The sequence below is a fragment of the Chryseobacterium sp. MHB01 genome (genome assembly GCF_034651565.1).
Classification (GTDB): Bacteria; Bacteroidota; Bacteroidia; order Flavobacteriales; family Weeksellaceae; genus Chryseobacterium; species Chryseobacterium nepalense.
On the sequence record NZ_JAYEDA010000011.1, the window covers coordinates 1 to 57,671 of the forward strand.

A 57,671-nucleotide genomic window follows, 5' to 3' on the forward strand; every position below is an offset into this window, starting at 1 on the left:
CCCCCCCTTTTTTTTTGTGGGGGCGCGCCCCCCCCCCCCCCCCCCCCCCCAGAAACCCAAAAAATGAGCTCAGACAAATGCTACAATCGGGGCTAATTAAAAAGAAATAGTTAAATTGGGAATCCAAAATAGAAATTTCAGATGAAATGTAAACTAAAATACGCTTTGCTACTCCCGGTTTTGTTTTTCATAAAAGCAAATGCCCAGGAAATTAAAGCAGAATTAAATAAAGAAATTAAAAGACAGGAAAAGATTTCCTACATTCTCGATTATCCTCAGAATGCAAAAGGAAATGTTCCGCTAATTGTATTTCTACATGGATCCGGTGAAAGAGGCAATGATCTGGAAAAAGTAAAAGCGCACAGTCCTTTCACCTACAAAAACCTGATCAAGGAACCTGTAGCCATCTTGGCTCCTCAATGTCCTGAAAATACATGGTGGGATACGGTTACTGTATACGCTCTGATCAAAGAAATTCAGGCAAAATATAATATCGATGCTTCCAGAATTTATCTTACGGGACTTTCTATGGGAGGTTGGGGAACCCTGAAATTGGCAATGGAACATCCCGAAATGTTTGCAGCAGTAGTTTCTGTTTGCGCGCCTACGGACAGAGTGATGTATGCCAACATTGATCAGTACAAAAATTTAAATATGAAAATATTCCATGGCGGAATGGACGATGTCGTATTACCGGAAAATGCATTTAATTTTTACCAAAAACTCCACCCGGTAAATCCGTCTGCAGAATTAACAATCTTCCCGAATGACAACCATAATTCATGGGATTCAACCTATTCAAATCCTAAATTGTATGAATGGATGCTGTCAAAAAGAAAAGAAAAATAATCTGGAAATATTTTAAGCAAATCTTTGCTGGGTTAAATGCCTTTGCAAACGAAAATATACAGGTCATTGTAAAGAAAAATTTTTGCGGGCTTCGCGTTTAAAATAAACGAAATAAAAAGAAACTATAATTAAAGAAGATAGATTTATGAAATCGAAGATTCACGAATTCCTTAAAATAATGAAGAAGTTATGAGTAAAAAGTTAATTGTAATCGCCATGTTGGCATTAGCTCCTGTATTTTCTGCACAGGAAATGGTATCTCAGCCTGTCCAGTCTTATCAGACGGCTCAGTATCAGGCTAAAAAGAAAGCTTTTGTAGATAATCTTTTGTCAAAAATGACTTTGGATGAAAAAATTGGACAGCTGAATTTGCCGAGTTCAGGTGATTTTACCACAGGTCTGGCAAAAAGTTCTGATATTGGTAAGAAAATCGAGCAGGGATTAGTTGGAGGACTATTCAATATAAAAGGAGCTGACAAAATCAAAGCGGTTCAGAAAGTAGCCGTTGAAAACAGCCGCCTCAAAATTCCATTGATCTTCGGAATGGATGTGATCCACGGATATGAAACCACTTTCCCGATTCCTTTAGGTCTTGCCTCTTCATGGGATATGAACCTCGTTCAGCAATCTGCAAGAGTGGCTGCCAAAGAAGCTTCATCAGACGGAATCAACTGGACATTTTCTCCAATGGTGGACATTTCCCGCGAACCAAGATGGGGAAGAGTATCCGAAGGTTCCGGTGAAGATCCGTACTTAGGAAGCGAGATTGCTAAAAATATGGTGTACGGATATCAGGGCAAAGATCTTTCTTCTGGAAATACTATTTTAGCATGTGTAAAGCATTTTGCATTATACGGTGCCGGAGAAGCGGGTAGAGATTACAATACGGTTGATATGAGTCACGTGAGAATGTTCAATGAATATTTCCCTCCTTATAAAGCAGCTGTAGACGCAGGAGTAGCTTCTGTAATGGCTTCATTTAATGAAGTGGATGGTGTTCCGGCTACCGGAAACAGATGGCTTCAGACCGAAGTATTGAGAAATCAGTGGAAATTCAAAGGGTTTGTAGTGACCGACTATACCGGGATCAACGAAATGGTGGATCACGGAATGGGAGATCTTCAGCAGGTTTCTGCACTGGCGCTGAAAGCGGGTGTGGATATGGATATGGTAGGCGAAGGATTTTTAACGACACTTAAAAAGTCCCTGTCTGAAGGAAAAGTTACCCAGTCAGAAATCGATATGGCAGCCAGAAGAGTTCTCGAAGCTAAATATGATCTTGGACTGTTCGATAATCCTTACAAACATGGAGATGCTAAATTAGCAGCTAAAGAAGTTTTCAGCCAGGAAAACAGGAATATTGCCAGAAATGCTGCTGCCCAGTCTATGGTTTTATTAAAAAATGAAAACCAGACGTTGCCTTTAAAAGCTACCGGAACAGTGGCGGTAATCGGACCACTGGTAAATAATGCCATCAATATGACCGGAACATGGAGTGTTGCGGCAAAGCATGACAAGTCGGTTAATCTGGTACAGGGACTTCAGGCGAATTACGGTAAAAATGTGAAATTCATTTCTGCAAAAGGAGCTAATATTGATGACAATGCAAAGCTGGAAGAAATCTATGCGGCTCACGGTAAGAAGACAGACAGAGACAATCGTTCGAAAGAAGCTTTATTGAAAGAGGCTGTTGAAGTAGCCAACAATGCAGATGTAATCGTTCTTGCTATCGGGGAATCTGCCGAAATGAGCGGGGAATCTTCTTCAAGAACGGAAATCACCATTCCGCAGTCTCAGGTAGATTTATTAAACGAATTGAAAAAAACAGGAAAGCCTATTGCAATGGTTCTTTTCACTGGCCGCCCGCTGGCTCTTACAAATGTTAAAGATGCTCCGGATGCTATTCTTAATGCATGGTTCCCGGGTTCTGAAGCAGGAAATGCCATTGCAGACGTTCTTTTCGGAAAAGTAAATCCTTCAGGAAAACTGCCGATGACCTTCCCGAGAAGCTTAGGACAGGTGCCTATTTATTATAATGCAAAAAATACGGGAAGACCGTTGGATCAGAAATTAGTTGACAAATGCGAATACCAAAGATTCCGTTCCAATTATATGGATGAGTGTAATACACCGCTATATCCTTTCGGATATGGGTTGAGCTATACAAAATTCAACTATTCTGATGTTACGGTTTCCAACGCCAATCCAAAAGGAAATCAAACCATTCAGGCCTCGGTAACAGTTACGAATTCCGGAAATTTTGATGGGGCAGAGGTTGTACAGCTTTACATCAGAGATATGGTAGGAAGTATTACAAGACCGGTAAAAGAATTGAAAGGATTCCAGAAAGTAATGCTTAAAAAAGGAGAATCTAAAAAGGTTACCTTTAACATCAGTCCGGAAAATCTGAAATTCTACAACGGAGACCTGAAATACGACTGGGAGCCGGGAGAATTTGATATCATGATCGGAACAAGTTCTGAAGATGTGAAACATTCAAAAATCAACTGGACAAAATAAACTTTAAGTCACTCAAATTGAGTGACTTTTTTGTATATTAGAGTAAGATTAAACCACCAGAAAACTTTAAAGTAAAACATATGAAAAAAACAATCTTATTCAGTTTGATGTTTCTTTTTTCCTTAATGCCGGCTCAAAAAAAGACTCCGGTTGTAGGAAATGACAGAGATGTTCACGGATGTATTGGCTCAGCAGGCTATACGTATTCCCAGATAAGAAATGAATGTGTACGCGTTTTTGAACAAAAAATCAAGCTCAAAGAAGTAGATTCCGATAAAGGTTACGCTTCAATGACTGCTGTTATTTTCAGCAAAAACATGAAAAAAGCAGAAATATTTATTCCGGACGGCGCCGCAAAAAGTATTATCCTTGAAAGACAAGGCAAAAGCAAAGTGTGGAAAAGCGGAAAGGCAATTAAAGATAGTTATGTATTAATTCCTTACAAGAAAAAAGGATATCAGATTAAGAAAAATGATGTAGTAATTTATCATTAATAAACACAAAGCCATTCTCAGGAGTGGCTTTTATTATTTAATTCTTATTCATTTGATATTTTGTAACATGATTCAGTCGCAAAAAACGATTTTCAACTCTCAAGGAAAAACCCTATTTTTGCATAGCTAAAAAGTAAAAGAAAGAATGAATTCCTACAAAAATCCATTGGAAGAACGCTATTCCAGCGAAGAAATGTTGTTTAACTTCTCTCACAACAATAAATTCCAGAACTGGAGAAAGCTTTGGATTGCCCTTGCTGAAATCGAAAAAGACCTTGGCCTTGAAATCACAGACGAGCAAATTGCTGAGTTGAAAGCCAATGCAGAAAATATCGATTACGAAAAAGCAGCTGAATATGAGAAAAAATTCCGTCATGATGTAATGGCTCACGTCCACGCTTATGGTGATGTGGCACCTTCAGCCAAAGGAATTATTCACTTGGGAGCAACTTCGGCGTTTGTAGGAGATAATACAGATTTAATTCAGATTCGTGACGGACTTTTAATTTTAAAGAAAAAGTTGGTTAACGTAATGAAGAATTTAGCAGATTTTGCTATTCAATATAAAGATTTACCGACTTTAGGATTTACCCATTTCCAGCCTGCTCAGCTTACTACTGTCGGAAAAAGAGCAACGCTTTGGCTGCAAAGTTTAGTGCTGGATATCGAAGAGCTTGATTTCTTCCTGGAAACATTACGATTCAGAGGAGTGAAAGGAACCACCGGAACGGCAGCAAGTTTCCTTGAGCTTTTTAATGGTGATTACTCTAAAGTTAAGCATTTAGACAAAGAATTGTCCAAAAGATTCGGTTTTGAAAAAGTTTTCGGAGTTTCCGGACAGACTTACGATAGAAAAATTGATGCTAAAGTAGTTGCTTTATTAGGAAATATTGCTCAATCTGCCCATAAATTCACCAACGATTTACGTTTGCTTCAGAACCTTAAAGAAATTGAAGAACCATTTGAGAAAAACCAGATCGGTTCGTCTGCAATGGCGTACAAACGTAATCCGATGAGAAGCGAAAGAATCGGAGCATTGGCAAAATATGTGATGTCTCTTACAACAAGTTCTGCAATGGTAGCTTCAACACAATGGTTTGAAAGAACACTGGATGATTCTGCTAACAAGAGATTAACGATTCCTCAGGCGTTCTTGGCAGTTGATGCAATTCTATTAATCTGGAATAATATCATGAACGGAATTGTAGTGTATCCGAACAGAATCAACAAACATATTATGGAAGAGCTTCCTTTTATGGCGACAGAATATATCATCATGGAAGAAGTGAAAGCTGGTGGCGACCGTCAGGAAATCCACGAAGTAATCAGGGTTCATTCTATGGAAGCTTCCAAGCAGGTGAAAGTGGAAGGAAAAGAAAACGATCTTATCGAAAGAATCCTGAATGACCATTCATTAAAACTGGATAAGTCGAAATTAAAAGAAGTGCTTGATCCGAAGAATTTCATCGGTTTTGCCCCCATCCAGACAGAGGAATTTATCAAAAACGAAGTACAGCCGATTATCGACCAGAATAAAGATCTGATCGGATTGGAGGCTGATCTTAAAGTATAATACAATATGCAGTCTTTTGGGCTGCATATTTTATTTTAATCACACCAAATAATCCATATGAAAAAAATACTTTTAGCCATTTTATTAATGCCTATACTTTCTTTTTCCCAGGATAAAGAAATTTTAAAGTATTTTAAATCAAAAGATTCTTTGGTTGGGGTGAAAAATCAGGATGGTAAAATTATTGTTCCGGCTCAGTTCAAAATTTTTTCTTATTTGAAAGACGGAGAATTGGTAAAAGGAGAAACCATTTATTTTGACGGACCAAAACGAGACGAGAAACAGGAAAAAAATGCATGGGGATATGTCTATGACAGAAAGGGGAATTTCCTTTATAGACCTTTCTTTTATGACAACGGAGCCGATTATTTCTCCGAAGGGGTAAGAAGGTTTGTTAAAAATGGAAAAGTGGGATTTGTAGACAGAAACGGAACGGTTATCATTAAGCCTGAACATGATTTTGTATCTTCGTTTAATTATGGATATGCTGCTTTTTGTGACGGCTGTGACTGGGAAAAAACTGAAGACGAGCACAAAGCAATCGTTGGAGGAACATGGGGTATGATGAATTTCAAAGGAGAAATTATAAAGCCTGTTTCAAAATCTGAAAATACGGTTGAAGTGGACGGAAAATATTATCCGAATCCATTCAGATACAATGAAAAAGAGAAGACTATTCTTCAGTTTTTCGAAAAGCAGAACAAAAAAATTTCAGAACTATATTATGTTAATCATTACACAGAATTATCTGAAAATGAAAAGAAATTATTCTTTGAGATCGTAGAAAGGCCAAAGGAAAATTTCCCGTTTTATCAGGTAAATACCTATGATTACAGAAAAGTAGAAACAGGATTGATGTATGATTTTAAATTTCTAATCTCAGAAAACGGCAAAACCATTTTTGCGTTGGATGATGATAATGAAAAGATTTCTTTTGAAAAATGGCTTGAAAATGAAAAGAAGGAAGCCGCGCAATTTCAGAAAGAACATCCGGATCATCCGAATAAATTAAGTAAATGAAAAATGTTGAAAATGTTTAATTCCGTAGGAATGAAATCTGTGTAGGAATTAAGATTTAAACGATATGAATTCCGTAGGAATGCTATTTTTGCAAAAATGATGAAAATAAAATATGCCAAATACCTATACCCAAATTTATATTCAGGTTGTTTTTGCTACAAAAGGAAGAAATATTAAAATTAAATCAGAAGTTAGAGCTGAAATTGAAAAATATATTTGTGGAATATTTAACAATAAGAAACAAAAAGTATTAGCGATTTATGCAAATCCTGATCATCTTCATGTTTTCTTTAGTTATAAAAATTTGCAAATAACAATTCCGGAATTAATTAAAACGGTTAAAATTGAGTCTACAAATTTTATTAATGAAAAGAAATTATGTTTTGGTAAATTTTCCTGGCAAGAAGGTTATGGCGCTTTTTCTTATGCAAAAAGTCAGAAAGATAAAGTTGTAAATTATGTATTAAACCAGGAAAAACATCATTCAAAAAAAACTTTCAAAGAAGAATATATTGAAATGTTGAATGTTTTTGAAATTGAATTTAAGAATGAATATTTGTTTGAATTCTATGATGAAGAAAAATAATTTTGTGATTGCAGAATTATTTTGAAACTTCCAATGAAATGAAAATAGCAGTCCTACGGACTGCAAATTTAATTTAAACAGGTTTTCTACACAGCTATGATTCCTACGGAATCACATTAGAAAATTATATCATTCCGTAGGAATGAAATCTGTGTAGGAATAAAATTAAATAATGCACGCATTCCGTAGGAATGCTATCTTTGTAAGATGAAAAGGCGGTGCAGCCACATAAAATTTGAAATAAAAAATAAATCTAATAAAATCTGACATCTAATGTCTCAAAACAAAAGAATTTTCGTAGAAAAAAGAGGAATTTTCGATGTGGAAAGTCCAAAAATTTTTGATGAAGTAAAAGCAGTAGTATCCGAAGTACAGCAAGTAAAAGTGTACAATGTGTACGATATCTTCGGACTGAATGACGGAGAATTTGAAAAAGTAGTCAACAGTACCTTCGTAGATCCCGTAACCGATATTCTGCACGAAGAAAATCCGGCAAAAGGAATTTATTTCGGAATGGAATTTTTACCTGGCCAGTATGATCAGCGCGCAGATTCTGCCCAACAGTGTATTGCGTTGCTCACTGAAAATGAAAAGTCTAAAGTAAGAAGTGGTAAATTAATAGAATTCGAAGGAATTTCAGAATCGGATTTGGTTAAAATAAAAGACCTTCTTATCAATAAGGTTGAATCACAGGAAAAAGATTTAACCATTTTAGGTATTCCTGCAGAAGAAACACCTTCAAAAGTAATCATCCACGAAAATTTTATCAATTTTGATGATGCGCAGTTAGAAATATTTTATAATTCTCACGGTTTTGCATTAGGCCTGGATGATTTGAAATTCATTCAGGAATATTTTAAATCAGAACAAAGAAACCCTACGGAAACTGAACTGAAAGTTTTAGATACCTACTGGAGCGACCATTGTCGTCACACAACTTTTGAAACACAGTTATCAGACATTGAGTTTGAAGGACAGTTTAAACATACATTGGAAAAAATTTTCAATGATTATATCGAAAAAAGAAAATTTCTCGGCCGTGAATTAAAACCTATTTCCTTAATGGATTTAGCAACCGTTTGCGCCCGATATTTCCATAAAACAGGTCAATTGGAGAACTTGGTAGTTTCCGATGAGATCAATGCCTGTACGATTCAAATCGAAGCGGAATACGATGGTAAAAAAGAACCGTGGTATTTATTATTCAAAAATGAAACACACAATCACCCAACAGAAATCGAACCTTTTGGTGGTGCTTCAACGTGTTTGGGAGGCGCTATCAGAGATCCTTTATCCGGACGTTCTTTTGTTTTCCAGGCGATGAGATTATCGGGTGCGGCAGATGTACTTGAGCCAGTGGATAAGACATTGCCGGGTAAATTACCTCAAAAAACAATCACAAAGCAGGCTGCAAACGGATATTCTTCTTACGGTAACCAGATTGGTCTTGCGACTACAATGGTTTCTGAAATTTATGATGAAGGCTATAAAGCGAAAAGAATGGAAGTTGGTTTTGTTGCCGGTGCGGTTCCTGTGGATTGGGTAAGACGTGAAAAACCTGAAGCTGGTGATTCTATCATCATTTTAGGTGGGGCAACAGGTCGTGACGGAGTAGGAGGAGCCAGCGGAAGTTCAAAGGAACAGGACGAAACGTCCATCCACACGATGAGTTCTGAAGTTCAGAAAGGAAATGCCGTTGAAGAACGTAAAATCCAGAGGTTATTCAGAAATCCCGAGGTAACGAAATTGATTAAAAAATCGAATGACTTCGGAGCCGGCGGTGTTTCCGTTGCAATCGGTGAAATCGCTGATTCTTTGGAAGTTAATTTGGATGTTTTACCTTTAAAATATGAAGGTTTGAATGGAACCGAACTTGCTATTTCCGAATCTCAGGAAAGAATGGCGGTTGTGGTTGAACCAAAAGATAAAGAAAAATTCATCAAGTTCTGTGAAGCTGAAAACATTGTGGCTGTTGAGGTTGCAAAAGTAACTGATTCCGGAAGAATGCAGATGTTCTGGAAAGGTGATAAAATTGTTGATCTTTCAAGAGCATTTCTTGATACCAACGGTTGTTCAAAAAGTCAGGAAGTTAAAATTACTCACCTTAATGAAGTAAAAGAAGAAAATCAGACATTCAATGAAGAGAATTTCTTAAAAATATTAAGCGATAAAAATGTTGCTTCTCAAAAAGGTTTGCTGGAAATGTTCGATTCTTCTATTGGTGCGACTACGGTTGCGATGCCTTTAGGTGGAAAATATCAGCAGACTCTGATGGAAGGAAGCGTTCAGACATTGCCAATTATCGGGGCAAAAGATATTGAAACGGTTTCTTTGGCAAGCTGGGGTTTTGATGCTGAAATTTCAAAACAGAATTCTTTGCTCGGAGCTTCTTATGCGGTAGTGGAAAGTGTTGCGAAAATCGTAGCCATGGGTGGTGACTATAAAAATATCAGATTAAGTTTCCAGGAGTATTTTGAAAAATTAGGTCAGAGCCCTGAAAAATGGGGCAAGCCGCTGGCTTCTTTATTGGGAGCTTATGATGCACAGATGAACCTCGGTTTGGCAGCCATCGGAGGGAAAGATTCAATGAGTGGAACGTATCAGGATCTGAATGTTCCGCCAACATTGATTTCTTTCGCGTGTGCCAACGGAGAAAAGAAGAATATCATCTCTCCTGAATTTAAAAACGCAGGAAATAAAATATACTTCTTCAATCATGTCGCTCAGGAAAACGGACTTCCGGATTATGATGCTTTAAAAGGTATTTATGAATTTATTTTCGAAAATATTAAAGCCGGAAAAATTATTTCTGTAAAAACAGTGAAAGAAGGCGGAGTTGCCGTTGCTTTAGCAAAAATGAGTTTCGGAAACAGGTTAGGTGCTGAAATTACAGTTGATGAAAACGTTTTATTAGCTAAAAATATCGGTAGCTTAATTATCGAATCTAAAGAAGAAGTAAGTTCTGTAAATCTTCAATTGATTGGTAAAGTTGTTTCAGACGAAGTTTTAACGATCAACAATCAGCCAACAACCATCAACAAATTATTAGCAGCTAATACCAATACATTTGAAAATCTTTTTCCAACGGTTGAAAAAGGAAAAATTACGGTTGAACTGGATGAAAAATTAAATTCAGTCAATCCAAGAAATATTATCATTAAAAAGCACGGAATCGCTCAGCCAAAAGTATTCGCGCCGGTTTTCCCGGGAACCAACTGTGAGTACGATACACTGAATGCTTTCGCTAAAGAAGGAGCAGCAATCAGCAGTTTACCTTTAATCAATATCAATCACCAGCTATTGGATGAAAGCATTGATGCCTGGGTTAAAGAAATCAAAACTTCTCAGATTTTAGCTTTCTCAGGAGGTTTCTCTGCAGGTGACGAGCCGGATGGTTCTGCAAAATTCATCGTGAATGTTTTGAAAAACGAGAAAATGAGAAACGCCGTTCATGAACTGTTAGACAGAGACGGAATGATTATCGGAATCTGTAACGGTTTCCAGGCGTTGGTGAAATCAGGATTACTGCCTTACGGAAGAATCAAAGATTTGGATGAAAATTCTCCAACGTTGGCTCACAATGCGATCAGAAGACATATTTCCCAGATGGTCAATGTAAAAGTTCTGAACGATGAATCGCCTTGGTTAAAGGGAATGAAAGGTCAGGTTTACACCATCCCGATTTCTCACGGTGAAGGTCGTTTTATGGCTTCGGAAGCTGAAATTCAGAAATTATATGAAAACGGACAGATTGCAACGCAGTATTTAGATTTAGAAGGAAATATCGCTCACGGAATGCCATTCAATCCAAATAATTCTTTGTTCGGAATTGAAGGAATAACAAGTCCCGACGGAAAAATCTTTGGTAGAATGGGACACCCGGAACGTTTTGCAGAAGGTTTGATGAAAAATATTCCGACCGCAAATTATCACAATATCTTTAAAAATGGAGTGGAATACTTTAAATAAGTTGCTGGCTTTTAGCAATTAGCTTTGGCTTTAAAATGTTAAAAATAAATGAATAATAATTCAAATAAACAAATGACTGTCATTAATGGCAGTCATTTTTCAAATCTGGAAGGTTTCTATGAAGAAATTTCCCGGCTTTTCTTAAAGGATGAAGAATGGAAAGTCGGTACACTGGATGGTTTCGATGATATTTTATACGGATTTAAAGGTGGAATTATCTGGAAAAATTCTCAAAAATCAAAAGAAAATTTAGGGTTAAATCTGACTAAGGAATTTTACGAAAATAAAATCAGACAAGGGAAGCCTTTTAATACCAAATTAATTCAGCAAAAGCTAAATGAACTGGTGGATGGAAACGGACAAACCTTATTTGAAATTTTAGTTGAAATTATTGGATCACATAAAAATATTACATTAGTTTTGGATTGATTATTTGATTAGAATAACGATTGGTATTAATAATGTTGTGCTGAGCCTGCCGAAGCATCTTAATAATCTTCAACTTTTTAATCAAAATCTTATTGGTTTAATTTAATTAAAAAAATCATCAATGCCTAATCTGTTTTCCTACGGAACACTGCAAAAAGAACAAGTCCAAATCGAAACTTTCGGAAGAATTTTACAAGGACAAAAAGACATTCTCAAAGGCTACAAGCTTAAAATGCTGGAAATTAAAGATCCTGAAGTCTTACGGAAAAGCAAGCAAAAATATCATCCGATTCTGGAATTTTCAGGAAATCCGGAAGATGAAGTGGAAGGGGTATTGTTTGAAGTTACAGACGAAGAAATTCTACAGGCCGATAAATATGAAGTGGATGATTATAAAAGGGTGGAAAGTGTTTTTGAATCAGGAAAGTCAGGCTTCATTTATATCGGAAAATAATCTTATGTAAGAATAATAATGAGCTAACTTCGAAGTATATCTGTTAAAAACAGTTTATTAAAACGAAGTTTAAATATATTTCCAGTAAATTAAAATTCCTGTAATGACTGATGCCACGGCCAGAAGAAGTACTGCTCCGGCAGAAATATCTTTTATAAAACCAATCCTCTTATCAAATTCAGGTTGAATTATGTCACAAATCCTTTCAATAGCCGTATTAAAGATTTCAGCAGCTAATACGGCAGAGGAAATAATGATAATCAAAACCGCATCAGTTGTAGTAAGTTTTAGGTAAAAAATCAAAAAAAGATTAATAAAAAATGCGGCGGTTTCTATCTGGAAATTCCTTTCACTTTTCACCATCATCAAAACTCCGCGGAAAGCATTGAAAAAACTGTTATGAAGAGGCGGTTTTCGCATAGTGAAAAGATATTTGCAAATATAATTATTTGCTTGAAGAAAATGCTTATCTTTAGTCATTATCAATTTGATACTGTTGATATCGGAAAAGAAACGGAAACAATCTGAATCTTTTGATGGTTGTTAATAACTCTCAGGATTATTCTTTTCCATCTGTTTTCTATTTATTATATTTGTAAAAATTTATTTTTGAATCTATGAAATTTATTATTTCAAGTGGTGAACTGCAGAAAGCTTTGCAAACTGTAAGTGGCGTAATATCAAGCTCTCAGTCGAGACCGATTTTAGAAAATTATCTTTTTGAATTAGACGGAACTCAGGTTACCATTACAGCATCTGATGGCGAGACGACTCTTGTTACTTCTCTGGAAGTAAAGTCCGATGATACCGGTAAATTTGCCGTTCCTGCAAAGATTTTTCAGGATTTTATCAAGACCTACGGAGAACAGCCATTAACGCTTGTTGTAAAAGATAATGCTGAAGGTACCGGAAGTCAGCTTGAGATTTTAGATGAAAAAGATAACTTTGCCGTAGCGTTGGATAATGCAGATGACTATCCGGAGCTTCCGGAATTTGATGCCGCACAAAGCGTTACCATGTCTGCAGGAGTTTTATCTGAAGCACTTACCAACACGCTTTTTGCAACCAGCAACGATTCTCTTCGTCCTGTGATGACGGGAGTTTTATTCCAGTTCGGGGAAAATGAAACCAATTTTGTTTCTACCGATTCCCACAGACTGGTTGTATATAAAAGAAATGACCTGATGAATGCCGAACCAATGGAATTCATCATGCCGAAAAAACCGCTGAACATTTTCAAAAATATTCTTGCAAGCTCAAATGACGATGTAACGATCGATTTCAATGAGAATATGGCAAGATTTACTTTCGGAAAACATACCTGGATCTGTAGATTGATCGATGGAAAATATCCGAACTATACCGCAGTAATTCCGAAAGAAAACCCTAATGTATTAACGATCAACAGAAATCTTCTTTTGGGAGCAATCAAAAGAGCTTCCATCATGTCGAACAAATCTACCAACCAGGTACGATTTAAATTATCCGCCAATATTCTTCATCTTCATGCGGAAGATACCGAGTATGCAAATAAAGCAGACATGCAGATCCCTTGCGATTATAACGGTGAAGATATCAATATCGGGTTCAGTTCTAAATTCTTAACGGAAATGCTTACCATTCTTGGATCAGACGATATCACCATGAAAATGTCCCAGCCTAACAGACCGGGAATCATCGAGCCTCTTGATGGTCTCGAAGAAAACGAAAGTATCTTAATGTTGTCAATGCCGGTAATCGGGTTGTAGTATTAATTTAAATAAAATATAAGAGGTTTTGATTTTTTCAAAGCCTCTTTTTTAGTGAATGAACAATCAATTTTTGCCATGAAAAACATTTTAACATTAATCCTTTTATTACAGTTTCTTATCTCGTTTTCGCAAAATATTAAAATTTACCATCAGAAAAAAGGAGACACCATCACTTATTACACAGATAATCAGGAGATCTATCCTGTATCATTTGTTTTTGTCCACCAGCCGGAAGTAGAAAATATGAAAAGTCCTGAACCTTTTAAAATGACTCAGGTTTTTCCTCCAAAATCAGTTAAAAATAAAGTGGCAAGTTTTATTATAATTGATGATTCCAAAAAATGGAGTATAAAAAAGATGCCCGGATACATGACGTATATTGGAGATGTAACCATTAAAAATTTTGATTCAGACTATCAGTATGATCTTCCTTTTAAGACTGGTAAATCTTTCACGGTTTTTCAGGGATATAACGGCTCATTTTCTCACCAGAATGAAAATTCTTTGGATTTTACCATGCCGGAGGGAACAGAAATTGTAGCAGCACGGGAAGGAATAGTAGTAGATTTGGTGAGCAATAATAATTTTTCCTGTCCTACGAAAAGCTGCGCAGATAAAGCCAATTATATAACGATTTTGCATCCGGACGGAACATTTGCCCAGTATTATCACTTAAAACAAAATGGAGTGAAAGTCAATATAGGAGACCAGGTAAAGAAGGGCAGCGTAATTGGTTTGAGCGGAAATACGGGATGGAGTAAAGGACCGCATTTACATTTTGTAACTTATCTTTCCAGCACTACCGCTGATAAGCTTATGAAAACCGTAAAAACTCTTTTTAAAACAGGTAATGGAACAAAGGCAGAATATCTTGCGGAAAAAAAGACCTATTCAAAAAACTACTGATAAACTTAGGTAATATTTCGCGGGCACATTAAAATTTGTATAGAAATTAAACCTTTAAAGTTTGTTATAAATTTCCCTGTTTCTCAAAAAAACACGACATTTGTAAACTTAAAATTCAACTCAATTTTTCAAATATATCAGATGAAACCGTAAGATTACATCTGGCTTAGAAAAAATAAAAATTATCAGATGAAAATATCGAATAACTGGCTTAAAGACTTTATCAAAACGGAATTGAAAACTGAAAGAATCGGTGAGTTCCTTACGGATATAGGTCTTGAAGTTGAAGGGATAGAAAAATTTGAAAGTATAAAAGGCAGCCTGGAAGGAATTGTTGTAGGTAAAGTATTAACCTGCGAAAAGCATCCGAATGCAGACAAGCTCAAAAAAACAACGGTAGACGTTGGAAACGGGAAAATATTAAATATTGTTTGCGGTGCTCCTAATGTAGAAGCCGGACAAACGGTTCCTGTAGCAGTAGTCGGAACAAAGATCTATGATAAATCCGGGAGCTTTTTTGAAATTAAAGAAGCCAAAATCAGGGGAGAAGTTTCCCAGGGAATGATCTGTGCGGAAGATGAACTGGGATTAAGTGATGACCACGGAGGAATTATGGTGCTTGATGAAGAAAAGTTTGAAGTAGGAAAAAAATTCGCTGACTATTTTGAAATTATAAATGACGAAGTTCTTGAAATCGGTTTGACGCCAAACAGAACCGATGCTATGTCTCATTATGGTGTGGCAAGGGACCTTCATGCTTATCTTTCTACAAACAAACAAAAATCCGATTTTGAGAAAGTTTCTTCTGTTGTGCTGAGCAATGAGGGAACCCACGATTTTAAATTGGTAGTGGAAGATGCGGAATTATCTCCCAGATATATCGGAGCAGTAATTGAAAATGTAAAAGTAGGCGAGTCTCCGTCATGGCTGAAAGACCGGCTGAAAGCGATCGGATTAAGCCCTATCAATAATGTGGTGGATATTACCAACTACATTCTTCACGGTTTCGGACAGCCGTTGCACGCTTTTGATGCAGATAAGATTGCAGATAAGACCGTAAAAGTAGGAACCGTAAAAGAAGGAACGAAATTCACAACTCTTGACGGTGTGGAAAGAACGCTGAACGGTTCTGAGATCATGATCAAAGACGGAAAAGACAATCCAATGTGTATTGCCGGAGTTTTCGGTGGTGCCAATTCAGGTGTTTCCGCTGAAACTAAAACCATTTTCCTGGAAAGTGCTTATTTTAATCCTGTTGCCGTAAGAAAAGGTGCCAAATTCCACGGGTTGAATACGGATGCTTCTTTCAGGTTTGAAAGAGGGGTAGATCCTAACATTACCAGAACAGCCATTACTCATGCCATTAAATTAATTCAGGAATTAGCTGAAGGAAAATTAGCAGGTGATTTGCTGGAAGAATATCCTAAGAAAATTGAAGATAATTATGTAATCATCAGATTTTCTAAAATCGAACAAATTTTAGGGACGAAAATTCACAGGGAAAAAGTAAAAGAAATCTTAAAGGCACTTGATATTCAGGTTTTAAATGAAATTCAGAACGGACTTGAAATTTCTGTACCGGCTTACAGAGCAGATGTGACGAGAGAGATTGACGTCATCGAAGAGATTTTAAGAATTTACGGTTACAATAAAATTGATGCTCCTCAAAAGATATCTTTTACTCCGGTTAAACTTCATGCCAAAGATCAGGATGAGCTGGAAAACAGCTGGGCAAGAACATTGCAAAGCCTTGGCTTCAACGAAGTGATGAATAATTCATTAACTTCGGTGAAAGATGAGAAGGACGCCGTAAAATTGTTAAATCCGTTAAGCAGTGATCTTGCATTCATGAGAAAGTCTTTATTGGAAGGACTCTTACAGAATGCTATCTATAATATCAACAGGAAAAATCAGGATATCAAATTCTTCGAATTTGGGAAAATCTATCATAAAAGAGAAAAATACGAAGAAAGAAAGCAGCTTGGAATTCTTGTTACGGGAAGAGATGTTGCTGAAAACTGGCTGCAGCCGAAGTCTGCAACAAGTTTTTACAATTTGAAAGCTTACGTTAAAGTTTTGCTGGAAAGATTAGCCATTGATTATAAAGAAGTGGCTCTTTCAGAGGAAAGATTCTCCGATGCGCTGGCTTACGAGGTTGACGGTAAAGCTTTGGTAAGAATAGGAAAAGTTTCCGCTCAGATGCTGAAAGATTTTGATATTGATCAGGAATGTTTTTATGCAGAAATCGAACTTGAATTTGCCCAGAAACTGCGCTCTGACAATGATCTGAAATTTAAGGACATTCCTAAATTCAACAAAATCCGAAGAGATTTGGCATTACTGATTGATAAGAATGTAAATTACGAAGACCTTTATCAAACCGCCAAAAAGAATAAATCTCCATACATCAAAAACATCAATCTGTTTGATGTATATGAGGGGAAAAATCTTCCGGAAGGTAAAAAATCCTATGCTATGAGCTTTGAGCTCCTGAATGAGGAAAAAACGCTTGAAGAGAAAGAAATTACGGCAGTAATGGATTCACTTATCAAATCATTCCAGAAAGAATTCAATGCGGAATTGAGAGGCTAATTGTTATTTTAAATATAAAGATTAAATACATCAATAGAAACGGGCTATTATCCTGAGCATGTCGAAGGAAGCCCGTTTTTTATTACAACCAAATGCCATTGGTTTTACCCAAAACATAATATAAAAATAATATTTCGTAATAAATAGAAATTCTAAATCACGATCTGCTGCCTTAGAAACGATGATTACATCTATATATTCTTAAAAATTTTCATTGAAAACTACCGTTAAAAGAATAATAAAATCTTTGCAACCCTTTTTAAATAATAATATTTCCGTAAATTTGATTTCAATCAAAAAGAAAAAAATGAAAAATCTTTTTTTAAGTTTATGTACTGCAGTGGTTTTGGTTTCCTGCGGAGCAATGTCCGGTTCTGCTTCAAAAGTAGGTAAGGCGCAGCCTTCACTTTCCGGTACTAAATGGGCTTTGGCTGAAAATGTGAAAGGAAAGATTCCTACCCTGAATATTGATGGTGAAAAGATCAATGGAAATACGGGATGCAACAACTATTTCGGAACAGCTAAAGTAGAGCCTTCCACAGGTAATTTCTCTGCCAGCCAAATGGGTTCTACCAAAATGGCTTGTGAGAATATGAGCGTAGAAAAGAACTTTATGGATATGATGTCTAAAGCTAATAAATATGTCATCACAGGAAATGTTCTTGAATTGTATCAGGATAATCTCCTGCTGTTAAAATTCAATAAGGCAGAATAAAATAAAAAGAAAGGAACTCGTCTGAGTTCCTTTTTTATGTTTAGATTGTTATTAATCTTCCTCTTCTTCGTCGTACTTAGCCAACTCTTCATCACACCATTTAAACGCAGCTTCTACCACTTTTGTAGCTTCATCTGCCATAGTTTCCTCATCATCACCTTCAAGATCATCCAGCCATTCTACTTCTTCCTCCTCAACATTCAGGATGAATCTCGGATATTCTGTGTGAACTACGAACAAATCTTCTGGAAATTCCGAATTATCTGCTAATAAAAACTTTGGTAATTTCATTTTTTTAATGTTTTAACTTTGAATCAAAGATAATAAAATTATTGGTATTTGTTCTTGTCTATCTTTATTTTTTGCAAAACTTTATGCCTCGTTAATGTTGTTTTACTTAAAGTGTCTTTCGGCTTAAAACTCAGGGTAACATTCGGATTTACGGTGCTTATCAGTTCCGCTACCTGTATTTTGTCAAGATCTTCGGCAGTTTCCAGATAGAATTTCAAAGGTACCTTATCCAGTTTTTCTGATCGTAAAAACTGTTTCATCTGCTTTCTGTTTTCCAGGTAATTGCCTTTGGATAACCAGGTGAAAAGCATTCCTGAAGCAAGACTTAAAAAACCGATCGCATATACGTTATTGTTGAATAGAAGGAAAAGCTTTCTGAAATATACCAGCCATACTGCAAAGCTGAACGGAGCCATTAAACGGTAATCAATAGGATTTACAGAATAAAAATATTGTATCAAATAGGAACAGACAATCCCCGAAGTACTGATGAAAACAAAGAAAAATTCAATCTCAGAAAGTTTATATCTGATAAATAACCAGCATATCAAAAGGATGTTTAAAAGCCCGATACCATAGATCGCATAATTGATGATTCCTCCTCCCGGATTTGCAATATGAATGAAAGGATTAAAAGTGGTGCATAACCCCTGAAACAGCTCCACCAAAAGCTTGGAAGTAGGATGTAGACCGATTTCGAGAAATTCATTGACGTAGTTTTGATTAAAATAATCAATGAATAAAAATTTATATAAAACCACGAATATACCACCGGTCAAACCTGAAATAATAAAGACCGCCGAGTACTTTCTTTTCAAAAAAATCAATCCGAAAAGTCCGGTCCCGGCCATAATAAAAAGCGAACTGTACCGTATATTGTACAGTGCAATTAAGGATAATGAAAGATAAAAAACAGCTTTGCCTTTTTCCAGCCTGCCTTCAATAATTAAAGAACAGGTGTAGAGAAATAGCAGCACAAAAGGCAGTATCAGTGCTTCACTCATCGTATAGGAGTAAATCGACAGAAAGCTGAAAAGTGCACATAAAACCACAGATTCTTTAAAGAAGAATTTCTTTTTCCAGGTAAAAAAAAGAATAAACAGGAAGGCTGAAATCCCTACAATTTTACTGCTCCAGAATTCATCCGCCCCAAAAAAAGTAAAAATCTTAATGCTTACAGGATAACCTAAAGGAGTAGTGGTATTATCAATCGTCGGAAAAACATGGGCAAACCTCATATAACGAATAGAATCCGGGTTGGTTCTGCCTTTTTCGTTCAGTAAAAAACGCAAAATGATCATCATTAACGTAATGATGATCATTGATATCTGAATATTTCGTTCTTTAAATTTCATGGATGGTGAAATTAATCAATTTTGTAACGCAAATCAATTAAAATGCACAGTTGATCATCCACTATTCATTTTCCTTATTTCGAAACATTTTCGCCACTTTTTCAGCTTTCTTGCTTTCAGAATAATCATAGAAGCCTTCTCCTGATTTTACCCCTAATTTTCCAGCCATCACCATATTTACCAATAATGGATTTGGTGCATATTTCGGATTTTTAAAGCCATCGTACATTACATTCAGGATTGCCAGACAAACATCAAGACCGATGAAATCTGCCAATTGAAGCGGTCCCATCGGATGAGCCATTCCCAATTTCATTACCGTATCAATTTCCTCAACACCGGCAACACCATTGTATAAGGTTTCGATAGATTCATTGATCATCGGCATAAGGATTCTGTTAGCCACAAATCCCGGATAATCATTAACTTCTACAGGAACTTTTCCTAACGTTTTGCTCATTTCGTAAATCGCATTAAAAGTTTCTTTGGAAGTAGAATATCCTTTGATGATCTCTACAAGCTTCATGATAGGAACAGGATTCATAAAGTGCATCCCGATTACTTTATCCGCTCTTTTGGTGGCAGCCGCGATCTTCGTAATGGAAATAGAAGAGGTATTGGTGGCCAGAATGCAGTTTTCCGGTGCAAACTCATCCATCTGACCGAAAATTTTTAGTTTTAATTCCTGATTTTCCGTTGCTGCTTCTACGATAAGATCTGCAGAGCTCACCGCATCCTGAAGTGCAGTGAAAGTATTAATATTGCCTAATGTTTCAGCTTTTTGTTCTTCCGTAAGGTTTCCCTTTGCAATTATTCTGTCGAGATTGGTAGTAATGGTTTTCAGCCCTCTGTCCAAAGCTTCCTGAGATACATCTACCAGGTTTACTTTAAAACCACTTTGTGCAAAAGTATGGGCAATACCATTTCCCATGGTTCCGGCTCCGATAACGACAATGTTTCTGATCATTTTTCCTTATTTAGTTAATTAATTTTTATTTGATTAGGGTTAAATTTCTTGCGTTTGAAAGATCGGCTTTTTTGATGACTTCAGTCTCGTCAAAGCTTACATTACCGTCTCGGTTAGGCTTTTTCATTCTGTTTTGGGCATCAATTGCTGCTTTCAGACCGTTTACAAACTGCATTTTCTGAGTTTTAGAAAATGTATCGGTTCCGATATACAGATTGAATTCTCCTTCTCTTCCCAGTCCGTTCTGTCGGTAAACTTCAAAATTTTTTATTTTATTTTTGGTCCTGAATGTATTGATAAAATCCATTACCGGCTTATCGGAAGGCGTACCGCAGCAAATGCTGTGATAACCCACGACAAGATAATTTTCGTTTTTCTGTGCAAAGAATAATACTGTGCTGAATAGCCCTATTGTTAATAATATTTTTTTCATTTTAACGGTTTTAAAATTAAGGTTAAATTTTTACTTATTAAAATAATCCCAGACCGACTTTGATATATCCGAAATCATTTTGCAGTTGACCACATTCGTTTCCGTTGAGTTACTGACAAATACAGCTATTGCATAATGTTTGCCATTCGGTAAAGTAACGATGGCAATTTCATTTTCAGCGCCCGTTAAGCCTGCGTTGTTCTTTCCGGAAGCTCCCGTTTTTCGCGCTACGGGTGTATTTTCCGGAAGTTGTTCAATCAGTTTATTTTTTCCGGTAGAGGTAGAAAGCATTACTTTCATCAGATAATCCGTAGATTTTTTTGAAAGTAATTTTCCATCATAGAATTTTTTCAGAACATCCGTTGCGGAAGATGCGGTACTGTAGTTTTGATATTGTGCATTCCAGTCTTTATGCATTTCTGCTTCATTAAATTTTATATGAAAGCCTTTCAATCCTTTAGCATCCATAAATCTCTGTACCGTTTTTGTTCCTCCTATTAATTTAAGTAGAATATCGCAGCCGTTATTATCACTTTTAGCGACCGTATATTCAAGGATTTCGCTTAGAGGTACTTCAACATTTTCCTTCGGATATTTATCGCGAAGCGGCGACCAGGTATTTTCATGTAAATTGGCATTATTTAAAAGGATTTTTTGATTCAGTGACAGTTTTCCCTTATCAACATAATCCAAGACAGCTGCAGCAATATGAAATTTAAAAACGCTTTGCATCGGGAGTTTCTTGTCGGCGTTTTTATTGTATTTAAAACCATTTTCAAAGCCCAGAACGGAAATTCCTACCGTAGCATTTTTATCTTTAATAATTGCGTTGATTTTTTGTTCTAAAACAGATTGCTGGCCAAAAACAAATGCCGAAATCAAAACAAATAGTAACCCGATTTTTTTCATAATATTTTGTTTGATATTTACCGCAAGAGGTAAAAGATAGTTTATAGTGTTAATATTTTAGATTATTTAAGCTCTGCAAAATAATAAACTCAGGAATTTTGGCTAATGTATTCTATTGTATAATAAAGATTAGTGCTAAAATCTGTTGTTTCTTTTGCGGTTAAAAAATTAAAAAAATAAATCCCTTTCAGATAACTAAAAGGGATTTGCAATTTAAGATTTTTTCTTATTTCACCTCAAAATAATTAAGGTTTATACCATCATTTTCGAAATAGATCCGGATTTTATTTTCTCCTTTTTTAAGGCTGATGCCTTTCACAGAAAGGGTTTTCCAGATCTCATTGCCGCCTGTGGATGCTAATGAAACAGTAGATAATTGTTTTCCTGAAGCATCTTCAATCCTGATATTTGCTGCATTGCTGCTTGCATAATTAAAATCGAAAGTATAGGTTTTGTCGGTTTTGGCGTTAATGGTATATTGAAGCCATTCTCCGCTTTCCGTTTTTCCTACGTAATACTCATTGGTATTGGATTTATAAATGTCGACGCCATCATTTCTCAGCTGGTTTCCGGAATTCCATTCGGATCTTTTCGCCGGATCACTTACCCAAAGATTCACATAATCATTATCAAGGTAAGCTGAACCCATTCTTCCCAGATCATAATCGGTTGCCAAAATTTTACCGGGAGCCTGAAGATTTTTAAAAGGTTTTGTGGAAGCATCCGTTGTCTGCCTGAACATCGCATCAATCACATCATTTTTAACCTCAACATTGCTGAATTTATAGTTTTCTGCAATCTGCATCAGCGCTTTTTTGGCAAATTCTTTCGAAGGTTTTTCGCCGCCGTTCTGCCAGTAATTCAACAATTTCTGATATTCGGGAGTGATTTTTACGTTGGTAACTCCTGCAATATTATCTATTTTTTTCATTGGCCAGAATGCATAACCGATGTTGTGTTTATCCAAAAGCTGAATTAGCTCCGTAAACCACACATTTGAGTTTTCACCTGTTTCGCCCAGCCAGATCGGGATATTGTGCTTTTCACGAAGATCCAATGCAAATTTAATCGTAGCATCATCCGTATAATTCCAGTACTTATGGAAGCTGAAAACCATATTGTTGTCCCAAAGCGGCGTAAGTCCATTGTAATTATTTCCCCAGCCGTTTCCTTCAATGATGATGATGTGCTTTTTATCAACCGTACGTATAGCTTCTGTAATATCTTTCTGAAGCTTCCAAAGTGGTGCATTCGACATTTCATCGGTTCCGTTCGGATTTTTTCCGGTGAAATTGATGTTGGGTTCATTGATTAAATCATATCCTCCGATCCATGGCTCATCTTTATATCTTTCTGCCAGTTTTTTCCATAACGCAATTGTTTTTTTCTGATTTTCCTCACTTTCCCAAAGAGAAGGTTTTGATTTGTCATTGTCGGAAATATTCACGTCATTTCCCTGTCCGCCCGGAGCAGCGTGAAGATCCAGGATCAGGTACATTTTATTGTCGGCACACCATTTTAAAAGATCATCGGTCATCTTAAAACCTTCTTCCAGCCAGGTATTTTGACCTTTTTTAGGCTCTTTTTCAATAGGTAAGGTGTAAAGATTGTAGTGCATCGGAAGTCTTATCGAATTGAATCCGGCTTTCTTCAAAAAATCAATATCCTGTTTGGTAATGCCGTTTTTAAGGTATGCTTTGTAAAACTCATTCATTCCGTCTTCTCCGATGAGTTCAGCAATTTTTTCTTTGATTTTGTATTGAGGTCCGGCAAAATCTGCCGTCTTCAGCATATAGCCTTCCTGAAGCATCCATCCTCCAAGACCCAGACCTCTCAGTTGTACATTTTCACCTTTGTCGTTAACGATTTTTTGGCCGTTGGTTTTTAAAAGCTGCGATGTCCCAAATTGAGACAATAAAAAAGCGGATAGTAGGATGGCTCGTTTCATAGTTGTTTTAATTATTAAATATTATGGGGTATTTTTAAGAATGACTATTTGATAATCACAAATATATTTAAATTTATTGAATAAAAATCAAATATTGTAGCAATATGAAAGTGCTGCCAAAGCTAAAAATGAAAAAAGACCGCTTAAAGTAAGCAGTCTCTTTCCGTATGTATTGTTGTCTGAATTATTTCTTCTTGTAAGCAGCGTCTTTAATTCTCGCTTTTTTACCTCTAAGGTCTCTGAAGTAGTAGATTCTTGATCTTCTAACTCTACCTCTTCTGTCAACTTCAATTTTTTGAAGAGCAGGCATGTTGATTGGGAATACTCTTTCTACTCCTACATCACCAGACATTTTTCTGATCGTGAAAGTTTTTGTAGAACCGGTACCTCTTAATTGGATAACTGTTCCTTTGAAGAACTGAGTTCTTGTTTTCTGACCTTCTTTAATCTCGTAATAAACAGTGATTGTATCACCCGCTTTGAATTCAGGGAATTCTTTTTTTGTAATGTACTTGTCTTGTACGTACTTTAATAAATCCATTATTAATAAAATAAAATGTTTAAGCTAAGCAACTTACACGGACTTCGTCAGAGGTTGAATAACAGGTTGCAAATATACAAATCTTTTTTTCAATATTCCAAACACATTACCATTAAAATATAATGAAATTTTAAAGAAAATTCCGGGTATAAATTAATATTTCCTTGAAGTTACCATCAGATACAGTTTACATGTGTATTTTACTTTTGCACGATGATAAAAAGGGTTTCTTCAGCCTTACTGTTATCAGCTAAACTATTAAAACATTATACAAATTGTACTCATGAAACAGCTTTTATTCTTTTTTTGCTTTGCCGTCCAGATGGCTTTCGGGCAGGCTCTGTATCCTTATTTACAAAATCCGACACCGAATTCAATGATTGTCAGCTGGAAAACATCATCAAATACCGAAACAACCGTTTTTTACGGAACCAATCCAGCCAATCTTAATGTGACCTTTACCGGAACCACTAATATATTTTCCGATACCGGTTACAACAATAATTATTATTATCATACGGCAAAAATCACCAACCTTCAGCCGAACACGAAATATTATTACAAAATCAGAACAGGAAGCAGCGAATCTGCGGTTTACAATTTCAGAACACTGCCTTTGCCGGGGCAGGCTGCAACGGCTAACGGGAAAATTCGTTTCCTGATTATGGGAGACAATCAAATCAAGGCAGAACCGAGATATGACACCTTAACGCTAAATGCCTATAAAAAGCTAAAGGAAAAGTTCGGTCCAAATTCTGATCCTTCCGATAATGTTGCTTTGACTTTTATGGTCGGAGATCAGGTGGATGTGGGAACACTCGATCATTATGAAAATGTTCATTTTAAAAAGAATATCAATCTTTCACCATATCTTCCTATACAGACCACGGTAGGAAATCACGAAACCTACGGAACTCTTGGAATGAATTCTTATTATGCCCACTTTTATATTGATGAAATAAAATATAAAAATATTTCATCCGGAAATGAGAACTATTACGCTCAGCAGGCAGGAAATGTTTTGTTTATCAGTTTAAGTTCTGAACATACCGGTTCTGCGCAGATGACCTGGCTGCAGCAGATTTTAAATGCAGCTGAGAACGATTCTACTGTAGACTGGATTATTTCTTTAAGTCACAGACCTTACCAGGCAGAGCAATATGTAGGAGATATTTCAACGTGGGTAAGAAACAGCGCCGTTCCTCTTTTAACCACTTCTTCAAAATATTTAATGCACGTCGGAGCGCATCACCATTTGTATCACAGGGGGCAGCTGAAAAATACGCCGAATTACCAGATTATTTCCGGTGGTGTTGCATGGGACCAGTATTGGGGAATGTCTACCGAACAGGATTTTGATGATGTTCAGAAAACCCTTACTGACTGGACGTACCAGATCGTGGAAGTAGATGTGAACACAGGAAAAGTAGATGTTGAATCCTATTCCATCGGAGGAGTGTATCACAAAAAATATAATGAACTGATTGACACGTTCCACCGGTATAAAAATCAGCCTAAGCCGGCAAAGCCAATTATTTCAAACACATTTACCGCACCGGTTACTTTGCCTTTAACTTTAAACGGAAGTGCATTTTCAAGTTCGAACGGAGAGTTGTTGAACACGACTCAGTTTTTAATTAGTAAAGCTGCCGATTTTTCCATTATTGAAAAGGAATTTTACAGAGATTACGAAAACTGGTTCGGGAAAGACGGAAACGGAACGCCTGATATTACCAAAAACCTTAATGCAGGTGTTGATATCACAAAAGCTACAATCGCTGCAAATACCATTACCAACGGAAATTATTATGTGAAAGTTCGTTACAGAGACCGAAATATGGAATGGAGTGACTGGAGCGATGTAAAAGAATTTACCGTTACAGGAAGTGTTGTTTCAAATCCTGTTTTTAATTTAAATAAAACAGAATATCTCCAAAACGAACCAATTACAGCCAATTTTACAGATGGCCCGGGAAATAATCAGGATTGGGTAGGAATTTACAAGAAAGGCCAGAATCCTGCGGCGGTAACTTCCCAGGCTTATGTTTATACCAACGGACAGACATCCGGAACAGCTTCATTTCCGAACGGAATTGCTACTAAAGGTCAGTATTTTGCAGGCTTTTTTGCGAACAACAGCTATACGGAAATTACCCCAAGGAAAAACTTTTATGTAGGACCGAAAGTGGTGCTTTCAACAACTTCTGATGTGTATCCTGTCGGCGGAACGGTAACTGTTAATTTCTCCAACGGACCAAATCTTACCAAAGACTGGATCGGAATCTATAAAATGGGACATACGCCGGGGAATGTAAATTCTACACAATGGAGCTACGTGACCACGGCTTCTGGTACACTCAATTTCACAGGTCTTGCAAAAGGATATTATTATGCACAGTATTTCTTAGAAGATGGTTACACGACAATAGGCGAAAAAGTTTTCTTTAAAGTCGGAGATATTGTAACCGAACTCTGGACCAATAAGCCTGTTTACACATTAGGTGAAAATATTACCGCTTCCTGGACCGATTCTCCGGGTATCATCAAAGACTGGCTGGGAATTTATCCTCAAAACATTACCGTTCCGGATGATAATTTTATTTCTTATACGTATTTTGACGGAATTACCCAGGGTACAAAAACCATTCAGGGAACAGCAGTTCCAACAACACCCGGAAATTATTATATGGTAATGTTTACCAATGATTCGTATACCGAGGTATCCAACAGGGTACAGTTTCAGGTAACCGGCCCGATATTGGGAACGGGAGAAACAAAAACTACTGAGAAAAATGTAATCTTGTATCCGAATCCTACAAAACCGGGAGAACCTACCTTTATAAAGAGTGATTATCCCATAGAAAAAATAGAATTGTTTTCAGCAAACGGAGATCTTCTCTATGAATCAAAAAATATCAACAACCAGCGTTTCTCCCTGGTGAATGAAAACCTTCCGAAAGGCGTCTATTTTGTAAAAGTACATACCAGAAAATTATTTACTTTAAAATTAATCATCCAGTAAGAGTCCCGAAGGGACGACCTAAACCAACATTGGACGTAAGTCCAACGGATAAAAAAATCCATCCCACATCAAAAATCGGCAAAAATTAAAATTTTTGCCGATTTTATATTTATTCATCAGTAGATTTCAGTGCCCATGTTATTAAAGGTGCCTGCATAAAAAGCCTGGCAAATCTTTGATTATCGGTATTTAGTCCGAAAGAATCGCGTCTGTTTTTATATTGGGCAACATTTCCGGGAAGTACGGCTGTGAAAAATCCTGCTACAATTTTTCCCATTGTTTTCCGGTATTTTTTTGGTGTTACAATTACGGCGGTGCCTAAAGCAATTTCTGCAATTCCGGAATAGACAACAGTGTCATCTTTATCCAGAGGAACCCATTCGGGAACCTGCGCCTGAAATTCTTTTCTTGCAAATGTGAGATGCCCGATTCCTGCGGTGATGAGAAATGCGCCAAGCGCTACTCTTGAAATGTTTTTCGTTTCCATAATACTGTATTTATGTGATAAGGTGTAGATATCTTAACCAAAATCCAGACCATCATCAGTATGGTTATCGGTGATCCGATACAACAAATGCTTAAATGACGATCCATAATTCTGAAATCTGAGAAAAAGTATTAAATTTAAGCCAACAGAAAATCTAATATTTCATGATAGATAAAAGAGTAAAAAATGCAAAGGAAGCCATTGAGGGAATTAAGGATGGAATGACATTGATGCTGGGCGGATTCGGACTTTGCGGGATACCTGAAAACTCAATTAATGCACTGGTGGAGAGTGATGTAAAAGACTTAACCTGTATTTCAAACAATGCCGGCGTTGATGATTTCGGATTGGGACTGCTTCTGAAAAAAAGGCAGATCAAAAAAATGATTTCCTCTTATGTAGGTGAAAATGCAGAATTTGAAAGACAGATGCTTTCCGGAGAACTGGAAGTGGAACTGACACCACAGGGAACACTGGCAGAAAAATGCAGAGCAGCACAAGCCGGAATTCCTGCTTTTTATACGCCTGCAGGCTTCGGTACTGAAGTGGCGGAAGGAAAAGAAGTGAAAGATTTCAAAGGGAAACCTCATATTCTGGAATATGCCTTTGAAGCAGATTTTTCAATCGTCAAAGCATGGAAAGGAGATCACGCAGGAAACCTTATTTTCAAAGGATCTGCAAGAAATTTTAATCATCCGATGGCCGGTGCAGGAAAAATTACCATCGCTGAAGTGGAAGAACTGGTAGAACCGGGAGTATTGGATCCCAACCAGATTCACATTCCGGGAATCATGATCCAGCGTATTTTCCAGGGAGAAAAATTTGAAAAGAGAATAGAGCAGAGAACGGTTAGAAAAAGAGATTAATTTTTTATCAGTTCTTGAAAAATAATACCCCGAAATCAACTTTCGGGGTAATTTATTTTAGTTATAAAGTCCTAATTGTTATTCTGACAAAGTGAAGAATCTCAAAGTCACATAAACTTCAATCATCCAGCTTCCAACTTTCATCTCATCTATACTAAAGTTTTTCTCTCCCCAATCTGCTGTCTCCACATTGCATAATACAATCCTTTTTCTTCAATAAGATTGAGATGAGAACCGGTTTCTACTATCTGTCCGCGTTCCAGAACGAAAATTCGGTCTGCATGCATAATGGTGCTTAATCTGTGGGCAATAAGAACGGTAATCTGTTCTTTTTCCTTAGAAATTTCTTTAATGGTAGTGGTAATTTCTTCTTCCGTAATACTGTCTAAAGCGGAAGTCGCCTCATCAAAAATCAGTAAATGCGGTTTTCTTAACAAGGCTCTGGCAATGGCAATTCGCTGTTTCTCACCGCCGCTTAATTTCAAACCTCCTTCTCCGATTACGGTTTCAATTCCGTTTTCTGCACGTTCTAAAAGATTGCTGCAACTCGATTTTTTTAATGCCAACTGCAGATCTTCTTCCGTTGCGGAAGGATTCACAAACAAAAGATTTTCTTTTATGGTTCCTGCAAAAAGCTGCGTGTCCTGGGTCACAAACCCGATCTGGTTCCTCAGTTCATCAAAATCGAATTCCTTTCCGTCAATATTATTGTATAAAATAGAACCTTCCTGAGGTCTGTACAATCCTACAAGAAGTTTTACCAAAGTACTTTTTCCTGAACCGCTCGGTCCTACAAAGGCAATTGTTTCCCCGTTTTTTACGTTGAATGAGATGGAATTTAAAGCTTTATAATGGGCAGTCTGATGTTGGAAAGAAACATTTTGAAATTCAAGCTCTTCAATAGCCCCGATTTTCTTCGGAGTTAAAGGCTTAGGCTCAACTTCTTTTTTCATCACCCGGTCGAAATTGTTCAGCGAAGCCTGTGCCTCCCGATAGGAAATAATGATATTCCCGATTTCCTGCATCGGCCCGAAAATGAAGAATCCGTAAAACATTAACGATAAATACTGTCCCGGAGTTACAATGTTTTTAAAAATCAATAACAATAAAGTAAAAGTAATGGTCTGCTGTAAAAAATTGACCAGTGTTCCCTGTACAAAGCTCAGGGAACGGATGCTTTTTACTTTTCTCAGCTCAAGATTAAGGATTTTATAGGTATTGTTGTTAAGACGCTCAACTTCCTGGCTGGTGAGCCCTAAACTTTTTACGATTTCAATATTCCTGAGGCTTTCCGTGGTGCTTCCCGCAAGGTTGGTAGTTTCCGTAACAATATTTTTCTGAATGGTTTTGATTCTTTTACTCAGCAAATTGGTTACTACCGCGATAAGAATAATTCCCACAACGTAAACCGGCATGATCGACCAGTGAAGACGAATGGCGTACACCGAAACGAAAATAATACTCACCAGAATTCCGAAGAACACATTAATGAAATTATTGATGAATTTCACGGTATCTTCACGCACCTTTGTTAATATGGAAAGGGTTTCACCGCTTCTCTGATCTTCAAACTCCTGAAAAGGCAGTCGCATCGAATGTTTTAAGCCATCAGTGAAAATTTTGGCACCAAACTTCTGAATAATTACATTCACCACATAATCCTGGAAAGCTTTAGCAATACGGCTGATCATGGCAGTACCAACTAACAGGGCCAGAAAATAGAAAACACCATGATAAATATCAGTTCCATAAAGATATTCATTCATATTTCTCGGGAGCGTTTTCTCTTTATCGAAAAAATTGGGATGCGTTACGAGTTTATCTAATATGTTTCCGGTAATAGCGGGTGCAAATAAAGAAAAAACCTGATTAACAGAGGCTAAGAACAGTGAAATGATAATCAGCCATTTGTAAGGTTTAAGGTAATGTAATAAAATTTTCATCGGTAAAATTAAAAACGTACAAAGTTACAACAAATAGAGATTCAAAATATATCATAGGATAAGAAAGAAAGGTATTTTGTAATTCCGTAAAAATGGCTAATTTGGCAGGATAAGATTAAGCTATGCTAACGAAAGAACAAATTGCACAAAGAATTTCCAGAGAAGTAAAAGACAGGTATTACGTAAACCTAGGAATCGGAATCCCGACATTGGTTGCCAATTACGTTCCGGAAAATCTTAATGTAGAATTTCAGAGTGAAAACGGAGTGTTGGGAATGGGACCGTTTCCGTATGAAGGTGAAGAGGATGCAGATATCATCAATGCAGGGAAGCAGACGATTACCATTCTGGACGGAGGTTCCTTCTTTGATTCTGCTTTCAGTTTCGGGATGATCAGAAGCAAAAAAGTAGATCTTACCATTCTTGGTGCCATGGAAGTTGCAGAAAACGGAGATATCGCCAACTGGAAAATCCCAGGAAAAATGGTGAAGGGAATGGGCGGTGCGATGGACCTTGTGGCCTCTGCAGAAAATATTATTGTCGCCATGATGCACGTCAACAAAGCAGGAGAAAGCAAAATCCTCAAAAAATGTACGCTTCCTTTAACAGGAGTAAATTGTGTTAAAAGAGTTGTCACCGAATTGGCCGTGCTGGATGTTACGCCTGAAGGTTTCAAACTTATTGAACGAGCTCCGGGAGTTTCCGTAGAACACATTATAAAATCAACAGAAGCTGATCTTATTATAGAAGGTGAAATTCCTGAAATGCAGTTTTAAATAAATACAAACCTTGTCGCTGGCAAGGTTTTTTGTTTATAAGGATAATTTTAAGGCACAAAATTAAAGGCGCGAAAATTATTCGAGAAATAAGTATCTTAGCAAAAACCTAAAAATTACATGATACGCGCTTTCTTACTTATTCTTCTTTTTTTTTCAGGAGTGGCTTTTTCGCAAAATAAACTTCACCTGATTCCATATCCGCAGAAAGTTGAATTTCAGAAAGGAGAATTTATTATTCCTGAAAATTTTAAATTTGATAAAAATCTTCCGGTAAAAGAAACTGCTTATTTTAAAAAGCGAACAGCGGGAATGTTTACTTTCAGCTCCGGGAAAAAGGAGGAAGGCGCTCACCTGGTTAATACTCTTTTTACTCCACAATCCGTAATCGGTCAGCAGAAAAAAGAAAAATATTCAATTGACATTTCACCCAGGGCAATTGTTATCAGCTCCAATACGGACCAGGGATATTTTCTCGCCCTTCAGACATTAATTCAGTTATTGGAACAATACAAAGATTCGGGAAAAATTCCGGCAATGAAAATTGAGGATGAACCAAAATTTGCCTGGAGAGGAATGCACCTTGACGTTTGCCGCCACTTCTTTACGGTTGATGAGGTGAAACAGTATATCGATTATCTGGCCATGTACAAACTGAATACGTTTCACTGGCATTTAACCGACGACCAGGGCTGGAGAATTGAAATCAAAAAATACCCGAAATTAACTCAGATCGGTTCAAAAAGGAAGGAATCGATGATCGGAGCCTATGTTGATAATACCTTCGACGGAAAGCCTTATGGGCCTTATTTTTACACCCAGGATCAGATAAAAGAAGTGGTAAAATATGCTCAGGAAAGACATATCACTGTTGTTCCGGAAATTGAAATGCCGGGTCACGCTTTAGCAGCACTTTCTGCCTATCCGGAATTGGCCTGTACAAAAGGTCCTTTTGAGCCGGCTACAAAATGGGGCGTTTTTGATGATGTTTTTTGTCCGAAAGAGGAAACTTTTACATTTTTAGAAAATGTTCTGGATGAGGTAATTCAGCTTTTTCCTTCACAATATATTCACATTGGTGGCGATGAATGCCCGAAAACCAGATGGAAAGAATGTCCGCATTGCCAGGAATTAATCAGAAAAAATAATCTGAAAGATGAACATGGGCTTCAAAGCTATTTTATCCACAGAATTGAAAAATATGTCAATTCAAAAGGAAGAAAAATCATAGGATGGGACGAAATTCTGGAAGGCGGACTGGCCCCGAATGCTGCTGTAATGAGCTGGACGGGTATAAAAGGCGGTGTGGAAGCTGCAAAAACAGGTCATTTTGCAGTCATGACTCCCGGGTCTTATTGCTATTTCGATCATTATCAGGGCGATCCTGCAACGGAACCGAATGCTTTCGGAGGATTTACCCCTTTAGATAAAGTGTATTCTTACAATCCAATTCCGAAAGAACTGAATGCAGAACAGTCAAAATATATTTTAGGGGTTCAGGCAAATCTGTGGACGGAGTATATTCTTGATTTTAAGCAGGTTCAATACATGATTTTCCCGAGATTATTCGCTCTTTCTGAAGTTGGTTGGGGAACAGCTGATCCTAAAAATTATAAAGAATTTGAAGGAAGAGTAATTAATGAATTTAAGGTGTTGGATAAAATGGGTATCAATTATGCGAAAAGTATTTACAATATCAATGGGAAAGTGCAACCGAGAGTAGGAGGTATTTCGTATAAACTTTCAACATCGCAGAAGCCGGAAGGAATTCGTTTCACAACAGACGGGAGTGTTCCCACAGAAAATTCCCAAACGTATGACGTTCCAATTCCCGTTTCAAAAACCATGACCATTAAATCAGCTTATTTTGAAGGTGGACTTCAAAGTGCCGTTTCTTCGCAAGATTTTGTGATTTCTAAAACTACCGGAAAACCCATAACATTAGAAAGCCAACCTGATGAAAATTATTCATTCGGAGGTGAATTCACTTTAGTTGACGGAATTATCGGAAATCAAAAGCAATTGGGAAAAACATGGCTTGGCTTTCAGGGAAAAGATGTTGTGGCTACGATTGATTTCGGACAGAAAACGCGGTTTTCAGAGGTGTACTTTAATACTTTAGACAACAAAGGAAGTTGGATTCATTTCGCAAAATCAGCTCAGATTTTCGTTTCAGACAACGGAACGGATTTTAAACTCATTAAAGAAATCGGAAAAGAGAAAATCCTTTCAGCAAAAGGTAAAATCAAAGTGAATGTAGGCATTCAGAATTCAAAATATATTAAAGTTAATATAGAAAACGCTGGAATTATCCCTGCCGGAAATCCGGGTGCAGATTCCAAAGCATGGCTTTTTGTTGACGAAATTCGTGTAAATTAGCCTTAGAAATTTTATTATGCAGGATTCGGTTCTTTCTTCAGAATTTACTTCTTCGCCTGAACTGGTAGAAAAGCTATATCAGTATGGGATCACGAAGACGTATCACGAAGGCGATATTATATTGGATGAAAATTCATCCATCCGTTCAATTCCGATCGTGATGAAAGGAATGCTGAAGGTGATCCGCACCGAAGAAGACGGCCGGGAAATTCTTCTGTATTACATTAAAGCAGGAGAAAGCTGTATCATGTCTTTTCTTGGCGGAATGCACAATGAAAAGAGCATCGTAAAAGCCGAAGTAGAAGAAGATACTGAAATTCTTTTTCTGCCGATAGATAAAGTTTCTTTATTCATCAAAGAATATCCGGAATGGCTGGATTATATTTTCAGACTGTATCATAAACGTTTTGAAGAGCTTTTAGATATTATCAATGCCATCGCTTTTAAAAAAGTAGATGAGAGGCTGCTGAATCTTCTCCACAAAAAATCGGAAATTTTAAATTCCAAAACAATAATTATTACACACGAACAGCTTGCCAATGAACTCGGAACGGCAAGAGTTGTGGTCTCCCGATTGCTGAAACAGCTGGAAGATGCGGGTAAACTTCAGCTTGGAAGAAATAAAATTACCATTTTGGAAGACATTTAAAACTTTTTAGCGGCTTTGCTGAGTGTAATATGAAGGTTTACAAACGTAGTTCAGCATTTAATGTACTTCCATGAATCTCTTTGCGTGCTTATCTAAGTGAAACGGCTTTGCGAACTTAAAAACATTGAGTAGTCAAAAAATCTTCGCAATCTTTGCGTTAAAATATATAACGATATCAAGATGCTTCCAGCATGACAATCTGCTGATAAGGTAACAGCTTTTAATCTTTGCTGAGTGAAACGGCTTTGCGAACTTAAAAACATTGAGTAGTTAAAAAAAATCTTCGCGACCTTTGCGTTAAAAAAAAACCTTCTGTAACAAAAGTAGCGGTATATCTTTTCCGATATATTCAATTTTGCATCATAAAGTTGAGAAAATGGAAATTTTTGGATATATCGCATCGGTTTTAATAGGGATTTCATTGGGGTTAATCGGCGGTGGCGGAAGTATTCTTACGGTCCCCGTTCTGGTTTATATTTTTGGATTAGACGCTTTTCTGGCTACGGAATATTCACTTTTTATTGTAGGAATAAGCAGTGTTGTCGGTTCGGTTTCGTACTTCAAAAAAGGATTGGTAAATTTTAAAACAGCTTTTATTTTCGGAATTCCTTCAATTATTTCCATTTTTCTTACACGTCGTTATATTTTACCTTTAATTCCCGATCATGTATTTACAGTTGATAATTTTGTGGTGACAAAAGATATTTTACTGCTGTTGATTTTTGCGGGATTAATGATGCTGGCTTCTTACAAGATGATAAGGAAAAATACAGAATATCAGCCTGAAACAAACCGTGGAAATAATATACTTCTCGCGGCCGGAGAAGGCTCAATCGTCGGAATCCTGACAGGTCTCCTGGGCGCAGGCGGCGGATTTCTGATTATTCCGGCTTTGGTCAGTCTTCTCAAAACCCCCATGAAAGTAGCTATCGGAACATCTCTTGTCATCATTTCATTCAACTCACTTATCGGTTTTTTCTCATCAATGCATAATGTTGTGATCGACTGGAAATTCCTGGCAATCATATCATTAATTGCAGTTATAGGAATTATTATCGGTTCTCGGCTGTCCAAAAAAATCGAAGGTAAAAAACTTAAACCTGCTTTCGGGTGGTTTATTCTCCTGATGGGAATTTATATCATCATAAAAGAAATTTTCTTTTAATTTTTTTATGGCAGCTATTTCCAGCATGATAATCTTCCGATAAAGTAAAATTTTTTAACCTTTGCTGACTGAAACCGCTTTGCGAACTTAAAAAAAACAGTTAGTCGTCAAAAAAACTTTTCGGCCTTTGCATTAAAAAATATTTCGGATATCGGGAAACTCCAGCATGACACTCTCCTGATAAGTAAAGGTTACAAAATCTGCGTCATCCGTAAAATCTGCGTGAGAAAATAAACTGTATTACTTTCCAAATTCTTTGTGCTCTTAGCTGAGTGAAACGCCTTTGCGAACTTAAAAACGTTTAGTAGTCACAAATCTTAGTGTTCTTTGCGTTAAAAAAAATTCGGATATCAGGAAGCTTCCAGCATGACAATTTTCCGATAAAGTAAAATCTTTTAACCTTTGCTGAGTGAAACGGCTTTGCGAACTTAAAAAAAACAGTTAGTCGTCAAAAAAACTTTTCGGCCTTTGCGTTAAAAAATATTTCGGATATCGGGAAACTCCAGCATGACACTCTCCTGATAAGTAAAGGTTACAAAATCTGCGTCATCCGTAAAATCTGCGTGAGAAAATAAACTGTATTACTTTCCAAATTCTTTGCGCTCTTAGCTGAGTGAAACGCCTTTGCGAACTTAAAAACGTTTAGTAGTCACAAATCTTAGTGTTCTTTGCGTTAAAAAAAATTCGGATATCAAGAAGCTTCCAGCATGACAATCTCCTGATAAAGTAAAAGCGTTCAAATAAATCTGCGTCATCTGCGGAATCAGCGAGAATTAAATTTAGTTTGCTTTCTGTAATAATTTCACTTTGCGGACTTGGCTAAGTATAACGCCTTTGCGAACTTAAAAAAACAGTTAATAGTCAAAAAACTCTTTGCGTTCTTTGCGTTAAAAATATATAACGACACCGAGATGCTTCCAGCATGATAATCTCCTGATAAAGTAAAAACATTCAAAAACATTCGCTTCATCTGCGAAACCTGCGAACTTCATGTTTAAAAAAATCCCGTTCTGTAACAAAAGTAGCTGTACACCCAATCCCAAACCCGGAAATTTGTATCAATAAATAATAAGTAAAATTTAAAATCATCAAAAATGAAAATAGAACAGATTTATACAGGATGTTTAGCTCAGGGAGCATATTATATCGTTTCTAATGGTGAAGCAGCAATGATAGACCCATTGAGAGAAACTCAGCCTTACATCGACCGGCTGGAAAAAGACAATGTTAAACTTAAATATATTTTTGAAACACATTTTCATGCAGATTTTGTAAGTGGACATCTGGATCTGAGCAGAAAAACAAATGCACCTATTGTTTACGGGCCGACCGCAAAACCTGAATTTGAAGCCATCATTGCAGAAGATAATCAGATTTTTGAGGTAGGAAATATTAAAATAAAAGTGCTGCATACTCCTGGTCACACCCTTGAAAGTTCATCTTTTCTGCTGATTGATGAGAAGGGAAAAGAAACAGCTTTATTTAGCGGGGATACTTTGTTTTTAGGAGATGTTGGTCGTCCTGATTTAGCACAGAAAGCAGCAAATCTGACACAGGAAGAACTGGCCGGGTTGTTATATGAAAGCCTGTACAAGAAAATTTTACCTTTAGACGATGATATTACCATTTATCCGGCTCACGGAGCGGGTTCTGCCTGCGGAAAAAATATGCAGAAAGAAACGACTGATACATTGGGAAATCAAAAGAAAACCAATTATGCGCTGAATCAGAAGGATAAAGAAAGCTTTATAAAAGCAGTAACAGAAGGTCTTCTTCCGCCTCCGGCTTACTTCGGAATGAATGTGGCTATGAATAAAAAAGGATACAGCAGTTTTGATGAGGTCCTGTCAAAAGGTTTACAGGCTCTTTCTCCGGATGAATTTGAAGAAATCGCAGAACATTCCGGAGCGTTAATTTTAGATGTAAGAAATAATGAAGATTTCGCGAAAGGATTTGTTCCGCAATCAATCAATATTGGTCTGAATGGCGATTTTGCACCTTGGGTCGGAGCTTTGATAGTGGATGTAAAACAGCCGATTCTTCTTATCGCTGGCCAAAATGAAGAAGAGGAAACCGTGACCAGATTGAGCAGGGTAGGATTCGACAATGTTCTCGGATTTCTGAAAGGTGGTTTTGAAGCGTGGAAAAAAAGCGGAAAGGAAACGGATTCCGTTAACAGAATTTCAGCACAACAATTTGAAAAAGAAACCAAAGATAAAGATGCAACAATTATCGATGTCCGAAAAGAAAGCGAATATAATGCAGAACACGTCGATCAGGCATTTAATAAACCGCTAGCCTATATTAATGAATGGATCGGTTCAATTGGTCCGGCAGAACATTTTTATCTTCATTGCGCAGGAGGCTACAGAAGCATGATGGCAGCAAGTATTCTTCAGGCGAGAGGCTACAGAAATTTCAGTGAAATCGAAGGTGGATTTAATGCAATTTCCCAAACTGAGGTTCCTGTAAGTGATTTTGTGTGTCAGAGTAAAGTTTTAAAATAAAAATAAATTTACAATTAATGTTAGAAATAATCAAACAACCCTGGCCATGGTATGTTGCGGGGCCGTTAATAGGACTTACCGTTCCAGCTTTACTTATTTTAGGCAATAAATCTTTCGGGATCAGTTCATCGCTGAGGCATGTGTGTGCAGCATGTATTCCTTCAGACATCAAGTTTTTCAAATACGACTGGAAAAAAGAGATGTGGAATCTATTTTTCGTTTTCGGAATTCTATTGGGAGGAATTATTGCTTCTCGATTTTTGATAAATCCGGGAGAAATTTCTGTCAATGCAGCTCTTAAATCCGAATTAGCAACTTACGGAATTACAGACTACAGCAATATGGTTCCGGTACAGCTCATGAATTTTGCCGGTCTTTTTACTCTGAAAGGTTTCATTATTATGGTTGTCGGCGGATTTCTGGTCGGTTTCGGGACGCGTTATGCGGGCGGATGTACCAGCGGACACGCCATTATGGGACTGTCTAATTTGCAGTGGCCATCCCTTATTGCAACAATATGTTTTATGGCAGGAGGTTTTTTAATGGCGAATGTAATTCTGCCAGTCATCCTTTCACTTTAATTAAATAAAAATGAAAAAAGAACAAGATATACGGCATCAGGACAGTATCTGTACCAACGAAAGTCACCTTAAACATCAGTGGTATCATCATTTAAAATATCTCGTAGTGGGAATTCTCTTTGGAATTGTATTTGTGAAGGCGGAAGTCATCAGCTGGTTCAGGATTCAGGAAATGTTTCGTCTGCAATCTTTTCACATGTACGGAATTATAGGAAGTGCTGTTGTAACCGCAATGATTTCAGTGTTTATTATTAAAAAATTAAACATCAAAACCATTTATGGCGAAAAAATTTCCATTGCTCCAAAGAAATTCAATAAAGGCCAAATTTATGGCGGATTGATCTTCGGATTTGGATGGGCCATAACGGGAGCGTGTCCCGGTCCGCTTTTCGCTCAGATCGGAACCGGAGCTTTGGCGATTGTTGTTACTTTAATCAGCGCCATTTTCGGAACCTGGGTTTATGGATATTTCAGGGAAAAGTTACCTCATTAATTTTCAATAAAAATCATTTGAGCGGTAGGAAATCTACCGCTTTTTTATTTCCTGCAAATGCGAAAAATCCTTAATTTGGAGCCAAATAAATCTAAGCATGCAAAGTAGAAGAAAGTTTCTGAAAAAATCGGCAATCGCTTCGCTGGCTTTAGCGGCAAGTCCATTGGATGTATTGGCTAAAGACCTTCCTGAAAACAACAATACAATAATTAACAAACCGATTGTTCTTTCCACCTGGAATTTTGGTTTGAAAGCCAATGAAGAAGCCTGGAAAATTTTAGATAAAGGAGGTAGGGCTTTGGATGCCGTAGAAAAAGGCGTCCGGCTTGTAGAGGATGATCCGGATGAAAGAAGCGTCGGTTACGGAGGCAGACCCGACAGAGACGGAAGGGTAACTCTGGATGCCTGCATCATGGATGAAAATTATAATATCGGGTCAGTGGCATGTCTTGAAAACATCAAAAATCCGATCTCTGTGGCAAGAGCAGTCATGGAAAAAACACCTCATGTAATGCTGGTAGGAGACGGAGCATTGCAGTTTGCCGTTTCACAGGGATTTAAAAAAGAAAATATTCTTACCTCCGAATCAGAAAAAGAATGGAAAGAATGGCTCAAAGACAGCAGATATCAACCGGTTGTCAATATAGAAAATCACGATACTATCGGGATGATTGCGATGGATGCTCATGGAAATCTTTCCGGTGCCTGTACCACCAGCGGAATGGCTTTTAAAATGCATGGAAGAGTAGGAGATTCTCCGATTATAGGAGCGGGCTTGTTTGTAGATAATGAAGTCGGAGCAGCCACAGCGACAGGTCATGGCGAAGAAGTGATCCGAACGGTGGGAACACATTTGGTCGTAGAATTAATGAGACAGGGAAGAACGCCGCAGCAGGCCTGTAAAGAAGCAGTGGAGAGAATTGTACAGATTACGAAGAGAAGAAATAAAAATCTGAAGGACATCCAGGTAGGTTTTATTGCCATTAATAAAAAAGGAGAATACGGCTCATACTGCATTCAGGATGGGTTTAATTTTGCTGTTTACGACCACAAAGGAAACCGCCTGGAAAAGCCGGGTTTTGCATTAAAATAAATTTTTTGTAATCAAACAATTAGAAAAGATTAATAGTAACGGGCTTTAGCTCATTTTTCGAAATAAAAAAACATTGACTTTAGCCCAAACTTAAATTACAACGATGTCAAAAATAGAAATAGCGTGCTTTAATCCCGAATCGGCAATAATCGCTTTTGAAAACGGAGCAGATAGAATAGAACTGTGCGACGGATTAAGCGAAGGCGGAACCACACCGGATTTTAAAACTGTACAGCAGCTTCGTGGAAAAATCAACATTCCGATGTTTGTGATGATTCGTCCTCGTGGTGGGAATTTTACTTATACAGATGAAGAGTTTGAGCAGATGAAATCAGATTTAATTCATTTAAAATCATTACGTGCAGACGGCTTTGTATTCGGGATTTTGGATGAAAATGATGAGGTTAATATTCAGCAAAATAGAGCTTTAGTTGAGCTGGCAAGTCCTTATCCCTGCACTTTTCACCGAGCTTTCGACCGTGCAAAAGATTTAGAAAATTCTCTGGAAAAAATAATTGATTGTGGTTTTAAAACCATTCTTACTTCCGGACAAAAAGCCAATGTCTTAGAAGGCAAAGAAAATCTTAAAAAACTGGTAGAGTTATCCAACGGCAGAATTGAAATTCTTGTCGGTGGCGGACTTCGTTCTTCCAATATCGAAGAAATCCGTGAGTTTACTAAAGCCGGATATTACCATTCTTCAGCAATTACCGATGGTGGTGTTTTTGCGAATTCTGAAGAGATTGTTGCGATGAAGAATAAATAATAATATGAAATTTTACGCAAAGATTTATTTAATTTTATATTTATCTAAGGAAGCAAAGTATTGCGACAAAGTCGCTGATTAAGCTGAATGGCTAGAACCTTAGCTTCATAAAATCAATTTTTAATTGATTCTTCTTTGCTCACTTAAAATTTAGTAATTACTAAAATTAAATCTTTGCGTTAAAAAATAAAAACACAATAATAAATGATAGAAAATGAATTATCCTATAAAATAATAGGATCAGCAATTGAAGTACACAAAAATCTTGGAGTTGGTTTATTAGAAAGTACCTACGAATCAGCTTTAGCATATGAACTGAAACAATCAGGATTTAATGTTAACAGAAAATTTTGCGAATTCTGAAGAGATTGTTGCTATGAAGAATAAATAATAATAATATGAAATTTTAACGCAAAGATTTATTTAATTTTATATTTATAAGGAAGCAAAGTATTGCGACAAAGTCGCTGATTAAGCTGAATGGCTAGAACCTTAGCTTCATAAAATCAATTTTTAATTGATTCTTCTTTGCTCACTTAAAATTTAGTAATTACTAAAATTAAATCTTTGCGTTAAAAAATAAAAACACAATAATAAATGATAGAAAATGAATTATCCTACAAAATAATAGGATCAGCAATCGAAGTACACAAAAATCTTGGAGTCGGTTTATTAGAAAGTACTTACGAATCAGCTTTAGCATATGAACTGAAACAATCAGGATTCAATGTTAAACAGCAAATTTATCTGCCCTTACAATATAAAAAAATGAATATTGAAAATGCTTACAAAATTGATTTGCTTATCGAAGACAAAGTAATAATTGAGGTGAAATCCGTACTGGAAATACATCCTGTTTTTAACGCCCAATTATTAACTTATTTAAAATTAGCAAACATAAAACTTGGGCTTCTTATTAACTTTAATACAACACTTATTAAAGATGGCATCCATCGAATAGTAAATAAATTATAATGAAAAAAATTTTACTTTTCACATTCTTTTTCACACAAATTTTAATCAACGCTCAGTTTTCAGAGCGTAATTTATCCTCAGAAAAATGGAACTTTAAAAATGCCAAAGAAAATAACTGGCTCACAGCCTCCGTGCCGGGAACAGTACATTTGGATTTGATGAAAAATAATATCATTCCGGATCCTTTCAAAGATGAAAATGAAAAAAAAGTGCAGTGGATAGAAAATGAAAACTGGGATTATCAGACTCAATTTACCGTTTCGGGAAAAGAACTGGAAAATCAGAATATAGATCTGGTTTTTGAGGGACTTGATACTTTCTCCGATATTTATTTGAACGGAAAATTGATTCAGACGACAGATAATATGTTCAGAAAATGGACAGTTCCTGTAAAGATTTATTTAAAAAAAGGAGAAAATATTTTACAGGTTAAATTCAGATCTGCAGTAAAAACCGGAAATGAACTGGCTGCAAAAGTACCATTTACTATGCCTGAATCTCCCAGAAGTTTTGTAAGAAAAGCACAATACCAGTTTGGCTGGGACTGGGGACCAAGACTCGTTACTGCCGGAATCTGGAAAAATGTAAAGCTGGAATTCTGGAATCATGCGAAAATTAACAATATTCAGTACGAAACGCTTGATCTAGGAGAGAAACAAGCTGTTTTGGTATGGAAAGCCGAGATTTTCTCTGAAAGTAACGAACAGAATAAAACCATTGTCTTTTTAAATGAAAAATCAGTTTCCGTGCTTCTGAAAAAAGGAATAAATTTTATTGAAATTCCCTATAAGATTTTTAATCCGGAAATTTGGCAGCCGAACGGAGTGGGAAAGCCGAAATTGTATGATTTTGAAATTTCTGTCAAAAGAGGAATTGATATTTTAGATAAAAAAACTGAGCGCATTGGCTTAAGAACCATAGAATTAGTTCAGGGAAAAGATGAAAAAGGAAAATCTTTTTATTTCAAAGTGAATGGAAAACCAATGTACGCCAAAGGAACCAACTGGATTCCCGGAGACAGCTTTTCACCAAGAATGAGCAAAGAAAAATACCAAAAACTCATCAAAGACTGCAAAGAAGCCAATATGAACATGATCCGGGTCTGGGGCGGCGGAATTTACGAAGACAACGAATTCTATAAAGCCTGTGATGAAAACGGAATTTTAGTCTGGCAGGATTTTATGTTTGCGGGAAGCTTTTATCCGGCAGATGAAAAATTTCAGAAAAATGTGGAACTGGAAGTGAGAGACCAGATAGAAAGGATTCAAAATCATCCTTCCCTGGCTTTATGGTGCGGAAATAATGAAATCGATGAAGCGATAGTCAACTGGGGATATCAGAAGCAGTTTAAATATTCCAAAGAAGATTCTCTTCAGGTATGGAAAGATTATAAGACCATTTTCCATGAAATAATTCCCAATGCTATTCAAAAATATGCGTCACGGGATAAGCAGATTTACTGGGAAAGTTCGCCTTCTATAGGATGGGGACATAAAGAAAGTTTAACAGAGGGGGATTCTCATTACTGGGGCGTCTGGTGGGGTGAACAGCCGTTTGAAATATATAATGAAAAAGTTCCCCGTTTTGCTTCTGAGTATGGTTTTCAGGGAATGCCGACACTGGAAACTACAAAATCCATGTTTTCAGGAAAACCAGAGTTAAATTTGCAAAATGGAATTATCAAAGCGCACGAAAAACATTCCAGAGGCTGGGAGATTATCGAAAATTATATGAAACGGGATTATAACATTCCGAAAGACTTTGTGAAATACAACTATATTTCCCAGTTGCTTCAGGCCCGCGGAATGCAGATTGCTATTGAAGCACACCGCCGTGCAAAACCATACAATATGGGAACGTTGTACTGGCAGCTGAACGATTGCTGGCCGGTGGTTTCCTGGTCATCAATTGATTATCTGGGAAACTGGAAAGCACTGCATTACCAGGTGAAAAGAAGTTTTGAAAACCAGGTGATTTTACCGCAGGAAAAAGATGAAATTTTAGACTTTTATGTTATTAATGACGGATTGAAAACGTTTGAAAATGTATCTTTAGATTTTGATATTCTAAAATTTAGCGGTGAGAAAAAAGGTTCAGGAGCAGCGGCAGAGACTAGAATTTTGGAATCAAACGGAGTGCTGAATTTTGATTCTTTTTCGTTGGAAGAAATCATAGGAAATGCAGACAGAAATGAAATTTTTTTACATATAATGTTAAGAGATGAAAAAAATGAAAAAGTAATTGCAGAAACCAACTATTTCTTTGCAAAACCAAAAGATCTAAAACTACCAAAACCCAATCTGACCATCAGGAAAATCTCTCCCACGGAAATTGAAATTTTTACGGATGTGCTTGCTAAAGATGTCTATTTGATTGGGGATACCCATTTCAGCGATAACTTTTTTGATCTGCTTCCAAAAACCTCAAAGAAAATCATCCTTTCAAAACCAATTGAAGGAATTAAGTTTATGAGCCTTTGGGATGCAAAGAATTAGTGATTTGAAATGTTATTTTAGTTCAGCTCGAAATCGTATAAAATAATAGAATCAATGTGATCTTTCCATTGCTCCACAAGTACAGAATTACTTATGGCCGGCATAATAGAAGTTGATTGATATGAAGAATTACCTTTTAATCTGATTTTAGCCTTAAAAAGTAATTTTTTTCCTGTTTTTTGAATAACAATTAAAACATACATTGTTGAGGTCATCATAAAGCCTTCTGCGAAAGTAAGCTCAATGCTGTTATCTTTAACTTCATCTTTTTTGAAATTTTCTAATGTATCAAACAGATCCACTTTTTGAGTAATATTGTCTTCTTTTACAATTTCAAAACTTATAATTTTATTGTTTTTTATTTCAGGTTTCAGTAAAATTTTTTTGCCAATGGGAACTGTAATTTCTCCTTTGTTTAAAGAAATTTTTTCCTGGGCAGAAGTTAAAATGATCAGAAATACAGTTATAACTGAAAGTAATTTTTTCATGGTTTGTTTGTTTATTTATTGAAATATTAGTTAATATAAGAACGATAAAAATATAAAAAATTGCAGTTCCCGAAAGAATCAATTAATTTTACATTTTAAATATTTTCCTTTGCAGTACGCCCAGATTGTTTTACCGTTAAATTTAAAAGGATCTTTTACCTATAAAGTTCCCGAAGAACTGCAATCCGAAATCCAGGTTGGAATGAGGGTTTTGGTTGCGTTTCGTGGTAAAAAAATCTATACCGGAATTGTATTTGAACTTCATAATGATGCGCCGGAAGCATTTGTCGCAAAAGAAGTTATCAGCCTTTTGGATGATCAGCCTATTGTTCCGCACGAGCAGATTGAGTTTTGGAACTGGCTTTCAGATTATTATTTGTGCGGGCTGGGTGAAATTTACCGTTTTGCATTTCCCTCTTCGTTGAAGCTGGAAAGCGAAACTTATTTAAAATTAAAGCCGAATATAACGGTTGATTTCGAAAATCTGGATGTCAATGAAATGTACCTGATCCAGGCTCTGGAAGTACGGCAGCTGATTAATTTGACGGATATTGAAGCATTTATCCCCAAAAAAGATATCATCAGAACCATCAATTCTTTAATTGATCTTCAATATATCGAGATTGATGAAAAAATCGCCGAAAAGTACAAAGCAAAGGAAGTTGCATACGTAAAAGTAAAAGATGAGGTTTTAAAAAACCAGAACCTTACGGAAATACTTTTAACCTTAAAAAGATCACAGAAGCAGAAAGACCTTTTCCTTCATATTCTCGAAAAGCAGACGGAAAATCCGGATCTTCACATAAAAAAATCAGAGCTTTTTGAAGATGGTTATTTTGCAAGTTCACACTTTAAAGCATTGGCAGATAAGAATCTGGTTGAGGAATATTACATGCAGAAAGACAGGCTTGAAAGCTATGAAGGGGAAATAGAAGAAATAGAAGAGCTTTCAGAATCTCAGAAAAATGCAAAAGCGGAAATTGATGAAGCCTTTGAGGAAGGAAAAAACGTGCTGCTTCACGGGGTGACATCATCAGGAAAAACCCATATTTATCTTGAAAAAATAGAAGAATGTATCAATGAAGGCAAAAACGTATTATTTCTCCTTCCTGAAATTTCTTTAACCAAGCAGATTACTCAACGATTAGAAAAAAAATACGGAAGACAGATCGGGTTTTACCATCAGAAACTGACAGATTTTGAACGCGTGGAGGTCTGGAGAAGAATCCGCCAGAATGATATTAAAATCCTGATCGGAACACGGAACTCTTTGTTCCTGCCTTTCCGGAATTTAGGTTTGATTGTGGTGGATGAAGAACATGATTCCGCATACAGGCCTCGCGAAGTGTCTCCTTATTTCAATGCTAAAGATGCAGCACTAGTATTGGGAAATTTTTATGGTGCCCGGGTCATTTTAGGTTCTGCAACACCTTCTGTTGAAAGTTATTACAATGCCAGGAAAGATAAAATGGCCTATGTTTTTCTCGAGGAACGTTTTGGAAACGTAAATCTTCCGGAATATGAGCTGATAAATTTTAAAGAAGCCCAGGATTCCAAAAAAGTTTCCGGAAACTTTTCTTTGCAGATTATTGATGAGATTAAAAAAGTTCTTGAAGAAAAGAACCAGATTATTGTGCTTCATAATCGCCGTGGTTACGCCAACGTGGTAGAGTGCGAAACCTGTGGTTATGTGAATTATTGCTCCAATTGTGACGTCGTAATGACATATCACAAAGCTGCCAATGAAATGAAATGCCATTACTGCGGCCAGAGAGCTTCCAAACCGAAAACCTGTCCCAAATGTTATTCTGAAAACCTGAATGAAAGAGGAGTGGGAGTCGAACAGATTCATGAAGAAGTCTCAAAACTGTTTCCCGACAACGAAGTTGACCGCATGGATGTTGATTCGATGAGAAAAAAATTCGCGTACGAAAGATTGTATGAGAAAATTGAAGACCGTGAGACCGATATTGTAGTCGGAACACAGATGATTTCGAAAGGACTGGACTTTAATCACATTGAGCTTGTAGCAATTCCAAAGGCTGATTCAATGTTGTATGTTCAGGATTTCAGAGCAGAAGAACGTGCTTACCAGCTCATTACACAGGTTTCCGGAAGAGCGGGCAGGGTATCAGGAAAAGGAAAAATTATCATACAGACGTATAACCCGGAACATTCCGTTTTTCAGCTGATTAAAATGAATAATCCGGCAAGGGTGTATAAATATATTTTAACGGAACGTAAGAAATTTCATTATCCGCCTTTTACAAAACTCATCATGATTGAGCTGAAACACAGAAGAGAAGATAAAGCGAACAGAGCTTCTCAGTTTCTAGGATCAATTTTGAGGAAATATCTTCCCGGAGATTGTGTACTGGGGCCGGAAAAAGCGCAGATTGCAAAACTTAACAACCTGTACCAGTTCCAGATCCTTCTTAAGCTTCCCAGAGGAAAAAAATATGAAGAATATAAAAAATTGGTTTTAACAAGTCTGGAAGAATTTGATGAAATTACTGCATACCACAGTATTAAAAAAGATGTATTTGTAGATTTTTAACAAATTTTAACAAATTTTATAGGGTTTTATAAGCCTTCTGCATCCCTACTAATTGCAATATTTTCTACATTTGGTCGTTGATTATATGTTTGGGGTTTAACTTTCGATTTAACCGATTGATTTTTAATCCATCCAAACTATAGCAAAATGAAAAAATAGATGGTAAATTTCAGAAAGTATATTTCAGGTGTTGCGGTGCTGGCCGCAGGATTTTTCCTTGCCCAGTCTACCGTTTCTACAGTGCTGTATGCTCCGGGTTACGAAAATCAGAACAACAGTTTGAATCTGCCTTCACCGATTACTTCGATGGCGGAAAAAACGGTTCTCTCGGCAAAAGAGCTTGTAGACATTAATGTAAACACAATGATGACCGATCCGGTGCTGAAAAATGCAACCTGGGGATTCGTAGTGTACGATCCGAAAACGAAGAAAATAATTTCTTCGTATAATGAAAATACTCCTTTAGTTCCTGCTTCCACCACAAAATTACTCACTACCGAAACGGCAATGAACATGCTGGGTGAGAATTACCGTTGGAATACGCAGCTGGAATATTCGGGAAGTGTTGATGAAAATGGAGTTCTGAACGGAAATCTTTACATCGTGGGAAGCGGGGATCCTTCTTTGGGGACCAATAAAGCAGGAGCATGGGCGTACAGAGATATTATTTCAGATTTTAAGGAAGGACTTTCACGCGAGGGAATCAAAAAGGTAAATGGTGATATTATCATCCAGACAGCGCTTTTCAAAGGCAATATTTCAAAGCTTCCGGAAAATGTTGTGTGGTTGGAGAATAATAATTACTACCTGCCTGCAGGAACTACGCACGAGATCAATCCTGCCAATGAAAAACTGATTGTAAAAAAATCAGCCAATTTCTCAAATGAAAAGAAATTTTTCTACGTTTCTCCTTATAACAACCAGATGGTGTATGCCGATAAATATGAAGGTGATGGCATTTTAACAACAAAATTGCCGGATGCACCGGCCTATCTTGCCAACTCTTTCAGAACGACTCTGGTGAAAAGCGGGATACCTGTAACAGGAAAAGTGACTCCGAAAATGACGGACGCTAATCCCGAAAGCAGAAAGATGATCTCGGTCTATAAATCTCCAACTTTAGGCGATATTATTTTTTATACCAATCAGCACAGTGATAACGGTCTAGCCGAAGCATTGCTGAAAACGGTAGGTTTCCAGAGTTTGGGAGATCAGACTAGTGAATCAGGAAGAAAAGTAGTAACCGAGCATCTGAAGAAAGAAGGCTTTGATATGTTAGGGTTAAATTATATTGACGGAAGCGGACTTTCAAGAAGCAATAACGTTACGCCGATATCACAGGTAAAGTTTTTAACTTCTTTAATGGATGAAAAATATTATAAAACATATCTGAATTCATTGCCGGTAGGAGGCCAGTCCGGAACATTGAAAAGAATGTTCAACGGAGTCGGAAACGGGCAGATTTATGCAAAAACAGGAACTTTAAACAGAGTGAAAACGTTAGCAGGATATATGAAAACCAATACAGGGAAAACTTTGGTTTTTTCTTTATTGGTGAACAATTATACGGGATCGGTAGACATGGTAAAGAAAAGAATGGAGAAAATTCTTGAGCCTGCATTGGATTTATAGTATTATTAAAATTTAATTAAGATAAAAACCTTTTGATCAATGATTGAAAGGTTTTTTTATATCTTTGATACAATTTTTTACTAAGTATGAAAAAAATCTATTTTTTGTTATTGGGTGTTTTTACAATCCATCAATTGTACGCCCAAAAAGACATAAACAATATTGAAAGAAAGGGACTGATCGCAAAAGAAATGAAATCTTTTGCCAACAAAATGGAAGCCGGAAATACAAATCCGAATACGCTTAATTATGATCTGCAGTATCAGAGAATGGATGTTACGGTAAATCCGTCTGTATACAGCATTGCAGGCTCCGTAACCTCTCATTTTAAACCCAACCAGAATATCAGCAGCATCTATTTTGATCTCGATGATCAGATGACGGTCTCACAGGTTGCGTATCATGGAAATAATCTTAATTTTCAGCAGCTCTCTACAAAGGAAGTGAAAATTGATTTTGCTTCTCCACTTGCTGCCAATGTACTGGATTCTCTTACGATTAGCTATTCGGGAGCGCCGCCTACGGCAAATAATGCTTTCTTTAACGGAACACAGGGCGGAACTGCGGTTTTATCTACCCTTAGCGAACCGTATGGTGCGCAGGATTGGTTTCCTACCAAACAAAGCTTAAATGATAAAATCGAAAGGTTTGATATAAAAGTAACCACGCCTTCCCAATATAGTGTGGCTGGAAACGGTAAATTTATGTCTGAAACCATTCTTGGAAACGGACAAAAACGTACTTTCTGGAGAACACAATATCCTACTGCGGCTTATCTTATCGCGTTTTCTATTACTAATTTTGTTAAGTTAAATGACACTATGGGAAATCCGCCATTCCCTTTTGTAAACTATATTTTTCCGTCTACTTCCAACAATACAACAAGCATGAGCAATATTGAATGGACGAAAACAGTGATGGATACTTTTGAAAATTATTTCGGGCCTTATCCTTTCCGGAATGAAAAGTACGGACATATGGAATTTCAGGCCGGCGGCGGAATGGAGCATCAGACCATGTCATCCATGGGCGGTTGGTCCAGAGATTTAATTGCCCATGAACTTGCCCACCAATGGTTCGGAGACAAAGTAACCTGCGGCGCATGGAATGATATCTGGCTTAATGAAGGTTTCGCAACATTTGGTGAACATTTAGCTAATGAAAAGCTGCTCATGAACAATGCCAACTTTCTAAATTATCTTCTGGGACAGAAAAACTATATTACAAGTGCAACGGGTGGAAGTGTATATGTTGCCGATTCAAACCTATGGAGTGTAGGAACTATTTTCAATGGTAGATTGTCTTACGCAAAAGGAGGTTATGTATTGAGAATGATTAAATGGATCCTTGGAGATGCAGCATTTTACCAAGCTATTAAGGAATATCATTCAAGACCTGCACTTGCCTATAATTATGTAAGAACACAGGATCTTAATGCTTCTTTATTGACTTCCACTGGTAAAGATTTTACAGAATTTTTCAACGACTGGATCTACGGACAGGGCTATCCCACCTATACTATCCGCTGGAAACAGATAGGAAATACTTTAACCATAAGAGCTTCACAGACGCAAAGCAATCCTACGGTAAGCTTTTTTGAGATGCCTCTTCCGATTAAAGTAAACGGAACCGGAGGGCAGGTTGCCTATCTGGCATTAAATAATACGACAAACAATCAGTATTTCACGCAATCCGTGGCCTTTCCGGTGGCCAGCATAGAATTTAATTATGAATACCAGATTTTAGAAAAAAACTCAACAGTCGCTCAGGATAATACGCTGGGAACAGCAGATCCGGTTAAAGATGAATTCACAATCTACCCGAATCCCGCCAACAATCAAATTAATATCAAAGGCATTGACAAATCCTCCGAATTTACCATTTATTTCATAGACGGAAAACTCGTAAAAAAAGGGATATATCAGCCCGGAAAACCAATCAATACATCAGAATTTGTTCCCGGAGCGTATATTCTTAAAATTAATGATAAGAATATAAAGTTTTTAAAAAAGTAATTATTAACTGTACCTATCAGGTCAAAACCTTCAGAATCTCTGAAGGTTTTTTTGTTTAAAAATGAATAATTGGAATTGGATAATAGATGTTTAATGATCTTTCTGCCGACAATACTAAATCAATGAGTTCCATAGCTGATATTTTTAAGGTTAAAATTTAAATTAAATCTGAAAACTTTTCTGGCGCTTAATAGCCCTGTTGGCTTTACGTTTTGCCTTTTCCACTTTAAAATCAAACCATTTCTGTTTAAATATGTTTCGCATCAGGTTATCAAAATGTCTTATCAGAACCAGATTTTTAAAACCCCGCCATTTTTCAAGTAAACTGGAAGGTAAAGCCCGTATAGAAACAGAATAGCCTTCGGTTTCGTATTGGATATAATGCCACCAGCCGGAAGGAATGTAAAGGGTTTCACCCGGTTTTATAATTGCTTCATATCCGTCCAGATATTTCAGTCCGGGAAATTCTTCATAATCAGGATCCTTAATATTGGTGATACTGTGGAAGTTGTAAGGAAGCTTATACATCAAATCAGATTGTTCCCACGGAAAAAGCCAGATTCTTTTAATTCCCTGGAACTGGGTGATAAAAACATGAGACATATCAATGTCAATATGATTTCTGGTAATTGAGCCTTCACCACCGAAAAACATAAAAGGCAGCCATTTTATGATTTTTCCTTTCGTAACATCGTTATAATGGATATCATTTTTAAGTTCGGGTTTAATGGTTAATAAATTAAATAAAAAAAGACGGTGTTCAGTGGGAGAAGAAGTGATCAGGTTCAGATACTCTGAGAAAGTACTTTGCCCGATTGGTTTGCTGGCGACTCTGTCCAGCGATTCAATTTCGCTTCCATAAATATTAACTCTGTGCTCTCCGGCGATTTTTTTAAAATAAGAATAATTCCATTTTTCAAAAGCGGGACTTTTTGAGTCTACAAAATCCTCCAGGATAATTGGTTTTGAAGGTTTTAAATAGGTTTTGAGGAAATCTTCGGATGTTATTTTTTTAATTTTTTGTACTGGTGATAATCTCATTTTCCTGATTTTAGAGTAACAAATATAACGATTAGTCTACTTAAATTGTAGACTATTTGGAAAAATATTAAATTTTTATTTAAACGCTCAGAATAAAAATCATAAAATAGAATACTTTACCGTGATTTTATTAAATTAGCGCATCAAAAAATCTATCTAAAATGATCTCTAAAAAATATCTTGAAAATTTACAGAATGAACTGCAGAATATCGACAACGACGGACTTTACAAAAGAGAAAGAATTATTACTTCTCAGCAGAGTGCGGAAATAGAAGCTAACGGGAAAAGACTTCTGAACTTCTGTGCCAACAATTACCTGGGATTATCCAACCATCCGGAAGTGATGAAAGCTTCTCAGGATATGATAGAATCTCACGGTTACGGAATGTCATCCGTTCGTTTTATCTGCGGAACCCAGGATATTCATAAGCAACTGGAGCAGAAGATTGCCGATTTCTTAGGTCTTGAAGATACCATTCTTTACGCAGCGTGTTTTGATGCCAACGGAGGGGTTTTTGAACCATTATTTACCGAAGAAGACGCGATTATTTCAGATGAGCTGAACCATGCTTCCATTATCGACGGCGTTCGTCTTTGTAAAGCGGCAAGATACCGTTATAAAAACAACAATATGGAAGATCTTGAAGCCCAGTTAATTGCAGCCTCCGAAAAAAATCACCGTTTTAAAATCATCGTTACGGACGGTGTTTTCTCAATGGACGGAATTGTTGCCGATCTGAAAGGTGTTTGCGATTTGGCAGATAAATATGACGCTTTGGTGATGGTAGACGACTCTCATGCTACAGGTTTCATCGGGAGGACAGGCCGTGGAACGCATGAAGCCAACGAAGTGATGGGTAGAGTAGACATCATTACTTCCACTTTAGGAAAGGCATTGGGAGGTGCTTTGGGAGGATTTACTTCCGGTAAAAAAGAAATCATCGATATGCTGAGACAGCGTTCAAGACCGTATTTGTTCTCAAACTCACTGGCTCCGGGAATCGTGGGAGCAGCGTTGAAAGTATTGGATATGATTTCCGAAGATACTTCTCTGCGTGATAAAGTAATGGAAAATGCAGAATATTTCAGAGCTGAAATGAAATCGAAAGGTTTTGATATTCCGGATGGTGATGCAGCGATAGTTCCGGTAATGCTTTATGATGCGCCTTTAGCCCAGAAAATGGCGGAAAAATTAATGGATGAAGGAATTTATGTAATTGGTTTCTTTTATCCTGTTGTACCGAAAGGAAAAGCGAGAATCAGAGTTCAGCTTTCTGCGGCCCACACAAGAGAACATCTGGACAAAGCAATCGCAGCTTTTGAAAAAGTTGGAAAAGAACTTGGTGTGATTTAAAAAATAAAATCAGATTGTTAGAATAAACAGGATTTCTATATTTACGGAAATTCTGTTTTTTTATGCAAAAAATATATTGTTTTTACTGAAGGAAGTTTCTGAAAGTGAAGTTTTGGTTTTACTTTGAAAATTGCAACCGTTATGATAAGATGGGAAATCTGAGTTATATAATAAAATATGAAGACGGAAAAAAACAGGCAGTATTTCTTTTATAAATTAAAACTTTTACAACTTTTCATAAATAAATAGTAAACATATCAGGAAAATGAGAATATTTTATTGTGTTTTCTATCCAATATTTTTGTCATTAACGTTATATTTGCCATTATTTTTTTACGATGCTTTACACCATAATAAAAGCGCTTCATATTATCTTTATGGTAAGTTATTTTGCAGGGATCTTTTACCTTGTAAGAATATTTGTTTATTATAAAGATACCGACGAATTTGCCGAGGATAAAAAGAAAATTTTAAGAGAACAGTATACCTTCATGGCACGCAGGCTGTGGAATATCATTACCGTTCCGGCGGGTGTAATCATGACACTTTGCGGAATAACCATGATCTTCCTGAATTTAGGATTGATGAAAACGCCTTGGTTTCATCTGAAGCTCACGTTTCTTATAGGCCTCGCAATTTACCATTACTGGTGCTGGAAAAAAGTGTTACAACTGAAAGAACTGAACGGAAATACCTTGGAAACTGCCAATATCAAACTAAGACAGGCGAATGAAATTGCGACATTTATTTTGTTCCTTGTCGTATTTACGGTGATCTTAAAATCTCAGGTTATTGAATATTGGTGGCAATTAATCACCGGATTTTTCGTTCTGGTATTTTTAATTATGATGACGGTGAAATTGGTTAATAAAAATAAGAAAAAGTAATGATTGGTTAATGGTTGTTTGCTCATGGTTGATCGTAAAAAGCTAACAACTAACAACAATTAACTAACAACATTTGACAATAAAAACTATGATTGCAATTTTAAAAAAAGAACTTTGGAGTTACTTCGGAAACTGGAGCGCATGGGTGATCATTGCCGCCTTCAGTCTGATCACGACGCTGTTTCTGTTTTTTTTCGACAACGATTCCAATATTTTTGAGATCGGGATGGCTTCTCTACAAAGCTACTTTGTTTTGGTTCCTTGGCTGCTAATGTTTATCATTCCGGCTCTTTCGATGAAAACTTTTGCGGAAGAACAGCAGACCGGAACATTAAACTGGCTGTTTTCCCAACCCTTAAAAATTTCGGATTTGGTATTCGGAAAATTCTTATCCGTTTGGATTGTTGGTATTTTATGCCTGATTCCATCACTGATTTATTTATACACCGTTTATGTACTAGGTGTTCCGGCGGGAAATATAGATCTAGGGATGACGTTCGGAAGTTATATCGGGTTAATTATTTTAATTGCAGCATTTTCGGGAGTTGGAATTCTGGCTTCTTCGCTTTCCCAAAACCAGATCATGGCTTATCTGTTGGGTGTTTTCATGTGTTTCATCATGTACTTCGGGATTGAGCAGCTGGCAAGTTATAAATTGCTTGGAGGTGCAGACTTTATTTTACAGAATGTAGGCTTTTATCAGCATTTCTTAGGTTTTACAAGAGGACTTATTGATTTTAAAGATGTAGCTTATTTTGTGCTGATCATCGGTATTACCTTAGTTTTGTCCAATCATTTCATTAATAAAAAAAAGTAGAATTATGAAGAAGATATCATTTAAATCTCCGCTGGGAATTTTACTTTTCGTCATTTTACCGCTGGTTATTATTCTCGCCGTTTCAGGCATCAGGTTGGATTTAACCAAAGAAAAAAGATATACACTTTCAGACAATACCATTAAAGTATTAAAATCGGTAAATAAATCTTTGGTGGTGGACGTTTACCTGGAAGGCGATTTTCCTGCCAGTTTCAAGCAGCTTCAGAGTGAAACGAGATTCATGCTCGAAGAATTCAGGAAGATCAATCCGAAAATCGATTTCAAATTTATTGATCCCATCAAAACCAAAATGTCTCAGGATACCCTGATGGCAATGGGAATGCAGCCTTCCGTACTCCCGGATATCAAAGACGGGAAAGTTTCGCAAATTATGCTGTTTCCGTATGCGGTGGTAAAATACGACAAAAAAGGAGTTTCCATTCCGTTGGTAGTACAGCAGTCCGGAATTGATGCAGATCAGCAGTTAACAAAATCCATCGAAAATTTAGAATATAATCTGGTTTCCAATATCAAAAATATTGCAGCAAACCGGAGAAAAAAAATCGGGGTACTGATCAACCAGGATGAGCTGAGCCCCACTGAATTCCAGGGATTCATGCAGCTGGCTACAGAAAGCTATGATGCAGGACCTATTATTCCTAAAAATCAGAAAGAGCTTAGCCTTGCTGATGTTCCGATGCTGAAGCAGATGAGTGCGCTTGTCATTGCAAAACCAAGAAAAGCCTTCACCGACGGAGAAAAAGTGATCCTTGACCAATACATCATGAACGGTGGTAAAACGTTGTGGATGATTGATGCCGTAAATGCGGAAATGGATACGCTGATGAGGTCTAAAAAAGTAATGCCGTTCCCGGTAGATATCAATATGACCGACTTTTTCTTCAACTACGGGATCAGGATCAACCCTGCTTTGGTAAAAGATGTGAAGAAATTTGCCCTGTTGAGATTAGTGACCGGAGAAGTGAGTGGAAATCCTCAGTACACCAGTCTTCCGTGGCCGTATTATCCATTAGGAATCGCAGAAAACAAAAATCCGATTACCAAAAATATCAATCCGGTGAAATTTGAATTCCCGACCTCCATTGATACCTTGGGCGGAAGAAAAAATATTAAGACCAATGTGCTTTTCGAATCAAGTGAAAGAACGTTGCTCAAGCAGGTTCCGAATTATGTGGATTTAAAAGAAATTTCCAGTGTCGACAGCCTTGGGCAAATGGAAAAACCTAGCACCCCGAAAATCTATGCAGTAGCATTGGAAGGAAAGTTCAATTCTGCGTATGCTTCAAGGATTGAAAGAAAATCATACCCGAATTTCAAAAATTCAAGTCCTGAAAATAAAATGATCGTGATTGCCGACGGCGACGTAGGCCGAAATAAAGTGCTGAAAGGCGAGCCTCTTCCTTTGGGTGTAGATCTGCTCACCAACGAACAGTTTGGCAACGAACAGTTCCTGAGAAATGCCCTCGACTATCTTCTGGACGACAGCAACCTTATGGAACTCAGAAACCGAAACATCGAAGAAAGGCTTCTGGACCGTCAAAGAATTACCGAAGAGAAAAACAACTGGCAATGGTTTAATTTGCTGCTGCCGTTAGTAATCATTGGGATTTTAGGAGGGTTGTTCTTCTGGTTGAGGAAGAAGAAGTTTGGATAAATAAAAAAGAGAAGTCCAAAACTTCTCTTTTTTATTTTTTAATTATATCTATGGCAAAAACTATAAGAAAACCTAAGGCAGCTTTTCTTTCAATATCTATTGTCGGATTGGTGTTTGATTTCTTAAGATCTTTAGGAGTGTAATACAAATAATAATAAAGAATCTTTTTCATGTTATAAAATTTGAATTGTTATTAGTCTATTCAAAAATAAAAAATCACCTTTAAATTATTATCAGTAAAAAACGGATTTTTTGTAAGATTATAAAGATAATCTCAATTAAACGCCCTCCTAAACTCACCAGGCGACTGTTTCACCTTCTGCTTAAACAATTTACTGAAAGACTGCGGATGCTCAAAACCAAGTTCATAGGCAATTTCACTAACGGACAAATTGGTTGTGCTCAAACGCTCTTTAGCATGGTCGATCAGCTTATTCTGGATATGCTGTTGCGTGTTTTGCTGCGTGTGAATCCGCAACAGGCTGCTCAGGTAATTCGGGGAAATACTCAGCTGTTCCGCGATAGATTTTACCGAAGGAATCCCTTTTTCCAGAAGATTTCCGTTGCTGAAATATTGCGAAAGCGTTTCTTCAAATTTTTCCAATAATTCGTGGCTGGATTTTTTGCGGGTAAAAAACTGGCGTTCATAGAAACGTTCGGCGTAGATCATGAACAGTTCAAGCTGGGCGACAATCAGCTCCTGGG

Annotated in this window: 48 protein-coding genes (1 of these 48 running past the window's edge); 34 read left to right on the forward strand and 14 right to left on the reverse strand. The window is 36.9% G+C overall.

The features are described 5' to 3' along the window. The first annotated feature begins 141 nt into the window (after positions 1 to 141). From U9K52_RS16510 to U9K52_RS16550, 9 genes are all read left to right on the forward strand, one after another. Positions 142 to 849, forward strand: coding sequence for a prolyl oligopeptidase family serine peptidase (locus U9K52_RS16510; protein ID WP_248393926.1), 708 nt, complete (start codon positions 142 to 144; stop codon positions 847 to 849). 189 nt (positions 850 to 1,038) lie between these two features. After that, the gene (gene bglX / locus U9K52_RS16515) at positions 1,039 to 3,369 is read left to right on the forward strand and encodes a beta-glucosidase BglX (protein ID WP_263602766.1); all 2,331 of its coding nucleotides are present in this window, start codon (positions 1,039 to 1,041) and stop codon (positions 3,367 to 3,369) included. 80 nt (positions 3,370 to 3,449) lie between these two features. Then, positions 3,450 to 3,863: a hypothetical protein gene (locus U9K52_RS16520; protein WP_248393922.1), complete on the forward strand. Its 414-nt coding sequence runs from the start codon at positions 3,450 to 3,452 to the stop codon at positions 3,861 to 3,863. Between the two features lie 145 nt (positions 3,864 to 4,008). After that, positions 4,009 to 5,436, forward strand: coding sequence for an adenylosuccinate lyase (purB, locus tag U9K52_RS16525; RefSeq protein ID WP_248393920.1), 1,428 nt, complete (start codon positions 4,009 to 4,011; stop codon positions 5,434 to 5,436). A gap of 57 nt (positions 5,437 to 5,493) precedes the next feature. Continuing rightward, on the forward strand, positions 5,494 to 6,456 hold the full coding sequence (locus U9K52_RS16530; protein WP_322927395.1) for a WG repeat-containing protein: 963 nt from the start codon (positions 5,494 to 5,496) through the stop codon (positions 6,454 to 6,456). A 112-nt stretch (positions 6,457 to 6,568) separates the two neighbouring features. Next, positions 6,569 to 7,042, forward strand: coding sequence for a transposase (locus U9K52_RS16535; RefSeq protein ID WP_322927396.1), 474 nt, complete (start codon positions 6,569 to 6,571; stop codon positions 7,040 to 7,042). Between the two features lie 273 nt (positions 7,043 to 7,315). Beyond that, positions 7,316 to 11,011 carry a phosphoribosylformylglycinamidine synthase gene (locus U9K52_RS16540; protein ID WP_322927397.1) on the forward strand — a complete coding sequence of 1,232 codons (3,696 nt, stop codon included), beginning with the start codon at positions 7,316 to 7,318 and terminating at the stop codon, positions 11,009 to 11,011. A gap of 48 nt (positions 11,012 to 11,059) precedes the next feature. Beyond that, complete coding sequence (locus tag U9K52_RS16545) at positions 11,060 to 11,440, forward strand: ribonuclease inhibitor (RefSeq protein WP_248393915.1); 381 nt, start codon at positions 11,060 to 11,062, stop codon at positions 11,438 to 11,440. 121 nt (positions 11,441 to 11,561) lie between these two features. Further along, entirely contained in the window at positions 11,562 to 11,894 is a 333-nt protein-coding gene (locus U9K52_RS16550) for a gamma-glutamylcyclotransferase family protein (protein ID WP_322927398.1), read from the forward strand. A gap of 69 nt (positions 11,895 to 11,963) precedes the next feature. Here the strand turns inward: U9K52_RS16550 and U9K52_RS16555 are convergent, their stop codons facing one another. Then, a complete protein-coding gene (locus U9K52_RS16555) occupies positions 11,964 to 12,314 on the reverse strand; it encodes a diacylglycerol kinase family protein (RefSeq protein ID WP_248393913.1) in 351 nt (116 codons plus the stop codon). 197 nt (positions 12,315 to 12,511) lie between these two features. Here U9K52_RS16555 and dnaN point away from each other — a divergent pair, with 197 nt between their 5' ends. The 4 genes from dnaN to U9K52_RS16575 all read left to right on the forward strand — a co-directional run bounded on the left by dnaN (position 12,512) and on the right by U9K52_RS16575 (position 17,858). Further along, positions 12,512 to 13,642 (forward strand): DNA polymerase III subunit beta, encoded by a 1,131-nt coding sequence (dnaN, locus tag U9K52_RS16560; protein ID WP_169230932.1) that lies wholly within the window; start codon positions 12,512 to 12,514, stop codon positions 13,640 to 13,642. A gap of 78 nt (positions 13,643 to 13,720) precedes the next feature. After that, entirely contained in the window at positions 13,721 to 14,551 is an 831-nt protein-coding gene (locus U9K52_RS16565) for a M23 family metallopeptidase (protein ID WP_322927400.1), read from the forward strand. 189 nt (positions 14,552 to 14,740) lie between these two features. Next, entirely contained in the window at positions 14,741 to 17,143 is a 2,403-nt protein-coding gene (gene pheT / locus U9K52_RS16570; protein WP_322927401.1) for a phenylalanine--tRNA ligase subunit beta, read from the forward strand. Between the two features lie 307 nt (positions 17,144 to 17,450). Continuing rightward, the gene (locus U9K52_RS16575) at positions 17,451 to 17,858 is read left to right on the forward strand and encodes an META domain-containing protein (protein ID WP_263602775.1); all 408 of its coding nucleotides are present in this window, start codon (positions 17,451 to 17,453) and stop codon (positions 17,856 to 17,858) included. A gap of 51 nt (positions 17,859 to 17,909) precedes the next feature. Here the strand turns inward: U9K52_RS16575 and U9K52_RS16580 are convergent, their stop codons facing one another. The 7 genes from U9K52_RS16580 to rplS form a co-directional block, all read right to left on the reverse strand. Further along, positions 17,910 to 18,149 (reverse strand): hypothetical protein, encoded by a 240-nt coding sequence (locus U9K52_RS16580; protein ID WP_002977986.1) that lies wholly within the window; start codon positions 18,147 to 18,149, stop codon positions 17,910 to 17,912. A 38-nt stretch (positions 18,150 to 18,187) separates the two neighbouring features. Beyond that, positions 18,188 to 19,504 carry a hypothetical protein gene (locus U9K52_RS16585; protein ID WP_322927414.1) on the reverse strand — a complete coding sequence of 439 codons (1,317 nt, stop codon included), beginning with the start codon at positions 19,502 to 19,504 and terminating at the stop codon, positions 18,188 to 18,190. 61 nt (positions 19,505 to 19,565) lie between these two features. Further along, a complete protein-coding gene (locus U9K52_RS16590; RefSeq protein ID WP_323673812.1) occupies positions 19,566 to 20,468 on the reverse strand; it encodes a 3-hydroxybutyryl-CoA dehydrogenase in 903 nt (300 codons plus the stop codon). 28 nt (positions 20,469 to 20,496) lie between these two features. Further along, positions 20,497 to 20,904, reverse strand: a complete 408-nt coding sequence (locus tag U9K52_RS16595) for a hypothetical protein (protein ID WP_263602779.1) — start codon at positions 20,902 to 20,904, stop codon at positions 20,497 to 20,499. Positions 20,905 to 20,934: 30 nt separating this feature from the next. Next, positions 20,935 to 21,813 carry a CGA/CIA family class A beta-lactamase gene (bla-A, locus tag U9K52_RS16600; protein ID WP_322927416.1) on the reverse strand — a complete coding sequence of 293 codons (879 nt, stop codon included), beginning with the start codon at positions 21,811 to 21,813 and terminating at the stop codon, positions 20,935 to 20,937. A gap of 226 nt (positions 21,814 to 22,039) precedes the next feature. Then, on the reverse strand, positions 22,040 to 23,761 hold the full coding sequence (locus U9K52_RS16605) for a cellulase family glycosylhydrolase (RefSeq protein ID WP_322927417.1): 1,722 nt from the start codon (positions 23,759 to 23,761) through the stop codon (positions 22,040 to 22,042). A 184-nt stretch (positions 23,762 to 23,945) separates the two neighbouring features. Continuing rightward, complete coding sequence (gene rplS, locus U9K52_RS16610; RefSeq protein WP_034709455.1) at positions 23,946 to 24,302, reverse strand: 50S ribosomal protein L19; 357 nt, start codon at positions 24,300 to 24,302, stop codon at positions 23,946 to 23,948. A gap of 283 nt (positions 24,303 to 24,585) precedes the next feature. Between rplS and U9K52_RS16615 the strand changes: the two genes are divergently transcribed. Then, entirely contained in the window at positions 24,586 to 27,324 is a 2,739-nt protein-coding gene (locus U9K52_RS16615; RefSeq protein WP_322927419.1) for a fibronectin type III domain-containing protein, read from the forward strand. A gap of 109 nt (positions 27,325 to 27,433) precedes the next feature. Here U9K52_RS16615 and U9K52_RS16620 read toward each other — a convergent pair whose 3' ends face one another. After that, a complete protein-coding gene (locus U9K52_RS16620) occupies positions 27,434 to 27,811 on the reverse strand; it encodes a hypothetical protein (protein ID WP_322927420.1) in 378 nt (125 codons plus the stop codon). 164 nt (positions 27,812 to 27,975) lie between these two features. On the opposite strand from U9K52_RS16620, the gene U9K52_RS16625 reads away from it, so the two are divergent. Further along, positions 27,976 to 28,677 carry a CoA transferase subunit A gene (locus U9K52_RS16625; RefSeq protein ID WP_248393901.1) on the forward strand — a complete coding sequence of 234 codons (702 nt, stop codon included), beginning with the start codon at positions 27,976 to 27,978 and terminating at the stop codon, positions 28,675 to 28,677. A 149-nt stretch (positions 28,678 to 28,826) separates the two neighbouring features. Here the strand turns inward: U9K52_RS16625 and U9K52_RS16630 are convergent, their stop codons facing one another. Beyond that, complete coding sequence (locus U9K52_RS16630) at positions 28,827 to 30,620, reverse strand: ABC transporter ATP-binding protein (RefSeq protein ID WP_248393900.1); 1,794 nt, start codon at positions 30,618 to 30,620, stop codon at positions 28,827 to 28,829. Positions 30,621 to 30,742: 122 nt separating this feature from the next. Here U9K52_RS16630 and U9K52_RS16635 point away from each other — a divergent pair, with 122 nt between their 5' ends. From U9K52_RS16635 to U9K52_RS16685, 12 genes are all read left to right on the forward strand, one after another. Continuing rightward, on the forward strand, positions 30,743 to 31,396 hold the full coding sequence (locus U9K52_RS16635; RefSeq protein ID WP_263602784.1) for a CoA transferase subunit B: 654 nt from the start codon (positions 30,743 to 30,745) through the stop codon (positions 31,394 to 31,396). 120 nt (positions 31,397 to 31,516) lie between these two features. Beyond that, positions 31,517 to 33,775 carry a family 20 glycosylhydrolase gene (locus U9K52_RS16640; protein WP_322927421.1) on the forward strand — a complete coding sequence of 753 codons (2,259 nt, stop codon included), beginning with the start codon at positions 31,517 to 31,519 and terminating at the stop codon, positions 33,773 to 33,775. A gap of 16 nt (positions 33,776 to 33,791) precedes the next feature. Further along, positions 33,792 to 34,424, forward strand: coding sequence for a Crp/Fnr family transcriptional regulator (locus tag U9K52_RS16645; protein ID WP_263602786.1), 633 nt, complete (start codon positions 33,792 to 33,794; stop codon positions 34,422 to 34,424). 376 nt (positions 34,425 to 34,800) lie between these two features. Continuing rightward, complete coding sequence (locus tag U9K52_RS16650; protein WP_263602787.1) at positions 34,801 to 35,589, forward strand: sulfite exporter TauE/SafE family protein; 789 nt, start codon at positions 34,801 to 34,803, stop codon at positions 35,587 to 35,589. A gap of 1,094 nt (positions 35,590 to 36,683) precedes the next feature. Further along, positions 36,684 to 38,096, forward strand: a complete 1,413-nt coding sequence (locus U9K52_RS16655; protein ID WP_322927422.1) for an MBL fold metallo-hydrolase — start codon at positions 36,684 to 36,686, stop codon at positions 38,094 to 38,096. Between the two features lie 17 nt (positions 38,097 to 38,113). Continuing rightward, positions 38,114 to 38,677 (forward strand): YeeE/YedE family protein, encoded by a 564-nt coding sequence (locus U9K52_RS16660; protein WP_312173983.1) that lies wholly within the window; start codon positions 38,114 to 38,116, stop codon positions 38,675 to 38,677. Between the two features lie 10 nt (positions 38,678 to 38,687). After that, a complete protein-coding gene (locus U9K52_RS16665; protein ID WP_322927423.1) occupies positions 38,688 to 39,170 on the forward strand; it encodes a DUF6691 family protein in 483 nt (160 codons plus the stop codon). Positions 39,171 to 39,267: 97 nt separating this feature from the next. Further along, on the forward strand, positions 39,268 to 40,263 hold the full coding sequence (locus U9K52_RS16670) for a N(4)-(beta-N-acetylglucosaminyl)-L-asparaginase (protein WP_322927424.1): 996 nt from the start codon (positions 39,268 to 39,270) through the stop codon (positions 40,261 to 40,263). 103 nt (positions 40,264 to 40,366) lie between these two features. Further along, positions 40,367 to 41,029: a copper homeostasis protein CutC gene (locus U9K52_RS16675; protein WP_322927425.1), complete on the forward strand. Its 663-nt coding sequence runs from the start codon at positions 40,367 to 40,369 to the stop codon at positions 41,027 to 41,029. 204 nt (positions 41,030 to 41,233) lie between these two features. Beyond that, positions 41,234 to 41,392, forward strand: a complete 159-nt coding sequence (locus U9K52_RS21335; protein WP_263602793.1) for a GxxExxY protein — start codon at positions 41,234 to 41,236, stop codon at positions 41,390 to 41,392. A 234-nt stretch (positions 41,393 to 41,626) separates the two neighbouring features. After that, complete coding sequence (locus U9K52_RS16680; RefSeq protein WP_322927426.1) at positions 41,627 to 42,004, forward strand: GxxExxY protein; 378 nt, start codon at positions 41,627 to 41,629, stop codon at positions 42,002 to 42,004. After that, entirely contained in the window at positions 42,004 to 44,499 is a 2,496-nt protein-coding gene (locus U9K52_RS16685) for a beta-mannosidase (RefSeq protein WP_322927427.1), read from the forward strand. The genes U9K52_RS16680 and U9K52_RS16685 overlap by 1 nt, the downstream gene beginning before the upstream one ends. 17 nt (positions 44,500 to 44,516) lie before the next feature. On the opposite strand, the gene U9K52_RS16690 is transcribed toward U9K52_RS16685, so the two are convergent. Next, positions 44,517 to 44,987 (reverse strand): hypothetical protein, encoded by a 471-nt coding sequence (locus U9K52_RS16690; RefSeq protein WP_322927429.1) that lies wholly within the window; start codon positions 44,985 to 44,987, stop codon positions 44,517 to 44,519. A gap of 109 nt (positions 44,988 to 45,096) precedes the next feature. On the opposite strand from U9K52_RS16690, the gene priA reads away from it, so the two are divergent. The 3 genes from priA to U9K52_RS16705 all read left to right on the forward strand — a co-directional run bounded on the left by priA (position 45,097) and on the right by U9K52_RS16705 (position 51,191). Then, positions 45,097 to 47,544 carry a replication restart helicase PriA gene (priA, locus tag U9K52_RS16695; RefSeq protein ID WP_322927430.1) on the forward strand — a complete coding sequence of 816 codons (2,448 nt, stop codon included), beginning with the start codon at positions 45,097 to 45,099 and terminating at the stop codon, positions 47,542 to 47,544. A 159-nt stretch (positions 47,545 to 47,703) separates the two neighbouring features. Further along, positions 47,704 to 49,176, forward strand: a complete 1,473-nt coding sequence (dacB, locus tag U9K52_RS16700; RefSeq protein ID WP_322927431.1) for a D-alanyl-D-alanine carboxypeptidase/D-alanyl-D-alanine-endopeptidase — start codon at positions 47,704 to 47,706, stop codon at positions 49,174 to 49,176. Between the two features lie 86 nt (positions 49,177 to 49,262). Beyond that, a complete protein-coding gene (locus U9K52_RS16705) occupies positions 49,263 to 51,191 on the forward strand; it encodes a M1 family metallopeptidase (protein ID WP_322927432.1) in 1,929 nt (642 codons plus the stop codon). 162 nt (positions 51,192 to 51,353) lie between these two features. Here U9K52_RS16705 and U9K52_RS16710 read toward each other — a convergent pair whose 3' ends face one another. Then, a complete protein-coding gene (locus tag U9K52_RS16710) occupies positions 51,354 to 52,232 on the reverse strand; it encodes a cupin-like domain-containing protein (RefSeq protein ID WP_322927433.1) in 879 nt (292 codons plus the stop codon). A gap of 161 nt (positions 52,233 to 52,393) precedes the next feature. Here U9K52_RS16710 and kbl point away from each other — a divergent pair, with 161 nt between their 5' ends. The 4 genes from kbl (at position 52,394) to gldG (ending at position 56,966) form a co-directional block, all read left to right on the forward strand. Then, positions 52,394 to 53,587 carry a glycine C-acetyltransferase gene (kbl, locus tag U9K52_RS16715; RefSeq protein ID WP_322927434.1) on the forward strand — a complete coding sequence of 398 codons (1,194 nt, stop codon included), beginning with the start codon at positions 52,394 to 52,396 and terminating at the stop codon, positions 53,585 to 53,587. Positions 53,588 to 53,925: 338 nt separating this feature from the next. Next, a complete protein-coding gene (locus tag U9K52_RS16720) occupies positions 53,926 to 54,474 on the forward strand; it encodes a CopD family protein (protein WP_263602801.1) in 549 nt (182 codons plus the stop codon). An 88-nt stretch (positions 54,475 to 54,562) separates the two neighbouring features. After that, positions 54,563 to 55,291: an ABC transporter permease gene (locus U9K52_RS16725; RefSeq protein WP_263602802.1), complete on the forward strand. Its 729-nt coding sequence runs from the start codon at positions 54,563 to 54,565 to the stop codon at positions 55,289 to 55,291. Positions 55,292 to 55,295: 4 nt separating this feature from the next. Next, positions 55,296 to 56,966: a gliding motility-associated ABC transporter substrate-binding protein GldG gene (gene gldG, locus U9K52_RS16730; protein WP_322927435.1), complete on the forward strand. Its 1,671-nt coding sequence runs from the start codon at positions 55,296 to 55,298 to the stop codon at positions 56,964 to 56,966. A gap of 31 nt (positions 56,967 to 56,997) precedes the next feature. Here the strand turns inward: gldG and U9K52_RS16735 are convergent, their stop codons facing one another. Continuing rightward, the gene (locus U9K52_RS16735; RefSeq protein WP_263602803.1) at positions 56,998 to 57,138 is read right to left on the reverse strand and encodes a hypothetical protein; all 141 of its coding nucleotides are present in this window, start codon (positions 57,136 to 57,138) and stop codon (positions 56,998 to 57,000) included. Between the two features lie 102 nt (positions 57,139 to 57,240). Continuing rightward, positions 57,241 to 57,671, reverse strand: partial view of a helix-turn-helix transcriptional regulator gene (locus tag U9K52_RS16740; RefSeq protein WP_322927436.1) — the 3' portion only. Its footprint extends 484 nt past the window's final position; 431 of the gene's 915 nt are visible here — the last part of the coding sequence; the start codon falls outside the window, past its right edge; it ends in the stop codon at positions 57,241 to 57,243.

Excerpts from the sequence above, each read along its gene's own strand:
- dnaN (WP_169230932.1), top strand. The coding sequence starts at position 12,512 with ATGAAATTTATTATTTCAAGTGGTGAACTGCAGAAAGCTTTGCAAACT.
- U9K52_RS16645 (WP_263602786.1), top strand. The coding sequence starts at position 33,792 with ATGCAGGATTCGGTTCTTTCTTCAGAATTTACTTCTTCGCCTGAACTG.
- pheT (WP_322927401.1), top strand. The coding sequence starts at position 14,741 with ATGAAAATATCGAATAACTGGCTTAAAGACTTTATCAAAACGGAATTG.
- U9K52_RS16615 (WP_322927419.1), top strand. The coding sequence starts at position 24,586 with ATGAAACAGCTTTTATTCTTTTTTTGCTTTGCCGTCCAGATGGCTTTC.
- U9K52_RS16690 (WP_322927429.1), bottom strand. The coding sequence starts at position 44,987 with ATGAAAAAATTACTTTCAGTTATAACTGTATTTCTGATCATTTTAACT.
- purB (WP_248393920.1), top strand. The coding sequence starts at position 4,009 with ATGAATTCCTACAAAAATCCATTGGAAGAACGCTATTCCAGCGAAGAA.
- U9K52_RS16545 (WP_248393915.1), top strand. The coding sequence starts at position 11,060 with ATGAATAATAATTCAAATAAACAAATGACTGTCATTAATGGCAGTCAT.
- U9K52_RS16550 (WP_322927398.1), top strand. The coding sequence starts at position 11,562 with ATGCCTAATCTGTTTTCCTACGGAACACTGCAAAAAGAACAAGTCCAA.
- U9K52_RS16710 (WP_322927433.1), bottom strand. The coding sequence starts at position 52,232 with ATGAGATTATCACCAGTACAAAAAATTAAAAAAATAACATCCGAAGAT.
- U9K52_RS16735 (WP_263602803.1), bottom strand. The coding sequence starts at position 57,138 with ATGAAAAAGATTCTTTATTATTATTTGTATTACACTCCTAAAGATCTT.
- U9K52_RS16640 (WP_322927421.1), top strand. The coding sequence starts at position 31,517 with ATGATACGCGCTTTCTTACTTATTCTTCTTTTTTTTTCAGGAGTGGCT.
- U9K52_RS16530 (WP_322927395.1), top strand. The coding sequence starts at position 5,494 with ATGAAAAAAATACTTTTAGCCATTTTATTAATGCCTATACTTTCTTTT.
- U9K52_RS16720 (WP_263602801.1), top strand. The coding sequence starts at position 53,926 with ATGCTTTACACCATAATAAAAGCGCTTCATATTATCTTTATGGTAAGT.
- U9K52_RS16595 (WP_263602779.1), bottom strand. The coding sequence starts at position 20,904 with ATGAAAAAAATATTATTAACAATAGGGCTATTCAGCACAGTATTATTC.
- U9K52_RS16575 (WP_263602775.1), top strand. The coding sequence starts at position 17,451 with ATGAAAAATCTTTTTTTAAGTTTATGTACTGCAGTGGTTTTGGTTTCC.
- U9K52_RS16630 (WP_248393900.1), bottom strand. The coding sequence starts at position 30,620 with ATGAAAATTTTATTACATTACCTTAAACCTTACAAATGGCTGATTATC.
- U9K52_RS16705 (WP_322927432.1), top strand. The coding sequence starts at position 49,263 with ATGAAAAAAATCTATTTTTTGTTATTGGGTGTTTTTACAATCCATCAA.
- U9K52_RS16685 (WP_322927427.1), top strand. The coding sequence starts at position 42,004 with ATGAAAAAAATTTTACTTTTCACATTCTTTTTCACACAAATTTTAATC.
- U9K52_RS16555 (WP_248393913.1), bottom strand. The coding sequence starts at position 12,314 with ATGCGAAAACCGCCTCTTCATAACAGTTTTTTCAATGCTTTCCGCGGA.
- U9K52_RS16625 (WP_248393901.1), top strand. The coding sequence starts at position 27,976 with ATGATAGATAAAAGAGTAAAAAATGCAAAGGAAGCCATTGAGGGAATT.
- U9K52_RS16675 (WP_322927425.1), top strand. The coding sequence starts at position 40,367 with ATGTCAAAAATAGAAATAGCGTGCTTTAATCCCGAATCGGCAATAATC.
- U9K52_RS16585 (WP_322927414.1), bottom strand. The coding sequence starts at position 19,504 with ATGAAATTTAAAGAACGAAATATTCAGATATCAATGATCATCATTACG.
- U9K52_RS16680 (WP_322927426.1), top strand. The coding sequence starts at position 41,627 with ATGATAGAAAATGAATTATCCTACAAAATAATAGGATCAGCAATCGAA.
- U9K52_RS16580 (WP_002977986.1), bottom strand. The coding sequence starts at position 18,149 with ATGAAATTACCAAAGTTTTTATTAGCAGATAATTCGGAATTTCCAGAA.
- U9K52_RS16565 (WP_322927400.1), top strand. The coding sequence starts at position 13,721 with ATGAAAAACATTTTAACATTAATCCTTTTATTACAGTTTCTTATCTCG.
- U9K52_RS16655 (WP_322927422.1), top strand. The coding sequence starts at position 36,684 with ATGAAAATAGAACAGATTTATACAGGATGTTTAGCTCAGGGAGCATAT.
- dacB (WP_322927431.1), top strand. The coding sequence starts at position 47,704 with ATGGTAAATTTCAGAAAGTATATTTCAGGTGTTGCGGTGCTGGCCGCA.
- U9K52_RS21335 (WP_263602793.1), top strand. The coding sequence starts at position 41,234 with ATGATAGAAAATGAATTATCCTATAAAATAATAGGATCAGCAATTGAA.
- gldG (WP_322927435.1), top strand. The coding sequence starts at position 55,296 with ATGAAGAAGATATCATTTAAATCTCCGCTGGGAATTTTACTTTTCGTC.
- U9K52_RS16650 (WP_263602787.1), top strand. The coding sequence starts at position 34,801 with ATGGAAATTTTTGGATATATCGCATCGGTTTTAATAGGGATTTCATTG.
- bglX (WP_263602766.1), top strand. The coding sequence starts at position 1,039 with ATGAGTAAAAAGTTAATTGTAATCGCCATGTTGGCATTAGCTCCTGTA.
- U9K52_RS16660 (WP_312173983.1), top strand. The coding sequence starts at position 38,114 with ATGTTAGAAATAATCAAACAACCCTGGCCATGGTATGTTGCGGGGCCG.
- U9K52_RS16510 (WP_248393926.1), top strand. The coding sequence starts at position 142 with ATGAAATGTAAACTAAAATACGCTTTGCTACTCCCGGTTTTGTTTTTC.
- U9K52_RS16635 (WP_263602784.1), top strand. The coding sequence starts at position 30,743 with ATGCTAACGAAAGAACAAATTGCACAAAGAATTTCCAGAGAAGTAAAA.
- U9K52_RS16540 (WP_322927397.1), top strand. The coding sequence starts at position 7,316 with ATGTCTCAAAACAAAAGAATTTTCGTAGAAAAAAGAGGAATTTTCGAT.
- kbl (WP_322927434.1), top strand. The coding sequence starts at position 52,394 with ATGATCTCTAAAAAATATCTTGAAAATTTACAGAATGAACTGCAGAAT.
- U9K52_RS16670 (WP_322927424.1), top strand. The coding sequence starts at position 39,268 with ATGCAAAGTAGAAGAAAGTTTCTGAAAAAATCGGCAATCGCTTCGCTG.
- U9K52_RS16605 (WP_322927417.1), bottom strand. The coding sequence starts at position 23,761 with ATGAAACGAGCCATCCTACTATCCGCTTTTTTATTGTCTCAATTTGGG.
- rplS (WP_034709455.1), bottom strand. The coding sequence starts at position 24,302 with ATGGATTTATTAAAGTACGTACAAGACAAGTACATTACAAAAAAAGAA.
- U9K52_RS16620 (WP_322927420.1), bottom strand. The coding sequence starts at position 27,811 with ATGGAAACGAAAAACATTTCAAGAGTAGCGCTTGGCGCATTTCTCATC.
- U9K52_RS16535 (WP_322927396.1), top strand. The coding sequence starts at position 6,569 with ATGCCAAATACCTATACCCAAATTTATATTCAGGTTGTTTTTGCTACA.
- bla-A (WP_322927416.1), bottom strand. The coding sequence starts at position 21,813 with ATGAAAAAAATCGGGTTACTATTTGTTTTGATTTCGGCATTTGTTTTT.
- U9K52_RS16665 (WP_322927423.1), top strand. The coding sequence starts at position 38,688 with ATGAAAAAAGAACAAGATATACGGCATCAGGACAGTATCTGTACCAAC.
- U9K52_RS16520 (WP_248393922.1), top strand. The coding sequence starts at position 3,450 with ATGAAAAAAACAATCTTATTCAGTTTGATGTTTCTTTTTTCCTTAATG.
- U9K52_RS16725 (WP_263602802.1), top strand. The coding sequence starts at position 54,563 with ATGATTGCAATTTTAAAAAAAGAACTTTGGAGTTACTTCGGAAACTGG.